The following is a 50,299-nucleotide window of genomic DNA, read 5'->3' on the forward strand; positions in this document are numbered from 1 at the left end:
CGAAGGCGACGGCCGAGCGCGTGGGCGTGCCCTTCGCCGACTTCCTCGCGCACGCCGCGAAGGAGGTCCCGGTCGGGCGCGTCGGCCAGCCCGAGGACATCGCGGCAGCCGTCGCGTTCTTCTGCTCCGAGGAGGCCGGGTACGTCTCCGGGCAGGTCCTCTACGTCGCCGGGGGTCCGAAGGCATGACGATCACCGCCGCCTCCCCCGCCGACCTCGCGAACTCCCTGGGCGCCAAGGCCACCAGCGAATGGCTTCGAATCGACCAGGACCGCGTCGACGCGTTCGCCGACGCCACCGGCGACCACCAGTGGATCCACACCGACCCCGCCCGCGCCGCCGCCGGGCCCTTCGGCGCGCCGATCGCCCACGGGTACCTGACCCTCTCGCTCCTGCCGCACCTGCTCAGCGGGCTCGTCGCGATCGACGGCCTCGCCATGTCCGTCAACTACGGCCTCGACCGGCTGCGGTTCCTCCAGCCGGTCCCGGTCGGCGCCCGCGTCCGCGCCGTCGTCGAGCTCGCCTCCGCCGAGGCCACCGCCCGCGGCGTGCGCGCCGGATACGCCGTCACCGTCGAGATCGAGGGCGCCGAGAAGCCCGCGCTCGTCGCGGACACCATCACGCTCTACGTCCCCGCGTAGGGAACGAAGCGGCGCGGGCCTCGTGGGCCCGCGCCGCTTTCGTGTGGAATCAAAGCCGTTCGAGGACCATCGCCATGCCCTGGCCGCCGCCCACGCACATGGCCTCCAGGCCGTACCGGCCGCCCGTGTCCTGCAAGGCGTTCAGCAGCGTCGAGGTGATCCGCGCGCCGGTCATCCCGAACGGGTGCCCGACCGCGATCGCCCCGCCCTTGACGTTGAGGCGGTCCTCGTCGATCCCGAGGTCCCGGGCCGAGGGGATCACCTGTGCGGCGAACGCCTCGTTGATCTCGACCAGGTCCATGTCCCCGATCCCCAGGCCCGCCAGCGCGAGCGCCCGCCGGGACGCCTCGACCGGGCCGAGCCCCATGATCTCCGGGGAGATCCCGGAGACGCCGGTGGCGACGATGCGCGCGACCGGCTCGATCCCGAGTTCGGCCACCGCGCGGTCGGAGACGACGACGAGGGCCGCGGCGCCGTCGTTGAGGGGGCAGGCGTTCCCGGCGGTGACGGTCCCGCCGGGCCGGAAGACCGGGTCGAGCGCGGCGAGTCCGGCGACGGTGGTGCCGGGCCGGGGGCCGTCGTCGGCGGCGACGACCGCGCCGTCGGGGAGCGTCACAGGGGTGATGTCCTTGTCCCAGAAGCCCGCTGCGAGGGCGCGTGCGGCGCGCTGCTGGCTGCGGGCGGCGAAGGCGTCCTGCTCCTCGCGGGTGACGCCGCGGAGGGCGGCGACGTTCTCGGCGGTCTGGCCCATGGCGATGTAGGGGTCGGGGAGCAGGCCCTCCTCGCGCGGGTCGGTCCAGTCCGGGGCGCCCTCGGCGCGTTTCTCGGTGCGGCGTACGGCGTCGGCGAAGCGCGCGTTCTCCAGTTCGGCGCCGGGGATCGCGTCGCTGGAGCCGATGTCCATGCCGGAGACAGATTCGACGCCCGCGGAGACGAAGACGTCGCCCTCGCCCGCCTTGATCGCGTGGAACGCCATGCGGGTGGTCTGGAGGCTGGAGGCGCAGTAGCGGGTGACGGTGGCGCCGGGGACGGCGTCCCAGCCGAGCATGACGGCGACGATGCGCGCCATGTTCATGCCCTGGCGGCCGCCGGGCATGCCGCAGCCGAGGAGGAGGTCGTCGATGCGGCCGGGGTCGAGGCCGGGGACCTTGTCGACGGCGGCGCGGACCATCTGCGCGGCGAGGTCGTCGGCGCGGACGTCCTTGAGGGAGCCCTTGCGGGCGCGGCCGATCGGGGAGCGGGCGGTGGCGGCGATGTAGGCCTCGGTCATGGCGGTGTCCTCTCTAGACGAACGCTTGGCGTCCGGTGATCGCCCGGCCGACGATCAGGGTGTTCATGTCGTAAGTGCCCTCGTAGGAGTAGACGGCCTCGGCGTCGGCGAAGTATCGGGCGACGCCGTGGTCGAGCTGGATGCCGTTGCCGCCGAGGACGGCGCGGGCGCGGGCGACGACTTCCCGCATGCGGGAGGTGCAGAAGGCCTTCGCCATGGCGGCGTGCTCGTCGCGGCGCTTCCCGGCGTCCTCCAGTTGGGCGGCCCGCACGCAGACGGCGAGCCCGGCGGTGACGTCGGCGAGGTTCTCGGCGAGCTTCTGCTGCACGAGCTGGAACGAGGCGATGGGGCGCCCGAACTGCTCGCGCTCTGCTGCGTAGCGGACGGCGGCCTCGTGGGCGCCGAGGGCGATGCCCATGGCCTCCCAGGCGACGCCCACGCGGGTGGGGCCGAGGACGCCGGCGAGGTCTTTGAAGGAGTCGATCCGCTGGAGCCGGTCGGCTTCGGGGACTTCGACGCCGGTGAGGGTGATGTCGGCGTTCTGGACGCCGCGCAGCGACTGCTTGCGCTCGATCTTCTCGGTCTTGAAGCCCGGGGTGTCCTTGCGGACGATGAAGCCCTTGACCTGGCCGTCGTCGATGTCCTTGGCCCAGATGAGGGTGATGTCGGCGAAGGTGGCGTTGCCGATCCAGCGCTTGGCGCCGTCGAGGACCCAGGTGTCGCCGCGGCGGACGGCGGTGGTGCGCAGGCCGCGGGCGGTGTCGGAGCCCGCGAGGGGTTCGGTGAGGCCGAACGCGCCGATGACCTCGCCGCGCCCCATGGGCGGGAGCCATGCGGCGCGCTGCTCGTCGGAGCCGCCGACGCCGATGGCGCCCATGGCGAGCCCGGAGGTGACGCCGACGAAGGTGGCGAACGAGGCGTCGACGCGGGCGATCTCGACGGCGGCCCAGCCGCGGAAGAGGGCGCTGTTGGGGAACCGGCGGGACTCGGGCCAGGCGGTGCCGAGGACGCCGGTGGCGGCGATGCCCGGGACGAGGTGGTGCGGGAACTCGGCGCGGTCCCAGTAGTCGTCGGCGATGGGCCGGACCTCGCGCTCCATGAAGTCGCGGAGGCGGAGCGCGGCCTCCTGCTCCTCGGGTGAGAGGAGGTCCTGGAAGGCGTAGAAGTCGCCCTCCAGCAGATTGGACCGACCGGTCGGTATGTGGTTAGGATGCATGGACCCCTGCCTTCCCCTTGGAGGAGACCGTGACCAACCGCTTCCCGTTCCCCTTGCGCTGGAACGACAACGACCAGTACGGCCATATGAACAACACCGTGTACTACGAGGCGATGGACTCGGGCGTCAACACCTGGATGATGCGCCGCGCGGGTCTGGACCCGGCCGGGGAGGTCATCGGGCTGGCGCGGGCCTCGTCGTGCGAGTTCCTCGCGCCCGCCTCGTTCCCCGACGTCCTGGAGGTGGACATCGCGGTGGCCCGCCTCGGGACCACCTCGATCACGTGGGACCTGGCGATCCTGCGCGAGGGCGCCCCCGGCCGGGAGGCGCCGCTCGCGCTGGGGCGGTTCACGCACGTGTTCGTGGACCGCGCCCGCCGCCGCCCGGTGCCGGTGCCCGCGCCGGTCCGCGCCGCCGTGGAGGCGGAGCTGCGGATCGGCGCGGACTAAGGCGTGAACCGCTGCACCAGTTCGCGTTTGAGGACCTTCCCGCTCGCGCCGAGCGGGAGGGCCTCCACGACGTGGACGACCCGCGGGTACTTGTAGGCCGCGACCTTCTCCTTCATGAACGCCACGACCTCCGCCGCGTCGACCTCCCTGCCCTGGGCGGGGACGACCGCCGCGTGGACCTCCTGGCCGTGCGTGTCGTGCGGGACGCCGAAGACCGCGCCGATCGACACCGCCGGGTGCCGCGCGAGGACGGCCTCGACCTCCGAGGGGTACACGTTGTAGCCGTTGCGGATGATCATGTCCTTCTTGCGGTCCACGATGGTCACGACGTGGTCGGCGGTGACGGTGCCGAGGTCGCCGGAGCGGAACCACCCGTCCACGACCGCCGCGGCCGTCGCGTCGGGCCGCCCGAGGTAGCCCTTCATGAGGTTGTGGCCGCGGATGACGATCTCGCCGAGTTCGCCGGGGGCCAGCAGGACGATGCGGTCCTCGGTCTCGGCGTCGGCCGCCGCGACGTCCACGCCCCAGATCGGGGTGCCGACGGTCCCGGGCCGGATCGGCTCGCCCGCCTTGTTGAACGTCGCCGACGGCGCGGTCTCGGTGAGCCCGTAGCCCTCGTGGACCTGCGCGCCGAACGCCGCCTCGAACGCCTCCAGCAGCGCCACCGGCAGGGCCGCGCCGCCTGAGACCGCGAACCGCAGCGGCGGCCGCGCGGGGTTGCGCCCGGCGGCCTCGACGAGCCCTGCGAAGTTCGTGGGCACCGCCGTGAACACGGTGCCGCCGTGGCGGTTGAGCAGTTCCAGCGCGTCGTCCGGGTCGAACTTCGGGAGCAGGATGATCGAGGCGCCGCGCCGGAACGCGACGTTGAGGACGGCCATCTGCCCGAAGGAGTGGAAGAACGGGAGCCCGCCGTAGACCACGTCCTCGGGGAACATCGGGAACGAGTCGATGAGGGAGACGTTGACCTGCTCGACCATCGCCAGGTGCGAGCCGACCGCGCCCTTCGGCGTGCCGGTCGTCCCCGACGTGTAGAGGATCGTGGCGGCGTCGAGGGGGTTGACGGAGGCGTAGCGTTCGATCGGGTCCGCCTGCGCCGCTTCGGCTTCGAGGCGCGGCAGGGGCCGGCCTCCGACTTCGAGGCCCTCGGGGGCGAGCACCGAGACGAGCGGGGTCCCGGTGCGAGCCGCGGCCGGGGCGGCCTCGGCGAGGAGCGGCGCGGCGGCCACGAGGAGCTCGGCCTCGGAGTCCTCCAGCACGAACGCGATCTCTTCGGCCTTGAACAGCAGGTGGATCGGCACGATCACGGCGCCGAGCGCGAGCGCCGCGTAGTAGACGCGCGGGAAGTCCGGGACGTTCGGCACGAGCATCGCCACGCGCGAGCCGCGCCCGACGCCGCGGGCCGCGAGCGCCCCGGCGTAGGCGCGGGTCTGGTCCCACAGCTCCCCGTAATGCAAGGTGGCGCCCATGAAGCGCAGGGCGGGCGCGTCCGGGGTGCGGCGCGCGGTGTCGGCGAGGATGGCGGCGATCGAGAGGGTCCCGTAGCCGGGGCCGTCCATCGCGGGGTCGGGTCGGTGCGTCATTGCACGGCTCCTTCCATTGTGGATGATGATAGCCGCAGCTCGGCCTTGCCGAGGGAGGCGGCGTGGACTTCGTCGGGGCCGTCGGCCAGGCGCAGCGACCGCGCGGCGGCGAACATCTCCGCCAGCGGGTGGTCGCCGGTGAGCCCGGCCGCGCCGAACAGCTGGATCGCGCGGTCGAGGATCCCCTGCACCGCACGGGGGACGGCGACCTTGATCGCCTGGATCTCCTTCATGGCGGCCCGGTTCCCCTCGGTGTCCATGAGCCACGCGGTCTTCAGGACCAGGAGCCGCAGCGCCTCGACCTGGACGCGCGCGTCGGCGGCCCACTCGCGGACCACGCCCCGGCGGGCGAGCGGCCCGCCGAAGGCGATCCGCTCGTTCGCCCTGCCGCGCACCAGGTCCAGGGCGCGCTCGGCCATGCCGAGGGCGCGCATGCAGTGGTGGATCCGGCCGGGCCCGAGGCGGGCCTGCGCGATGGCGAACCCGCCGCCGGGCTCGCCGAGGAGGTTCGCGGCGGGGACGCGCACGTCCTCGAAGCGGATCTCGGCGTGCCCGCCGTGGTCGCGGTCGTCGTACCCGAGGACCGTGAGCGGCCGGACGACGGTGACGCCGGGGGTGCCGCGCGGGACGAGGATCATCGACTGCTGCCGGTGCCGCGGCCCGTTCGGGTCGGTCTTGCCCATGACGACGAGGAGCTCGCACTCGGGGTTCATGGCGCCCGTGGCGAACCACTTGCGGCCGTTGACGACCCATTCGCCGCCGTCCCGGTGGACCCGGGTCCCGATCTGGGACGCGTCGGAAGAGGCGGTGCCCGGCTCGGTCATGCAGAACGCCGAGCGGATGCGGGCCTCCAGGAGCGGTTCGAGCCACCGCTCCTGCTGCTCGGGCGTGCCGAAGTGGACGAGGAGCTCCATGTTCCCGGTGTCGGGCGCGGCGCAGTTCATCGCGGCCGGGGCGAGCCGGGGACTGCGGCCGGTGATCTCGGCGACCGGCGCGTACCGGAGGTTCGACAGGCCCCCGCCGCGCCCGTGCGGTCCCGGCGGCAGGAACAGGTTCCACAGGCCGCGTTCGCGGGCGATCTCCTGGAGATCGCGCACGATCGGGCGCGGCCCCCACTCGCCGGGCGCGGCCGCGAGCTGCGCCGCGAGCACCGGCTCGGCGGGGAGCACGTGCTCGTCGAGGAACGCGGCCGCCTCGTCGGCGAACGCGCGGGTCATCTCGTCGGGTCGGAAATCCACAGCCCCTCCTCCGCCAGGGGCGCCACGAGCGCCCCGATCGCATCGAAGCCCTCGCCCACGGTGTGGCCCTTCGTGTACCGGAAGTGGACCCCTTCGAGGATCACCGCGAGCTTGTAGCAGGCGAACGCCCGGTACCAGCGCAGGTCGGGGACGGGCGTCCCCGCGCGCGCCGCGTACGCGTCCACGATCTCGTCGAACGCGGGGTAGCCCGCGCCGGGGACGATCGCGCCCGCGGCCCGCTCGCCGCCGGCGAGTTCCGTGATGTGCCAGTACATGCCGAGCATGCCGAGGTCCACGAGCGGGTCGCCGAGGGTCGCCATCTCCCAGTCGAGGACGGCGGCGACGCGCGGTGATCCGGGCGGCCCGGCGACGATCATGTTGTCGAGCCGGTAGTCGCCGTGGACGATCGCGGCGCGGCCGGAGTCCGGGACGGCGGCGGCGAGCCGGGTCCCGAGGGCGTCCAGGGCCTGGACCTCCCGGGACCGGGACGCGTCGAGCTGCCGCGCCCAGGTGCGCATCTGGCGCGCGAGGTACCCGTCGGGCCGGCCGAAGCCGCCGAGCCCGAGCGCCTCGGGCTCGGCGGCGTGGAGGTCGGCGAGGATCTCGGCGACCTCGATCCCGAGGCCGTGGAGGCCCGCGGGGGTCCAGTCGGCGTTGCGCGCGGGGCGGTCCAGGACCGCGCCCTCGACGAACGCCATCACGAAGAAGACCGTGCCGGTGACCTCGCGGGACTCGGTGTCGTCAACGACGTCCACGGTGGCGGGCACCGGGATCGTCCCGTGCAGGGCCGTGACGACCCGGTGCTCGCGGCGCATGTCGTGGGCGGTCGGCAGGGCGTGGCCCAGGGGCGGGCGCCGCAGCACCAGCGGGGTCTTGGCGCCGTCGACGCGGTACGTCAGGTTCGAGCGCCCCCCGTCGATCAGCGCGGCCCGCAGCGGGCCCTCCCCCGCGAGCCCGGGGTGCTCCCGGGCCAGCCAGCGGGCGAGCCCCGCGGTGTCGAGCCCTGGCATGTCGGTCATCGGTCTCCTTCCGCTCGCGGGCTATGCGCCCGGGATGCCTTCGTTCTCCAGGGGGACGGGGGACGCCTCGATCGCGTTCACGCCGCCCGCGGCCACCTCGTACACCGGTCCGGCGTAGTCCTGGACGCCCTCGTCGACGAGGGTGACGCCCACGGCCCGGTAGGCGGCGTGGTCGTCCTCGGAGAACGAGAGGGGCACGATCCCGTTGCCCGCCAGGTCGCCCGATTCGACGGCGGCCACAAGGGACTCGCGGGTCGGGTCGTCCCCGGCCGCGGCGAGGGCCTCGGCGAACAGGTAGCCGACGCTCATCCCGAAGACCGTGTTCCCGGTGTAGGGCGCGCCGTCGTTGTACTCGTCGTTGATCTCGCGGAACAGCGCGTCCCATTCGCCGCCCGCGCTGGAGGGCAGGTAGTTGACGCTCACCATGCCCTGGAGGAGAGCGGGGGCGAGGTCCTCGCCGAGGTAGCCCGCGAGCGTCGGGTAGTCGGCGCCGGAGGAGGACACGTACCACCGCGGGAACCACTCCATCTGGGCCGCGGTGCCCACGGCCATCGCCGTGAACCCGTTGATGGTGCCGAGGACGTTCACCTCGCACCCGGCGGCCATCATGGCGCCGAGCTGCGCCGTGAGGTCCTCGCTGGACACCGCGTAGGTCTGGACCTCGGCGATCTCGTTGGAGCCCACCACGGTCTCGACGCCTTCGAGGATGCCCTCGCCGTAGTCGTCGTCCTGGCCGAGGACGCAGACGACCGCGTCGGGGTCCTGCTCGACGGCGTACTGCGCGAGCGCGGCGCCCTCGGTCACGTAGTCGGCGTTGAACGCGAAGGTGCTGTCGTAGACGTCGGGCTGGTTCCAGGCGAGCGCCCCTGAGGACACGAACAGGTCGGGGACGCCCTGCTGGTCGAGGTAGTCGAGGACCGACGAGTGCGTGGGGGTGCCGAGGCCGTTGACGATCGCGAAGACCTCGTCCTCGGTCACCAGTTCGCGCACCGCGGTCTGGGTGGCGGCCGGGTCGTAGGCGTCGTCCTTGACGAGGTACTCGATGTCGCGGCCGTTGACGCCGCCGTTGGCGTTGACGTACTCGAAGTAGGCGGCGGTGGCCGCGGAGATCGCGGAGTACCCGGCGGCGGCCGGGCCGGTGAGGGGCTGGTGGGTGCCGATGACGACGGCGTCGTCGGTGACGCCGGGGACGGTCTCGTCGCCGCCGGGCGTGGAGCACGCGGCGGCGGCGAGGGCGGCTGCGGCCAGTGCGGCGGCGGTGCTGAGGGTTCTGGGGTTTCGCATGACGATCACCTCTCTGTGGTCGTGGAAGGGGTTGCGAGGCGGAGGGCCCGGGCCCGGTGGAGCAGGCGGGCGGCGCCGCCGGGCCAGGCGAGGGTGAGGGCGACGAGGGCGGCGCCGAAGAGGAGGACCGCGAGGTTCCCGTCGAGCCGCCGTCCGAGTTCGGCGGGGGCGAGGGCGGCGAGTTCGTCTGCGGCCCAGGGGAGGACGGTCACCAGGACCGCCCCTGCGGCGGCGCCGCCGATGCTGCCGAGGCCGCCGGCGACGGCCGCGACGACGAGCGACAGCGAGAACGCGAGGCCGTATCCGCCGGGCGTGACCTGCTGGGTGGCGATCGCCAGGACCGCGCCGCCGAGCCCGGCGGGGATCGCGGAGGCGACGAACGCCCCGGTCTTCACGCGCCCGGGGTCGATGCCGGACAGCCGGGCGGCGGTCTCGTCGTCGAGGACCACACGCATGCGCAGCCCGGCCGGGCCGGAACGGAGGATCGCGAGCGGCGTGACTGCGGCCGCGGCGACGGTGATCGCGAGCCACGCGTGCCACTGCTCGACGGCGATGAGCGCCGAGAGCCTTTCGGGCACCGGGAAGAAGGGCGCGCGCACGCCCTGGTCGCCGCCGAGCGGCAGGGCGCTCGCTGCGGCGGGAAGGGCGATGACGAGGGCGAGGGTGAGTCCGGCGAGGTAGGGGCCGCGCAGGCGCGCGGCGGCGGCGCCGAGGAGCAGCCCGAGCAGGCCGGACGCCAGGGCCGCGGCGAGGAGACCGGCGAGCAGTGCGAGCAGCCACGGGCCGTCCACTGCCGTTGCGGCCCAGGCGAATCCGTAGCCTCCGGCGGCCATGAGGACCGCGTGGCCGAGGGACAGCTGCCCGGTGAGGCCGACGAGGACGGTGAGGCCCGCGACGGCGGCGAAGCACGCGGCGGCGGTGGCGAGCTGGTAGTTGCGGAACGGGTCGAGCCCGAAGGTCCCGCCGAGGGCGAGGACGGTGAGGAGGAGGGCGCGCAGCGGGGTCTTCATGCGGTGCGGGCCTCCTTCGCGGCGAGGAGGCCGCCGGGGCGGACCAGGAGCACGAAGGTCATGAGCGCGAGGACGGCGAGCGGGGCCGCGGACGCGGAGGCGTACCCGGTGACGAGGCTGACGAGCAGGCCGGTGCCGATCCCGGCGAGGAGCGCCCCGGCGGGCGAGTCGAGGCCGCCGATGACGGCGACGGCGAACGCGTTCACGAACAGGAGGTCCACGGCGTGCGGGTTGAGCCCGAGTTCGGTGGGCACCAGCAGGAGTGCGGCGAGCGCCGCGGCGGCGGCCGACAGGGCCCAGCCGAGTGCGACCATGCGCGGGACGCGCACCCCGGCGAGCCGGGCGGTCTCGGGCGCGAACGCCGCGGCCCGCAGTTGCAGGCCCAGCGGGGTGCGGTTGAACAGCAGCGCCAGGGCGGCCATGACCGCGGCGGCCGCGCCGAGCGTGAACAAGTCGTACGGGGAGAGCAGGGGCACGCCGCCGATCACGAAGGGCCACTGCGAGAACGGCGGGTGCATGGGCCGGTGCTCGGGGCCGAACGCGATGGCGAGCCCGGCTTGGAGGACCATGACGAGTCCGATCGCGACGATGATGCCCGGGAGCGGCGCGTGCGCGGGCAGGCGCCGCATGAGGCCGCGTTCGACGGCGGCGCCGAGGAGCGCTCCGGCGGCGAGGCCCGTGGCGAGTCCGATCCAGTAGGAGCCGGTGGCGGCGGTGGCGTGGAAGGCCGCGTACACGGCGGCGGCGGCCATGGCGGCTTGCGCGAAGTTGACGACTCTCGCGGCGCGCCAGACGATCACGAGCGAGAGCGCGAAGAGCGCGAGGACGGCGCCGCGGGCGAGCCCGGCGGCGAGGAGGAACAGGAGGCGGTCCATCAGCGCGGCTCCGTTTCGTGCCGGGGGGCGGGTGCGGGGGCTCGTTCCATCAGAACCCCAGGTAGGCGTGGCGCAGGGCCGGGTCGGCGGCGAGTTCGGCGGCCGGGCGGTCGGCGGCGACCGCGCCGAGCGAGAGCACGACGCCCCTTTCGGCGATCGACAGCGCGCTGGTGGCGTTCTGCTCGGCGAGGAGCACCGTCAGGCCGGTGCGGGCCGCGGTCTCGCGGAGCACGCCGAGGAGCTGCGCGGTCGCCTTGGGCGCCAGGCCGAGCGACGGCTCGTCGAGCAGGAGCACGCGGGGGCGGGCGAGGAGGGCGCGGGCGAGAGCGAGCATCTGCCGCTCCCCGCCCGAGAGGGTGTGCCCGGGGGCGCGGCGGCGCCGGTCGAGCGCGGGGAACAGTCCGTACGTCTCCTCCACGGCGGCCTTGCGGGCCTTAGCCTGGTGCCGCCAGAGCCCGCCGAGGCGCAGGTTCTCGTCCACGGTGAGCTCCACGACCGTGCTGCGCCCTTCGGGCACGAGTCCGAGCCCGGCCCGCATCCGATCCTCAGTGGACATTGATGTCAGGTCGGTGCCGCCGAGGAGGATCCGCCCGGCGCGCAGCGGGACCAGTCCGGTGAGGGCCCGAAGGAGCGTGGTCTTCCCGGCGCCGTTGGCGCCGAGGAGGGCGGTGACGGCGCCTTCCGCGAGGTCGAGGTGCAGCCCGTCGATGACGGGGGCGCCGTCGCCGTAGCCGACGGTGAGGCCGTCGCAGGCGAGGGCGCTCATGCGGCGGCCTCCACGCCCAGGTACGCGGCTTCGACGGCGGGGTCGTTGCGGACCTCGTCGGGGGTGCCGGTGGCGATCACGCGGCCGAAGTCGAGGACGACGATGCGGTCGGCGGTGCGCATGACGAAGTCGACGTGGTGCTCCACGAGGAGGACGGCGCAGTCGAGGCGGTCGATGGTCTCGGCGAGGGCGTCGATGTCGGCGGGGCCGAGGCCGCCCGCGGGCTCGTCGAGGAGCAGGAGCCGCGGGCGCGGCGCGAGGGCGCGGGCGAGCGCGACGCGCTTGCGCTCGGGGTAGGGCAGGGCGCCCGCGGGCCGGTCGGCGAGTCCGGTCAGGCCGAGGTCGTCAAGGACGGTGCGGGCCTTGGCGTCCGCGTCGCGGTCTCGGAGCGCGACGAGGGGCGCGCGGACGTTGTCGAGGACGGTGAGGCGGTCGAACAGGCCGAGCCCCTGGAGGGTGCGGGCGGCGCCCGCGGCGAGGAGGCGGGTGGTCCGGGCGGGGGCGGGCCGACCGTCGATGTGCACGGTTCCCTTGCGGGGCTTGACGAGTCTGCAGATCGCGTTGAAGGCGGTGGTCTTGCCCGCGCCGTTGGGGCCGATGAGGGCGACGGTCTCGCCGGGGCGGACGTCGAAGCTCACGCCGTCGAGGGCGGTGAGGCCGCCGAAGGCGACTTCGAGGCCGCTCACGGCGAGTCGGGGCGGGGAGGGGGTGGTCATGCGCGCACCTCTTCGTGTGGGGGTCGTCTCACCATACCCTAGATACCGACCGGACGGTATGTGCTGAGGACAGTGAATCCATGTCGATATCTTGCAAGTCTTTCAGCAGGTCAGGTGTGCGGGATGCCGACGGTCATGCCGCCGTCGACGACGATCTCGGCGCCGGTGAGGTACGCGGAGGCGTCCCCGGCGAGGAAGACGAGGGCCCCGGCGAGATCGGCGGGGACGCCGGGGCGCCCCAGCGGGATCTGGAGCCGGTCGGGGTCGATCCTGGTGGTCATGTCCGTGGCGACGAACCCGGGGTGGAGCGAATTGACGCGGATCCCGGCGGGCCCGAGTTCGACGGCGAGCGACTTGGTGAGCCCGCGGACCCCGAACTTGGCCGCGGTGTAGCCGTGCAGCCGTTCCGAACCGCGCAGCCCTTCCACAGAGGACACATTCACGATGGCGCCGCGCCCGGCGGCCTTCATGGCGGGCACGACGGCCCGGCAGCCGAGGAACACGCCCGTGAGGTTCACCGCCAGCACCGCGTTCCACTTCGCCAGCGTGAAGTGCTCGATGGGGGCGGCGTTCGCGATCCCGGCGTTGTTGACGAGCACGTCGACCGCCCCGAACGCGTCGAGCGTCTCGGCGACCGCGGCGTCCCAGGCGCCCTCGTCGGTCACGTCGAGCGCGCGGAACCGCGCCCCTTCCAGCTCCTCGGCCAGCGCCTTCCCTTGTTCTGCAAGGACATCGGCGATCACGACCCGCATGCCCTCGGCGTGCAGGGCCCGCACGTACGCCTCGCCGATGCCGCGGGCGCCGCCGGTGACGATCGCGGTGCGCCCGGCCAGGCCGTTCACTCCCCCACCGCCACCACGAGCCGTCCGGTGGTCCCGCCGTCGGCGAGCCGCTGGACCGCCTGCGCCGCATCGGCGAAGGGCACCGCCGCCGAGACGACGGGCCGCACGGCCCCTTCGGCGGCGAGGCGGGTCAGCTCGGCGTGCGCCTCGGCGACGAGGTCGGGGCGGCGGCGCTGGTACAGGGCCCAGTGGAGGCCGAGGACGCTGTAGTTCTTGACCAGGGCGTGGTCGGCGCGCACGGGCGGGACCTCCCCGGAGGCGAAGCCGACCACGACGATGCGGCCCTCGAAGCCCACGGCCTTGGCGGACCCGGTGAACGCGGCGCCGCCGACGGGGTCGAACACGACGTCCGCTCCCCCGGCGGCCTTGACCGCGCCGACCCAGTCGCCGTCGCGCAGCAACACGCGCGCCGCCCCGGACGCTTCCGCAACGCGCGCTTTGGCCTCGGAGCCGACGACGCCGATCACCTCGGCCCCGGCGGCCGCGCCGAGCTGGCAGGCGGCAGTGCCGACACCGCCCGCGGCGGCATGGATGAGGAGCGTCTCTCCACTCTGGATCTTCGCGCGCCGGTGGAGTCCGAACCAGGCGGTCTGGTACGCGATGAGGAACGCCGCGGCGGCCGCGTCGTCCAGGGCGTCCGGCGCCGCGTGGACCGAGGCCTCCGGCACGGCGGCGTACTCGGCCATGACGCCGATCGCGGTTGCGACCACCCTCTGCCCCACCGCGAACCGCTCCGCGCCGGGCCCGAGCGCGGCGACCTCGCCGCACAGCTCGATCCCGGGCGTGAACGGCAGGGGCGGCCGCTCCTGGTACTGCCCGCGGGCGAGCAGCACGTCCGGGAAGTTCACGGCCACAGCGCGATTGCGGATCAGGACCTCGCCGGGCCCGGCCTCGGGCACGGGGGCCTCGCCGAGGGCCATGACGTCGGCGGGCTCCCCGTAGGCGCCGATCCGCCACGCGCGCATGGTCTCAGCCATCGGCCCTCCGCAGGCTCCGCAGGAACAGCTCGGTGATCTGGGCGGCCAGCTCGGCCTCGTTCTCGGGCCCCTCGTAGGTGAACCAGTGGGGCAGGTAGTGGATGTCGGAGAAGAAGTGCGCGATGAGGACCGAGACGGGCACGTCGTCGCGGAACCGCTTCTCCTCCTGCCCGCGCACGATGAGCTCGGCGAACTTGTCGTGGTACTCGCGCCTGCGCCGCTTGACCTCGGCCTGCCGCTCGGGCGTGAGCATGTGCTGGCTGCGGAAGAACACCGTGCCCTCGGGGAGGAAGTCGATGGAGGTCACCACCACGTCCTCGCACACCGCCCGCAGCACGTCCTCGGTCTCGCCGCCCGCCGCGGTGATCTCGTCGAGGCGGCGCTTCTGGAGCGACAGCATCCGCTCGTAGATCGCGAACAGCAGGTCGTCCTTGGACGTGAAGTAGTGGTACATGGCGCCCTTGGTGACGCCCGCGGCCTGCACGATCTGCTGGACGCTGGTGTTGGCGTACCCCTGCGCGGCGAACAGTTCGAGGGCGGCGCGGAGCACCTCGTCGGCCACGTTCTTCGTCTTCATGGCTCCCATCCTTCACCAGGTGAGGCGGGCGCTGGCGCCGCCGTCCACGAGGATCGTCTGCCCGGTGATCCAGGCGGCGTCGTCGGAGAGCAGGAACGCGGCCGGCCCGGCGACGTCCTCGGGCTCCCCGAGCCGCGCGAGCGGGTACGCGGCGGCGGCCTCGGCCTCGCGGCACTCGTAGAGCGCCTTCGAGAAGCGGGACTTGACGACCGCGGGCGCGAGCGCGTTGACGCGGACGGCGGGCGCGAGCTCCGCGGCGAGCTGCTGGGTCTGGTTGATCAACGCGGCCTTGGAGATCCCGTAGAAGCCGATGCCGGGACTGGCGGCCGTGCCCGCGATCGAGGCCATGTTGACCACCGACTTCAGCCGCCCTCCCTTGAGGGCCGCGCCCGTCCAGGCGAGCGCGGCGAGCACGTTGACCTCCAGGATCTTGCGGGCCGCGTCGAAGTCGATGCCAGTGAGGGGCCCGTACGCGGGGTTGATCCCGGCGTTGTTGACGAGGTGGTCGAGGCCACCGAACCGCTCGGCGGCGTGCGCGACGGCCGCGTCCCGGTGGGCGGGGTCGTCGGCCTTGCCGGGGACGCCGGCGGCGCGCTCCTCGCCGAGTTCGGCGACGGCGGCCTTGAGGGCCTCCTCGTCGCGACCGGTGACGACGACCGACGCGCCCTCGTCGACGAGCCGCCGGGCGACGGCGAAGCCGATGCCCCTGCTCGCTCCGGTGATGAGGGCGACTCTGCCCGCGAACCTCTGCATGCACGACTCCAAACCGTCTGGTCGGTATGCAGGTGACCGTACCACGGTGTTCGCCGCCGAGGAATCCCCGCAGTATCATCAAAATCAAACGTATTCGCACATTATCGAAAAGAGGCATCGCGATGACCGCAGGGATCGACACCCCGGACCGCCGCGGCCGCACCGGGCTCGACCGGCAGGGCCGGGCCCTGGACGGGAACCCGGACGTGCGCATCGTCGACGTCGAGCTGCTCTCCAGCGACTGGTACGTGCTGCGCAAGACCACGTTCGACTACCGCGGCCCCGACGGTACCTGGACCCGGCAGCAGCGCGAGACCTACGACCGCGGCGACGGCGCGGCGGTCCTCCCCTACGACACCGGGCGCGGCACGGTCGTCCTCACGCGCCAGTTCCGCCTGCCCGCGTACGTGAACGGGCACCCCGACGGGATGCTCCTCGAAGTCCCGGCGGGCCTGCTCGACGGCGACGCGCCCGAGGAGGCGATCCGCCGCGAGGCCGCCGAGGAGACCGGCCTCGCGATCGGCGAGCCGCAGCGCGTGTTCGCGCCGTACATGTCCCCCGGCTCGGTCACCGAGCGCCTGCACTGCTTCGCGGCCCCGTACGACGGGTCGGCCCCGCTCACCGACCGCGCGGGCGTCGCCGAGGAGGGCGAGGACATCGCCGTCGTGGAACTGCCGTTCGCAAAGGCGCTCAGCATGGTCCGCACCGGCGAGATCGCCGACGCGAAGACGGTGATGCTCCTCCAGTGGGCCGCACTGGACGGGCCGTTCAGGAGCGAGCCCGCCTAGCGGTTGGCGGCGAGCCAGGCCGACGGGTCGGCGCTGACGCGGTCGACGACGGCGAGGGCCGCGCCGATCGCGGCCGCGTCGGGGCCAATGGTCGCGGGCCGGACGGTGACGGGGGCCCAGTCGGCGAACAGGACCCGTTGGGACAGTTCGGCCTGCACGCCCGCGGAGAGCCAGGAGTCCATGAGGGCGAAACTGCCGCCGAGGAACACCGTGTCGACCCCGAGGAGGTTGCACACGTTCGCGAGCGCGACGCCGAGGGCGCTCGCGGCGGCGTCGAGGGCCGCGAGGGTCTCGGGGCGGCCCGCGTCGGCGCGGCCGAGGATCACGGACTCGGGGCTGGCCCCGGCGGGCACGACTTCGCCGCCGAGGAGCGCGGGCAGGCTCGCATAGGTCTGGAGGCATCCGCGCGAGCCGCACCGGCACGGTTTGCCTTCGGGGTCGACGGTGACGTGGCCGAGTTCGCCGCCCCAGCCGCGGGCGCCGCGCATGAGGCGGCCGTCCATGACCAGGCCCGCGCCGATGTCGAGTCCGCCTGAGACATAAACGAAATGAGTGTGCGCGCGGTCGGCGCCGGTGGCGTGGAGCTCGCCGCGGGCGGCGAGGTTCGCCTCCGAGTCGACGGCGGTCGCCAGGCCGAGACCCGAGAGCGCGGCGTCGAGGAGGTCGGCGGCGGGGACGTCGCGCCAGCCGAGCGCGGGCGCGGTGCGCACGATCCCGCCGTCGACGGGCCCGGGGACGGCAAGGGTCGCGGTGACCACGGTGAGGTCTTCGGCGGCGGCGGCCGTGACGGCCTCATCTGCCATGCGGCCCAGGCGTTCGAGGACCGCGGGCGCGTCGGTGTCGGTGAGCGGCGCGAACGCGAGGTGCCGCACCCGCCCGGCGAGGTCGACGACGCACGCGGCGAGCCCGTCGGAGCGGATGTCGAGTCCGAGGCCCGCGGGTCCAGTGCGCGAGAGGGTGAGTCCGACGCGGGGGCGCCCAGCGCGGCCGTCTGGGTTCGTGCCGGTCTCGGTGACGAGCCGCCCGGCGATCAGTTCTTCGACGATCCGGGTGATGGTGGGGCGGGTCAGGCCGGTCGCGGCGGCCAGCTCGGTGCGCGAGAGCGGCGCGTCAGCGGCGAGGACCTCCCGGAACACCAGGCCCAGGTTGAGTTCGCGGAGGCGCTCCTGACGCGCGGGGTCGCCGGTCACGGCGCGGACCGCGCCGACGCGGCCAGCGCGCCGGCCGCGTCCGAGTCGAGAGTGCCGTCCGCCACGACTGCGAGGATATGCCGTGCGATCGCGCCGCCCGGCTCCAGCACCAGTGGACGGTCCCAAGTGAGCGAGGACCCCACGCCGAGGTAGTCGCGCGAGCGCACGAACCACCGGTCGGCGGCGGTGATCGCATCGGCGGGCGCGAACACGACGGTCCACTCCCCTTGTCCCGCACCGGAGACGGCCACCCATTCGGCGGTGGTGCCGTTGACGGCGCGCTCGCCGTCCCCGGCGGAGCTGAGCACGCGGACCCGCTCGGACCTGGACGGCCCGCGCCAGAAGAACCCGCCGTACCCGGCGCCGACGCGGCCGAGGGCCGCGGGGCTGCGGATCTGGAGCGGATTGTCGGTGGCGTTGAGTAGCCTCGTGCGGACCGAGAGCGTCCAGGCTCCGGGAGAGAGGGGGTGGCAGGCGATCTCGCGGCGCTCGTAGAGCAGTTCGGCGCCGTCCCGGTCGACCCAGTTGAGGGTGTGCGCGAGCTCGGAATCGGTGTGCCGCAGCCAGCGGCGGTGCTGCTGCGCGCCGTGGTCGTCGAGCCAGGCCGGGCCGTGCCCGGCGACGAAGGTGCGCCCGCCCCAGAAGTTGCGGCCGCCGATGTCGGGCGCGGCGATGCTGATGCCGAGCTGGTGCGTGTGCGAGTGGGGACGCGCGTCGGTGACGACGGTGCCCGCGAGGGTGCGCACCGGGTGGAGGTACGGGCGGGGCGCGGTGGAGGCGGGCAGGCGCGAGCGCCACACGTAGCTGGCGACCTCGCGGCCGTCGACGTGCAGCGCCAGGGCGTCGGGCCGTTCGGCGACCACCGAGCCCGTCGTGCCGGAGTGCTCCATTGCGCCTCCCAAGAGAACGGCCGGTCCCGGCCGTACGATACCGGGCCCCGGATCCGATATCCTATAGGATCTACGATCCATGATCCGGCTCCGCCGAGGCCGCGGACACCGACGCCGCCAGGTCCGCCGTCTCCCGGGGCCCGAGCGCGCCGTCCGCGACTACCGTGATGATACGTCGCCGCGGTCCCTCCCCCGGCGCGACCGAGAACGCCTCCGCCCAGGCCAGCGACGCGCCGACCCCCACGTAGTCGTCCCCGCGCACGAACCACGGGTCCTCTTGGGCCGCAACGTCGATGAACACGAGCGTCCACGGGTCGGGCCCGCTCGCGCTGAGCGCGACCCACCGCCCGCGCGACCCGTGCAGCCGCGCGGCCCCCTCGCCGCCGGGTCCGAGCAGGCGCACGCTCCGCAGGCCGCGGTTCGCGCGCCAGAAGAACCCGCCGTACCCGGCCCCGACGCGGCCCTTGGCCCCCGGACTGGAGAACTCCAGCGGCCCGGCCGCGGCGCTGTACATCGCGTACCGGAAGTCGAGCGCCCACGCCCGGTCGTCGAGCGGCCGGGCGGCGATCCTGCGCCGCTCGCGGAGCACTGTCGCTCCGTCGGGCCCGACCCACCGCAGCTCGTGCGCGAGCACGGCGTCGGTCCGGGCCTCCCAGCGGTGGTGGCGCTGCACGCCGTGGTTCGGCAGCGGCACGGACCCCTTGCCGCGCACGTAGGTCCGCCCGCCCCAGAAGTTGACGCCGCCGACATCGGGCATGGCGACGCTCGCGCCGAGGTGGTGGAGATGGTCGACGGGCATGGCCTCGGTGACCTCGGTCCCGGCGAGGGTCCGCACGGGGTGGAGGTACGGCCGCGGCGACAGCAGGCTCGGCAGGTGCGGCCGCCACACGTACTCCGCGACCGTGGCGCCGCCGAGGCTCAGCGGATGCGTCTGGACGAGCGTGACCTGCTCATCCATGGTCACCCGACCGCGCCTCGACGCTGAACGGCCCGAACGCCGCAGAGCCGCCGTCCCCGGCACCGCTCGCGAACAACCCGAGCGCGGCCCCGACCCACCGCCCTTCGGTGGCCTGGAACGGTTCGCCGACGAGCGCCGCACTAGTAGCCCGGGTGGGATTCGAACCCACACTGTACGGGTTTTGAATCCGTCTTCTCTGCCGGTTGGAGTCGTCTCCGCTCCACGCGGCGAAGCGGCACTGGCCTCCGGGCTCGACCTCCACCGCAAGCGTAGCCGCTCCGTAGACCGCCACCGGTTCGGCCGCGTCGGTCTCGACGCCGTCCTCCGCGGTGCGGTGCACAAGGAAGGTCCCGTTCTCGGTGTGCTCCAGGCCGATCCACGCATACGTGTCGCCCACGATCGCGAGCCCGGCCCGGTCGCCGACCGCAGTGCCGTCGAGCGACACCGCGACCTCGGCCCGGAGGTCGTCGGAGGGAAGCAGCTGCCCCAGCAGGTTCGGCAGGAACCGCAGATCGGCCGGTCCCGGCACGCAGTTCAGCCGCAGTCCGCCGCCCTTCACCCCCGCCGGGTCGATCCAGTGCGGCTCCGGGTTCGCCTGCCAGCTCCATTGGAGCCCGATCCCGTTCGCGAAGTCGTCCCCCGCGGCGGGCGCCGCCACCGGCTCGCCCTGAATCGGCTTGGCGTGCACCGCCACCGGCTCGCCGCCGTCGCCGATCACGGGCCAGCCGTCCTCGCCCCACCGCATCGGCTGGAGGTGGACCACCCGCCCCAGGAACCCCTTGTCCTGGAAGTGCAAGAACCAGTCCGCGCCGTCGGGCGTATCCACCCACGCGCCCTGGTGCGGCCCGTTCACCGCCGTCGAGCCCTGCGCGAGCACGATCCGGTCCTCATACGGCCCGAACGGGTCCCGGGACCGGAACGCCGACTGCCAGCCCTGCGCGACCCCGCCCGCGGGCGCGAAGATCCAGTACCAGCCGTCGCGCTGGTAGAACTTCGGGCCTTCGAGGGTCCGGTACCCGTCCAGCGCGTCGCCGTCGATCACCACCGTGCCCTCGTCGAGCAGCTCGGTCGCGTCAGTGCTCATGCGGTGCACGGTCAACCGGTTGTTGATCCCGGACCGGCTCTTGGCCCACCCGTGCACCAGGTACGCCGACCCGTCCTCATCCCACAGTGGACAAGGATCGATGAGTCCCTTGCCGCCCTTCAGCAGCAGCGGCTCGCTCCATTCCAATCTACGGCTCGCAAGCATCGCCGAGGCCGGCCCGGCCGGGTCCTCGGCGCTCGTGACGAACAGGCCCCGGTCCGGGTCCGGGTACACGATCCAGAAGCGGCCCGCGTGGTGGCGCAGGGCCGGGGCCCAGACGCCGCCGCCGCGCTGCGGCGTCCGGAAGTCCTTCTCCGGCACGAGCCTCGTGAGCGCGTGGCCGATGACCGTCCAGTTCACGAGGTCCCGGCTGTGCAGGACCGGCAGGCCCGGCACCCGGTGGAAGCTGGAGGCGGTCAGGTAGAAGTCGTCGCCGACCCGGACCGCGTCCGGGTCGGACCAGTCCGCGTTGAGGACCGGGTTGCGGTACGTGCCGTCGCCGAGGTCGGCGGTCCATATCGGAGCCGCGCCTCCGCGGGCGTCGGCGTGGAGCGGATTCGTCAAGGCGTTCCCTCTATTTGAGCCCGGTCGTGGCGATGCCCTTGACCAGGTACTTCTGTCCGGCGATGAAGAAGCCGATGATCGGCGCGAGCGACAGCACCGACATCGCGAACATCTGCCCCCACTGCGACTGGCCCTCCGAGTCCACGAACTGCCGCAGCGCCAGCGGCACCGTGTACAGCTCCGGGTCCGTCAGGTACAGCAGCGGCCCGAAGAACTCGTTCCACACCGATATGAACGTGAAGATCGCGGTCGTCGCGAACGCCGGGCGGCACAGCGGCAGGATGATGCTCCAGAACGTGCGGAACGGCCCGCACCCGTCGATGCGGGCCGCGTCGTCGAGCTCCTGCGGGAGCTGGCGCATGAACTGCACCATCAGGAAGATGTAGAACGCGTTGGTGGCCAGGAAGTTCGGCACCAGCAGCGGGTAGTACGTGTTGAGCCAGCCGAGCTTCGCGAACAGGATGTACTGCGGGATGAGCAGCACGTGCCCCGGCAGCATCATCGTCCCGAGCATGAGCGCGAAGAAGAGCTTGCGCCCGGTGAAGTTCAGCCGCGCGAACCCGTACGCCGCAAGGGAGCACGAGAACAGGTTCCCCACGATGCTGAGCACCACGATGACGATCGAATTGGAGAAGTAGACCCCGAAGTCGTACTCCAGGGCCGTCCACCCGTCCGCGTAGTTCTGCGGGCTCCACTCGGCCGGCCACAGCGACAGGTCCGAGAAGATCAGCCCGTTCGGCTTCACCGAGCTCGACACCAGCCACAGCAGCGGGTACATCATGAACAGGCCGATGAGGCACAGCGCGAGGTGCCTGGCGAAGCGGGACTTGCGGCTCGAACCGAACCGCTCGATCAGCGCGTCCTCGTCCGGGCGCCGCGCCTTCGGGGATTGCAAGGTCGTTGACATCGATGCGGCCTCAGTTGTCGTAGTTGACCCAGTACTTCGCGGAGAAGAACGTCAGGGCGGTGAACGCGGCGATGATGACCAGCAGGGTCCAGGCCATCGCCGAGGCGTAGCCCATGTTGAACTGGTTGAAGCCCTGCTGGTACAGGTACAGGTTGTAGAACAATGTGGAGTTCGCCGGACCGCCGCCGCCGTCGTTCATCACGAAGCCCTGCGTGAACGTCTGGAACGACGCGATGAGCGACTGGATCAGGTTGAAGAAGATGATCGGGCTGAGCAGCGGCAGCGTGATCGAGCGGAACCGGCGCCACTTCGACGCCCCGTCGACCGCCGCGGCCTCGTAGTACATGACCGGGATCTGCCGCAGGCCCGCCAGGAAGATCACCATCGGCGAGCCGAACGTCCAGATGTGCAGGATGATGAGCGTCGTCAGCGCGTAGTCGGGGTCGGAGGTCCACGCGATCGCGGGCAGTCCGAACCAGCCGAGGAACGCGTTCACGATCCCGTCGAGCCCGAAGACGTAGCGCCACAGCAGGACCACGGCCACCGACGCCCCGAGGAGCGAGGGCAGGTAGAACACGGCCCGGTACACCGGGAGCGCCCTGATGCCCTTGTTCAGGATCATCGCCACGCCCAGCGCCGCCGCCAGCGACAGCGGCACCGACACGAACGTGTAGATGAACGTCACCTGCAACGACTTGAGCAGCACCGGGTCCCGGAACATCGCGGTGAAGTTCTCGAATCCGATCCACTTCGGACTGTTCAGCAGGTTGTAGTCCGTGAACGCCAGGTACAGCGACGCGAAGAACGGCACCACGGTGAACAGCATCCCGATGAACCACGGGAGGAGGAACAGGTAGCCGGCGCGGTCCTTACGCGCCCGCCGGCCCCGGGGGCGCCCTGCGGAGGGGCGCCCGTCTCCCGGGGCCGGCGGCACGTCCGCCTCCGGCATGACGGCGGTCTCGGTGCTCACCCTGCGATGGCCCCTTCGGCCTGCTCGATGAACTGCGCGGCGGCGTCGGCCGGGCTGACGCGCCCGAACTCGACCTCGACCGCCAGCGCGTCGAGGAAGTCGAACACGGCCGACCCGCCGGGCGGGTACAGCAGCGAGCGCGGGAGGTCCTCGCCCTGGAGCGAGATGAGGAAGTCCGTGGCGAGCTGGTCGTCGGGCTCCAGCGAGGACTTGATCTCCTCGGCCACCTCGGCGTTCGCGGGGACGCCGCGCGTGGTGCCCGTCGCGAGGGACGCGGCCGGGTCGTTGAGCAGGAAGTCCAGCAGCTTCAGCGCCGTCTCCGGGTGCTCCGACTCCGACGCGACCGACCACAGGTGCGGGCAGTCGACCGACTGGCCGCGGCGCGCGCCCTGCGTCTCGCCGGGCATGCGCAGCAGCGCGAGCGTCCCGCCGCACGCCTCGTTGTAGCCGAGGAAGTTGTTGGTGGGGATGATCTGCGAGGCGAGCTTGCCCTGCGCGATATAGGACTGGTCGGCCGAGCCGCCGATGTTCTCGAAGAACCCGGCGGGCGGGAACCCGCCGTCGGCGCGCATCCCGTTGATCATCTCGAACCAGGCCTGGACGGTGGCGGCGGTGACGCCGAGCCGGTCGTCCTCGGTGAAGAAGTCCTCGCCCCTCTGGCGCGTGAAGACGAGGATGTTCGCGAGAGTCTGGGCCTCGAAGCCGGTGCCGTAGACCTCGCCGCCGCTGGCCTCGGTGATCGCTTTCGCGAAGGCGGCCAGGTCTTCCCAGCCCCACGTGTCGCCGTCGGGGACGGCGACGCCGTACTGCTCGGCGAAGTCCTGCCTGACGACGAAGCCGACGGTGTTGAGCCCCGCGGGGACGCCGTAGATGCTGTCGCCTACTTCGGCGATGGTCGCGGCGTTGTCGCTGAGGCCGCTGAGGTCGAGGTCCTCTGCGTACTCGTTGAGGTCGAGGAGGGCCCCGCGGTCGGCGTACTCGCGGAGCGAGTCCATGCGCATGGCCATGAGGTCGGGCGGGTCGCCCGCGGCGAAGCGGGTGGCGAGCTTGTCCTGGTAGGGGCCGGAGTCCTGGTATTCGACCTCGATCTTGACGCCCTCGTTCTGCTCCATGAAGGCGTCGAGGGCGGCCTGGGTCTTCTCGGCGCGGACGGCGTCGCCCCACCAGACCATGTTGAGGGTGACGCCGTCGCCGGAGTCGTCGTCCCCGCCGCCGCCGAAGCCGCGGCCGCAGGCGGCGAGCGCGGGGACGGCGGCGAGGCCGAGGCCGCCGGCCTTCATGAGGTTACGGCGGCTGACCGCCTGCCGAGGGGTGGAGGGGGGTTGTGCTGTGGTCACGCTTGCGGTCCCTTCACGCGGACACCCGTGTCCGGCGTATCGATCGGACTCGATGGTTGGGCGCTCAGGTTACGACCCGGTCCGAGGTTATGTCAAGTCATGAAAAAAATTGGTCCGAGATTAGGGCAATCCATTGACCATAATCAATCGACCTGCTTAGACTGCTCCCTGACGCCGCTCTCCCCGAGTCGAAGGAGCCTCGCGTGAACCCCTGGAAGACAACGAGACTGACCCGCCGCGCCCTCGGCGCGGCCGCCGTAGCCGGTACGTTCGCGGCGGGCCTGCCCGCCGCCGCGGAGGCCGCCGGACGCCCCTGGTCCGACCGCGCCGACGGCTTCGCGTCCCTCCCCGGCCTCGGCCGCGGGCCGACCGCCGGCGGCGCCGGAGGCGCGGTCGTCACGGTCACCACGCAGGAGGACCTGAACGCGTACGCGACCGCCGCGGACCCCTACGTCATCCGCGTGGCGGCGGCGATCGACATCGCCCCGCGCGGCACCGAGATCCGCGTGGCCTCGGACAAGACGATCGTCGGCGTCGGCACGAGCGGTGAGATCGTCGGCGGCGGCTTCTTCCTCGCCGCGGGCGTCCACAATGTCATCATCCGGAACCTGACGATCCGCGACACCCTCATGCCCGAGGACGACCCGGACGACAAGGAGTTCGACTTCGACGCCATCCAGATGGACACCGCCGACCACGTCTGGATCGACCACAACACGCTGACCCGCATGAACGACGGGCTCATCGACTCCCGCAAGGACACCACGTTCCTCACCGTCTCGTGGAACCGCCTGTGGGAGAACAACAAGACGTTCGGCATCGGCTGGACGCCCAACGTGACCGCGCAGATGACCATCCACCACAACTGGTTCAAGGAAACCGTGCAGCGCAACCCGAGCGCGGACAACATCGCGAACCTGCACATGTACAACAACCTGCTTCAGGACGTCAGCGCGTACGGGAACTACGTGCGCGGCTTCTCGAACGGCGTCATCGAGAACAGCTTCTACGAGCGCGTTCACAACCCGTACTACACGATCGACGGCGAACTCGTGCAGCGCGGCAACGTCACCGTCGACTGCACCTGGGACGACGGCCTCATCACTTCCCAGGGCGAGGCGTTCGACCCGCGCAACTTCTACGACTACCGGCTCGACCCCGCCCGCGCGGTGCCGGCCCTCCTGAGCCGGTTCAGCGGCCCGCAGCCCGGTATTGGGACCTGAGCCGCACCGCCGCTGAACCGCGAGCGGCGGCCCTGGGGTTGGGGCCGCCGCTCATCCGCCATGTCACTTCAACCGGCAGGGCGCGTCCTCGCGGCGCAGGAACGCCAGCTGAGCGCGCTTGTCCCCCAATTGGATCTCCGGCCCGAGCGCGAACCCGGTGCGGCGCATGCGGGCCGCGGCCTGCGCGTTCCTCGCATCGGGCTCCACGACGATGCGCCGATGCGCGGGGTCGGCGAACAGGTACTGCGCCAGGACCCCCATGAGCTCTCCGGTGAACCCGGGCCGCGCCCGGCCGTTCGATCCAGCGACGAGCAGGTGCGCCCCGATGTCGCCGGGCTCGACCTCGTAGCACTCGCCGACCGGGTCGGCGGCGGGCTCGTAGGTCTGGAACAGGGCGATGGGCGTCCGGTCCCGCAGCACCAGGAACGCATGATGGGTCTCCAGCGAGTCGAGGTACTCGTAGATCTCCAGCACGTGGTCCTTGGAGTGCTCGGTCATCCCCCAGAACTTCGCGCGCTCCTCGGTGACCCAGCCGTAGATCAGGTCGAGGTCCTCGGCGGGCCGCACGGGCACGATCGCGATGCGCCCGAAGCCCTCCACCCGCTCCTCGAACACTGCGGGCCGGTCGATCATGCGGTACTCCAGTTCCAAAGCGTGCCAATCGGTCTCGATCCTCGCCAGCTCCCCGCGCCGCCACAGCGGGAACTGGTCCCGCTGATGCGGCCCCTGTTCCCCCGACGCTCCGAAGGGGACGATCCAGCGGCTGTTCCTGCGGTCCGCGAGATCCCACACCCACCTCGCGGCGGGCCCGCGCAGGAAGTCCTCGCTCGCTCCGAGGCCGCCCGCGGTGGAGAGCACGCAGTCGGCGTCCCCGGCCATGCCGCCGATCGGCTCGACCGCGTCCTCACCCGGCGCGGCGTCGTGCCACGGCGCGAGCCGGTGCACCTCGCCCCACTCGACCGGCTCGCGCGCGGCGACCTCCTCGACGGCCGCGGCCAGCGCGGCGTCGCGCTCCTCGTCGCCGATCAGGCCGCTGGCGAGCACGTGCTCCAGTGCGTACGCGATGCGCGGCAACAGGGCCAGCCAACCGGCGAAGAACGGCGAATACTCCGTCGGCTCGGTGAGCGGCGCGAACACCGGCAGCCCGGCGAGCCGCTCGATGAACGCGGCCCTGACGCGCGCGAACGCGGCGGCTTCTATGCTGCCTGCGTCCATGTGCCGGTCCCACAGCAGCAGCCGCTCCCGGAGGCCGCGGCCTTCGGGGCCGAGCTTGAGTGCGGGCAGGAGGTCGAGCACGATCCAGGCCGAGGGCAGCAGGGTGTCGGTGTGGATGCGGGCCATTTCGGGTGCGGTCCAGTCGGTCCGCTTTTGGAGGAGGTCGCGGATGCGGTCGGCCCGGTACGGCTGGCAGAACTCGACCCCGAGCGGGGCGGCCACGCCGCGGTCGTTCGCCATGGTCGCGAGCTGACCGACATCCTTGCGGGGCATGGGCTCCCAGCCGTGCCAGGCGTAGCGTGCGTCCCAGGCGGGGACGGGGTACTTGCGGTTCTCCAGGTCGCGCGCGGGCACCTTCCCGGCGGCGCGGTGGAGGAGCCCGCCCCGGGTGTCGGCGACCATGACGACATTGACCGGGAGCACCCAGTCGTCAAGTGCGGCATCGACATCACCCACGGTGCGAGCCCGCAGCAGCTTCGGCACGGCGGCGAACCCGAGGTCGGCCTCAGCCGTGACGGGCCCGCGAAGGCTCAGCACACCTTCAGGTCCGTCCTCGACGATGGGCCCGCGGGCGGTCTCCAGGATCTCGACGACTTGATCCTCACCCCCGGCCACCGCAAAGGTCTCGGTAGCGGAGAAGACAGGCTCCCAACCGTCGGGCCCGAACGCCTCTACCGATCCATCCTCATTGCGCCGCAACTGCTCCTGGAACAAGTCAGAGGTATCGGCCATCGCGTTGGTGATGCCCCAGGCGACGGAACCGGTATGGCCGAAATGAGCAATCCCGGGGATGCCGGGCATGGCCAGCCCGACGACGTCGAACTCATCGCACGAGAGCCGAATCTGCTGGTAGGAACCGGGAAGCTGAATGAACCGATGCGGGTCCCCGGCGACGATGGCAGCGCCCGAAGTAGTCATTTCGCCCGAAATCAACCACCCGTTGGACCCGACCGGCTCGGGCCCGTCCATGGCGAACCGCGAGACGGCATCGGCCCCGAGCGTCTCGCGGACCCGCTGCCGCCAGATCTTGGCGGGGAAGCCGGACCCGAACGTCAGGTGCTCGGCGTGCCACACGGCCAGCGGCGTCCAGGGTTCCCAATCCGGATAAGCCCCAACCGAATTGACCCCGTCGACGAACGCCGAGACCCACTCCCGAGTGGCGGGGTCAAGCCGCTCGAAAGCCGCTCGCGCCGAGGCGGTGACGCGCACCTGCCTCGTCAACCGGTCCCAGTTGACCCACTCGCTCCCGAGCACCTCCGAGGCGGTCCCCGTCGCACGACGCCTGAGCAACTCAAGCTGCCACGCCCGGTCGGTGGCGGCGTTCCAGCCCTGGGCGTAGGCGAGCGCAGTGGCGTCAGGCGCCCGCAGGTGCGGGATCCCCCAGGAATCCCGGTAGCATTCGAACCTCATAATTAGGTTAGTCTAGCCTAACTAAAGAGAACCCCTAGTTTCGAGAGGACCGGCATGGGCAAGGGCTGGGAAGGCGCCGTACTGAAACTGCTGCGCGCCAAGGACTTCAAGTTCACCGTCACCGGAACCGCGCAGGTCGCACCGCACTATCGGCGGCTCTCGTTCACCGACGGCGGGCTCCTCTCCGAGCTCGGCGTCCACCCCACGATGTGGGTCCGCCTCTGGTTCGAGGCCGACGGCAAGCCCCACCAGCGCGGCTACACCCTCGTCGACCCGGACCCCGAGGCCGGCACCTTCGACATCGAGTTCGCCCTCCATGACGGCGTCGCCAGCAACTGGTCCGAGACGGCCGCCCGGGGCGACGCCATCGCCGCCACCGTCTACGGCACCGCCTTCACCACCCCCGACCCGTTCCCCGAGCGCCTCCTCCTCGTCGGCGACCCGGCCTCGCTCCCCGCGATCAACTCCCTCCTCGACGCCTTCCCCGACACCCCCGCCACGATCTGGTTCGAGACCACCAGCGACGACGACCTCCCCTTCCGCACCCGCGACGCCCACGACCTCCACCTGATCCCCCGCGGCGACGGCACCGCCCTCGAAACCGCCGTCCGCGCCGCCCTCCCGCCCCTCGTCACCCCATCCACATACCTGTGGATAACCTGCGAAGCCCGCACCACCCGCGCCCTCACCGCCTTCGCCCGCAAAGACCTCGCCATCCCCAAGGACCGCCTCCACTCAATGGCCTACTGGCGCTGAAGTGGTGGCCAACAGTTCCGCTTGCCAGTCTTTATGAGATCGTGATGAAACTACGGAGTGTGCATGCAAGAAGCTCCGCGCCCCGTCAGAGACCGCCATGCACGCAAGAACCAATTACACAGAGTGATCATCGAGGATTCCGGACCTGACTGGGCGGTCCAGATCGCATCTCATGGCGAGCAAAACCGGCATACCTCCCGTTACCCTGTTCGAGTAACTCGCCGCCCGCCCTGCGCCGACAAGACGCGGGCTCTCGCTGGCGATCACTGACACCCCGCCCACCATCGGTCGTCTTCAGGAGTTCACCGTGCCGGATCTAGTTGCCGATACAGACAAGATCGACTACGCGGGCACACTATTGAAGTCCATGTCGGACGACTACCAGGAGACCTACGGGAGTTATCCCCAGGACGACGGGCTCACGGGCAACGCCCCCGGTGAGTCGAACTTCCTGGCCGCTTGGCGCGGGCTCAAGGACGATCTGAACACCCTGGTGACCCGGACTGTCGAGAACCTCGAAGAGCATGGCATCGCCCTCCAAGCCGTCGCAGGGAACCACCAGGCCGCCGACGAGGCCGCCGCGGCCGACTTCGAGATCGATGGGCTGGGCGGTTCTGCCGACATGAGTAGCGCTGAGCGGCAAGAGCAGTTCGATGGGGCAGTCGCCTCCGAAGATGCGGCCTGGGACAACCGAAACGCGCCTTACTCGCACGGTTGATCCGTCTCCGGAACGCCCTCCCAAGGAGTTGGAATGTCATATTTCGCCAGACAGCTCGGTGACGCCCCGGCCAAGCCCGAGATCGATACCTCGCAGAAGTCCGCCGCAGGCGTTGAGGATGCGATCGCGGGGTTCGAAACGGCATATCTGCACGGAACGATCGCGTACCTCCTCCGCAAGAAGGACGATGAGAACGGCGGAGTAGTCCGTTTGCCGCGCGAGGTCGAGATCGCGAACAGGGCAGTCGGCGGCCTCGCCGACACCGCCTGCGAATACGCAGGCAAGGAGTACCTGTATGTCTCGGGCAGCGAAGGCGCGGCGATCCTTGAGGAGGCCAAAGGGTATGCCTCCGAGCGACTCGGCGACATCAAGGAGAAGGCCCGCTCCTTTTCGCAGCAGGACCCTGAAGGCATACAAGCGGTGCAGGATGCCCTTTCGCAGTTCTCCACTACACTGCAGTACAGGATGCCGATGGACCAATCAGACCAGGACCTGCTGGACCTCAAGAGCTATGTCGCCGAGGAATACTGGGACGAAGAGCTTGCGAGGATGTTCCGGAAGAACGTGGTGAACCAGATCCCCAATGCCCTGGCGGTCCATTACAACCTCTCAGTGTTCCTTGGCGCCCAAATGCAGGCGTACCGCGAGATCGTCGAAACCACTTGGAAGTCGATCTACACGGCATTCGCGACGACCGTCGACGCGTACTTCGTTCTGGCGGAGGAGTCCGCTCCATCCAAGTCGATCACGTACGCCCAGCTCACTGGACTCGTCGGCCCCGCCCTTAAGAGTGCCTTCGAGAGCCTGACAACGGTTGTCGATATTGCCAAGGAAGGGGCGACGGTGCTCAGCTCCAGCCAAACAGACGCCCCGGTCTCGGGTTCGACCTCAGCCGACCTCAGAGAGGACTTCCTGGCGGCTCTCAACGAGATGGTCTCTTCTGCCGAGACCCACTTTGAGGCTCTCAAGACCGAAATCGCCGCCATGTCCGCTTCGCTGGAGGAGATGGGCCTTCACGAACTCAGCCTCCCTTCGATCGATTCAGTGTTCTGAAAGCCCTTCGCCCATGTTCAAGAAATCAACTGTGATAACCGCGGCCTGGCTGACAGTGCTACTCATCGTTGTCGCTGCCGTGGCATGGCGGGGGCTAGGACTCAGTTTCAAGGGCGCTGAAACACAGGAGACGCTCACCTCCCCGGAAGGACTGTGCGAGTCCTTGGACCTGGAAGGACTGGAGGCGGTCCTTCCAGCCGCGTCAGGAACCTGGGGGAACGCCGAGGAATACCTGTCCGACTCAAACGAGAACCGAGACCGAGTCGCATGCTGGGCCCAAAGTTCAGGCGACGACGGCGAGAACCGCCTGGAGATCGTCGTACGGTACAACGGCGAACACTTCAGCTGGAGTCCGACAGACGCTCGGTTCATTTCCGAGGAAGACGGCTACACCTATGCCACATCCATCGATCCGAACGGCAACCTACAGTCCATCGGGTACCTGGAGCATCTGAACGTTGACGTCCAGATCACTTGCTCGTGCTCGATCGACATCGACTCCGACACATACGATGAGCAGCTCTCGCAGGGAATGCTCAAGGTCGCCGAGCAGGTCATCGAGTTGTCAGAGCAGTGATGCAGCCACCGCGATCCGTCCTGGAAGCCTTCGGCGCACTTGGAGAACCCCGTCTCCTCCATGGAGGCCAAGGCCGAACCTGGGCCAGTGGCAAGCTGGTCTTCAAACCAGCGGACAACGAGATCGAATCGACCTGGCGAGCCGAAACGCTCATCGCCCTCCCCGAGTCCGAGGCCTTCCGGGTCCCCAGACCCGTCAGATCGGATTCCGGCAGTTGGACAGTCGACGGCTGGGAGGCGAGTGAGCTCCTAGCGGGCTCGACCGACCCGAAGCGCTGGAGCGAGGCAGTCCAAATCGGCGAGAAGTTCCACGCGGCCATCGCCGATCTCCCCCGCCCAGAGTTCCTCTCCTCCCGCGACGACTGGTGGTCAAGGGCCGACCGAGACTCCTGGAACCTCGATATCGCTCTCCCCGCGGAGGTCGACGACCTAGCCGCGGCCCGCGCCCCGATCGAGGTCCCCCACCAGCTCGTCCACGGCGACCTCCTCGGCAACATCCTCTACGAACCCGGCCTGCCCCCGGCCGTCATCGACTGGCCGCCCTACTGGCGCCCCACCGCCTGGGCCACCGCCGTCGCCCTCATCGACGCCGTCTGCTGGCACCGCGCCCCCACCACCCTTCTCGACACCACCCCGCCCCAACTCGCCCTCCGGGCCCTTCTCTACCGAACCCTCACCGACCACCACGCAGCCGAAGCCCGACACACCCCATGGACCCCGCACCCCGCGTACTCCCCCGCGATCAAGGCCGTCCTCGACCGCGTGCAGCAGCACTGATCACCAATGGCGGTTGCAGCATTCGACATGGAGCTGCGACCAGGGGTTCCGCCGATCGGTGCTATTGAAGCGGCCGAGTTCGATCTCCGCGCAGCAATGCGTATCGGGCTGCTCAGCGAGATGCGAGGGGCAGTCCTCCGCCAACGCCCGCAGCTGCTCGCCTTCGAACTCGAACGCCGAGCGGCTACCCACGAGGAACAGCGTGTCGGCCGCGATCGTCCATCGGAGCCGGTCCTTGAAGTCGCGATGCCATCGAGTCCGAGCGGCTTCCGATTCCCGCTCTGGGAACGGGTCGGCGGGCATGGTCACCTTCTGCACCCGCCCGGCCCCCAACCGCCCCCGCACTTCCTTCCACTGCGACACCCGGAACCCCAGGCTGTGATGCAGTAGCACCAGATCGAGCTTCCGCCCGCCGTACTCCGCCCCGCAGTCCGCCGCACTCCCTTTCAGCGGCAGGTACACCAGGCTCCGCGGCGACCGCGCCGCCAGCCACCACGCGATCGCGAGATCAACGGCCCCCCGCTTGTCCACACCCATCTGCGCCCCGAGCCGCCCCTCATAGAGCGGCATATGCCCGACCTTCAAGGCCCGCACCACCCGAAACCGCTGCACCCCAAGCCGAACCTCGTCAACAACGGCCCGCCACTCCTGCCCGCCCAACCGCATCGCGCTAGCCGGTGAGGTCGCGCCAGAAGTCGGCCGGCCGGTCGATCACGTGGTTCGGGGTCATCGGGCCAATGTACGCGGGCCGTGCCGGGAGGGGGCCGGTCGAACGTCCGGGGGCCGACTGGTGCGTCGGCCCCCGGGGCGGGTCACCAGGTCACGGGGAGTTCGTAGACGCCGTAGACGGCGGCGTCGTGCTTGAAGGGGAGTTCCTTGAGTTCGCCGGCGAGGGCGAGGGTGGGGATGCGTTTGTACAAGGTGCTGTAGACGACCTGGAGTTCGACGCGGGCGAGGGACTGGCCGAGGCATTGGTGGACACCGAAGCCGAAGGCGATGTGGCGGCGGGCGTCGCGGGTGAGGTCGAGGCGGTCGGGGTCGGGGAAGAGGCGCGGGTCGCGGTTGGCGATGTCGCCGGGGAGGATGACGCCCTCGCCGGCCTTGACGAGCTGCCCGCCGATCTCGATGTCCTCCAGCACGGCCCGGCGGCGGCCGTTGTGCGTGATGTGCAGGTACCGCAGCAGCTCCTCGACGGCCTTCGCGACCACGGCCGGGTCGTCGCTGTCGCGCAGGAGCGCCAGCTGGTCCGGGTTCTCGAAGAGCGCCAACGTCCCCAGCGCGATCATGTTCGCGGTCGTCTCGTGCCCGGCGATGAGGAGCAGCACGCCGATCTGCGCGGCCTCCGCGCGCGTGAGGTCCCCGGCCTCGATGCGCCCGACGAGGCCCGAAAGCAGGTCGTCGCCCGGGGCCTTCATCTTCTGCCCCACCAGGTCGTCGAGGTACACGGTCAGGTTCCGCATCCCGGCCGTGCGCTCCTCCGGCGCCACGTCGAGGTTGACGATGACCTTGCTGTTCTCCTGGAAGAAGTCGTGGTCGGCGTACGGGACGCCGAGCAGTTCGCTGATGACGAGCGACGGCACGGGCAGCGCGAACGCGTCGACGAGGTCGGTCGGGTTGGGCCCGGCGAGCATCGCGTCGATCGCGTCGTCGACGATCTTCTGGATGGCGGGCCGCCGCGCCTCGGAGCGCTTGATCGCGAACGGCGCGGTCACCATGCGGCGCAGGCGCGCGTGCTCGGGGTCGTCCATGAGGATGAACCCGATCTTCGGCCGCTGCTCCTGCGGCTCGTCGCTTTCGTCCTCGTAGTCCTTGGCGACGGCCGCATTCGGGTAGCCGGGGCTCGCGGTGTCGGAGCTGACGCGCGGGTCCGACAGGACCGCGCGCTGGTCGTCGTAGCCGGTGACGAGCCACGGCGTCTGGCCGTCCTCCAAGCGCACCTTGGTGATCGGCCCTTCCTCCTGGAGGGTCTTGAGCTGCGGCGGCGGGTCGAACGGGCATTTCATCGCCCGCTCCATCGGATATGCCGGGGTCTCCTGGTCGGTCATCGCGCGTTCCTTTCGGTTCGGGTGTTCCTGTCGCCGTGCCGGTTCCGTAAAGGGCGCAGTCTGGGCACAGCACGGCGACGCTCAAGGGCGTTCTGAGATCCGGGGACGCGGAGACGCTACGCGAACGACTCCACAAGAGACTGACGGTGCTGCCGGGCCTGCTTCGGCATGGACCAGCCGACGACGCCGGTGATCCGGCCTTCAGTCCGGTACGCGGCGACGAAGCGGCGCGCGGCCGGGTCGCCTTCGAGGACGTCGAGTTCGTCGTCGACCGAAGGCAGGCCGTAGACCTGGATCTTCGCGTCGAACTGATCGGTCCAGAAGTACGGCACCGGCTTGTACGGCAGGTCGGCGCCGAGGATGTTCGCGGCCACCGCGGCCGCCTGCTCGGTGGCGTTCGTGCGGTTCTCCAGGCGAAGATCGCGCCCGAGCCCCGCATGGTGCCAGCGCGCGACGTCGCCGACCGCCCAGATGCCTTCGGCGGCAAGGCAGTTCGCGTCGCACACGATGCCGTTGTCGATCCGCAGGCCCGAGCCGGTGAGCCACTCGGTGACCGGGATCGACCCGATCGACACGACGACCGCGTCGGCGGGGAGCACGTCTCCGCTGTCGAGGCGAACGCCGGTCACGCGCCCGTCGCGCTCCTCCAGGCCCGCGACGCCGACGCCGGGCCGGAGCCTGACGCCGCGCTCGGTGTGCATCTCGGCGAGGTGCTTCGCGACGCCGGGGCCGAGCTGGAGTTCCATCGGCGCGGCCTGCGGCCCCACGAGGGTCACGTCCGGTCCGAGCCCGGTCGCGGTGGCGGCGATCTCGGCGCCGAGGACGCCGTCGCCGACGACCACGAGCCGCTTCGCCTGGGCGAGTTCGCCTTTGAGTCGCAGTGCGTCCTCGATGGTGCGCAGCACGTGCACGCCGCCGAGCCCGGCGGCGCCCGGGAGCGTCCGCGCCCGGATGCCGGTGGCGATGACGATAGCGTCGGCCGCCAGCACCCGGCCGTTCTCGGTCGTGACGGCCCGGTTCGCCGCGTCGAGGCCGGTGGCGGCCTCGCCGAGCGCGAACTCGGCGTCCAGTGAGGACAGCATCGCGTCGGGCCGCAGCTGCGCCCGCGCGGGCTCCCAGGCCCCGGAGAGGACCTGCTTGGACAGCGGCGGCCGGTCGTACGGCAGGTACGGTTCGGCGCCGAGGAGCGTCAGGCGCCCGTCGAAGCCCTTGCGGCGCAGTGCCTCAGCGGTGGCGAGCCCCGCCGCGGAGGCGCCCACGACGAGGACGCTCTCGCTCACGCGCCCTCGCTGACGTCGATGGCGAGCGCGGGGCACACGCTCGCGGCCTCGCGCACGGCCTCGTGGTGCTCGGCGGCGGGCGCGGGTTCGAGGAGGATCACGATCCCGTCCTCGTCGCGCTGGTCGAACACGTCCGGCGCGACGAGCACGCACGAGCCCGCACCGCAGCACTTGTCTTCGTCCACGGTCACTTTCATGGCGGGTAACCCCCTGAGTTCGGTGACTTCAGCCCCGTACAGGCCGACGATGGCGTCGACCAGGCCGAGGCCTGCTTCATGCCAGGTGTCCCTGGCGGTGGTCTTCCCGGCCGCGAGCGAGGCTTCGCGCACGGCCGGGACGAGCACGGCGAGCTGCCTGACCATGGCGTTGCGCTCGTCGCGGATCTCGGGCGGCAGGTCGGACAGGCACACGTCGAGCCCGTCGCTGACGCGCCGCAGTGCGGGCGACTGCATCGCCTCGTCGGCGATCTCGTCGCGCACGGCCGGGTCGGTGAGGACCTGGGCGGCGAACCGCGCGAACCAGGTCGGGTCGCCGAGCGAGCCGAGGTGGTCCATGGTCGGCATGACGAAGCACTCGACCCAGTCGCGGAGCCCCGGTTCGGGTCCGATGTGCGCGAGGCGCTCCTCGCGCGCTTCCTCTATGTGCGCCATGTGCTTGCGGATGATGGCGCGCACGAGGTCGGCCTTGGTCCCGAAGTGGTAGCCGACGGCGGTGTTGTTGCCCTGCCCGGCCGCTTCGGAGATCTGGCGGTTGGAGACGGCCGCGACGCCGTGCTCGGCGAAGAGGCGCTCGGCTGCGGTGATGATCGCCTCGCGGGTCGCCGCGACCCGCGAGGCCCTGGTGCTGGTGCTCATGTCCGCCACCGTACGGGGACGGCGGCCATGCCGCCGACCAGGAGTCCTTCCACCCGCTGGAGGTCCCCGGGCGCGACGGCCAGTTCGAGCGAGGGCAGGCGCCGCAGGAGCACTTCCAGCGCGACTTGGAGCTCGGTGCGGGCGAGGGCCTGCCCGAGGCACGAGTGCGCTCCCGCGCCGAACGCCAAGTGGGGGTTGGGGGTGCGGGCGAGGTCCATCGCGTGGGCGTCGGCGAACGCGTCCTCGTCGCGGTTGGCGGCGGCCATGGAGCAGACGACGGTGGTGCCCGGTTCGATGACGGACCCGCCGACCTCGAACTCCCGGTCGATGTAGCGGACCATGCCGAACCCGGCGTTGACGTCCATGCGCAGGGACTCCTCGACGGCGGACCTGATGAGCTTCGGGTCGGCGAGGAGCGCCTCCCAGCGGGTGCGGTCGGCGAGGAGCATCGCGGCCATCTTGGCGATCATGTTCGCGGTGGTCTCGTGCCCGGCGACGAGGAGGCCCTGGCCGGTGGCGATGATCTCGGCGTCGCTCATGTCGGAGTCGGTGACGAGCTCGGAGAGGAGGTCGTCGCCGGGCTCCGCGCGCTTCGCGGCGACGTGCCCGGCGAGGTAGACGTGGAACGCGGTCTGCGCGGCGACGATCTCGTCCTGGGTGTACCTGGTCATGCTCAGGAGCGTGTCGGACCAGTACGAGAACTTGTCGCGGTCGTCCTCGGGGACGCCGAGGATCTCGCAGATGACCCACACCGGCAGCGGGAACCCGAAGGCGGCCTTGAGGTCCGCGGTGTCGCCCTGCGCGGTCATCTCGTCGACGAGCCGGTCGGCCATGGCGGTGATGCCGGGGCGGAGCGCGGCCATGCGCTTGGCGGTGAACCACTTGTTGAGGGTGCGGCGCCACTTGAGGTGGGCCTCGCCGTGCTGCGGGAGGACCGACGCCATCTGGGAGTCGAGGACGCCGCCGGACTCCTCGCTGACGCGGGCGCTGTCGCCCTCGGCGGAGGTGCGGGTGAAGCGCGGGTCGGCGAGGGTGGCCTTGACGTCCTCGTACCGGGTGAGGAGCGTGGCCGGGTCGCCCGAGGCGAACGTCACATGCGCGACGGGGCACTTGCCCCTGAGCTCGGCCCACTCGGCCGGCGGGTCGAGCACGGCGTCGTTGGGGATGGGGTACTGGAGGGCGGTGCGCTCGGACATGGGGCCTCCTGGCAGATCGACGGCGGTGCGATTTGCCCACTATTCAACCCCGCGGAGTACAGTAAGTCAAGCAGTTGACTTAAAATATTTCGGGTCACATGCACTACCAGGATGGAAACCACCACTGATGACTCAGAACACCGCCGAGCCGGACGGAACGCCCGTGCGCTCGAACCGCATCATCGCGGTCCTCGCGATCTCGGGGATCGTCGTCTCGCTCATGCAGACCTTCGTGATCCCGCTCCTGCCCGAGCTGCCGGAGCTCCTCGGCGCCTCGGTCGGCGACACCTCGTGGGCCGTCACGGCGACCCTCCTCGCCTCCGCCGTCGCCGTCCCGGTCGTCGGCCGCCTCGGCGACATGTTCGGCAAGCGCCGCATGCTCCTCATCAGCCTCGTCCTGCTCACCGCGGGCTCGGTCGTCGCCGCGCTCAGCACGAACCTCGCCGCGTTCATCACCGGCCGCGCGATCCAGGGCCTCGCCGCGGGCGTGATCCCCTTGGGCATCAGCATCATGCGCGACGAACTCCCGAAGGCGAAACTCGCCGGGGCCATGGCCCTCATGAGCGCCTCCCTCGGCATCGGCGGCGCCCTCGGCCTCCCCGCCGCCGCGCTCCTCGCCGACCACGCCGACTGGCACGTCCTCTTCTGGGTCGCCTCCGGCGCCGGGCTCCTGTGCCTGCTCCTGGTCGCCGCCACCGTCCCCGAATCCGGCGTCAAGTCCGGCGGCCGCTTCGACCCCGTCGGCGCGATCGGCCTCTCCGCAGGCCTCCTCGCCCTGCTCCTCGCCGTCTCCAAAGGCGCCGACTGGGGCTGGACCGACCCGCTCACCCTCGGCCTCGGCATCGGCGCCGTCGTCGTCCTCCTCGCCTGGGGCGCATGGGAACTGCGCACCCCGCAGCCGCTCGTCGACCTGCGCACCACCGCCCGCCGCCAGGTCCTGCTCACCGACCTCGCCTCCGTCGTCTTCGGCTTCGCGATGCTCGCCATGTCGCTGGTCCTGCCCCAGCTCCTCCAGATCCCCGAGGCCACCGGCGTCGGCTTCGGACAGTCGATGCTCACCGTCGGCCTCGTCATGATGCCCTCCGGCCTGGTCATGATGGCCATGTCACCGGTCTCCGCGCGCATCACGAACGCCAAGGGCCCCAAGACGACCCTTATGGCCGGCGCCGTCGTCGTCGCCCTCGCCTACGGCCTCGGCGCGTTCCTCATGGCCGAGATCTGGCAGCTCGTCCTCGTCGCCACCCTCATGGGCGCCGGCATGGGACTCGCCTACGGCGCCATGCCCGCCCTCATCATGGACGCCACGCCCGTCCACGAGACCGCCGCCGCCAACAGCCTGAACACCCTCATGCGGTCCATCGGCACCTCGATCTCCAGCGCCATCGCCGGCGTCGTCCTCGCCCACGTCACCGTCGACTTCGCGGGCACCGCCGTCCCCTCCAGGGACGCCTTCCAGATCATCTTCCTCATCGCCGCGGGCGCCTCGCTCGCCGCGCTCGCCATCGCCGCGTTCCTCCCGGGGCGCGCCGCCGAACCCGAAGCGGCAGAACCGGAACTGGCCCGCATGGCGGCATGACGCGTCGAGTCCTCCGGCCCGGATCGCATATCCTATAGGATATAGGATATGCGATCCGGCTAGAACCAACTGCCGAAGTACGGACCGTCCCCCGACTCCTGCCGAGCGGTGAAGGGCGAGCACTCCTCCCGGGCCCGCCGCAGTTCGCGGCAGCCGCCCAAGGCGAGCCGGACCCGCGCCACGCGTGACCGAATCCCCTTGAGGCCCCTCACGACCGGACCCCCGTCAGAACGCGGGCCGGGGTCGGCGCCGGTTCGACCGCGGGAACCGGGGCCGCCGGGGCCGCCGCCCGGATCGAGTTCGCCACCAGGAACCACAGCAGCGACGACAGGACCACCAGCAGCACCCGCTGCGGAATCCCCCGCCAGTCCCCACCGTCGAGGACCCCCGGCAGGAACGTGTTCACCGTCGTCGTCAGGAACGTCAAAGCCGCCAGCACCGTCGCCCACCACGTCCCGTGCCGCACCCACGCGGGCGCATCGGCGCCCCGCATCCGCGCCGCGCAGATCCCCGCCACCACCGTCAGCAGCACGAACGCCGCCCCGGCCGAATACCGGTGGATCTGCGCCCACCACGTCAGCCCCGACTCCGGCGTCCCCGTGCGGAACACCGCCGCGCACAGCAGCATCACCGCCGTCGACCCCAGCAGGAACTTCACGAACCCCTCCCGCGCCAGCCCCACCCCGCGCATCGCGAGGACGAAGCAGGTCGCGGCCAGCGCGATCACCGAAGCGGGGAACAGAAGCACGCCGGGCCAGGTCACGGCATACGCCGACACCGGCGTGGAAACCGCGTCGACGTCATGGGACTGCGTCAAGTGCATCACCGCGAAGCCCGCCTGGGAGGCGGCGATCCCCGACATGGCGGTCACCTCGGCTGCGCGCGTTCGGAAGAAGTCTCGGTTCATGCGCCGAACGGTAGGTTCCGGGAAGTCCCCTTCCCTCAAGCCGAGGCGTGGAATCCCCCCTCATACCCAGGGGTGAGACGCCCCCGCCCGACCCGTACCCCGGAGTGAGGGCGCGCAGGTCCCCGGCGGCATACCGTTGGGCACGTGACCGCCGAGACCGCACCGAACGAGCCCGCGCAGCACCCGCATCCCGTCCGCCGGGTCATCAGCTACCTGGTGCCCGTCGCGCCCCTCGGCGACGGCGACTGGCGCTGGCGCTTCACCTCCACGCTCGCCCTCGTCGGCCCCGGCTCGGTCCCGTTCGCGCTCATGATGTTCGCCATCCAGAACGGCCTCATGGCCACCAACTACGGCATCGCCGTGGGCGCGCCCATCACGATCGCCACCGGCGCCGCGATCATCCTCGCGCGGTTCCGGCCCGTCGAGGCGTGGCTGCTGGTCATGGCCTCCCTCATCGCGACCGCCCTCTGGACGGAGACCACGAAGTGGGAGCCGTGGCCGCTGACCGTCCCCAGCCTGTTCGCCCTCATGACCGTGCTGTTCGCCCTCGGCCGCGACCGCCGCGCCTGGGCGGGCGTCCTCTGCTGGCTGGGGTACGCGGCCGTGGGCGTCGCCGCGGTCTGGGGCGTCAGCTCGCACCGCCTGGACCCCATGCCGCAGCCGGTCCTCGACGCGAACCCGAACCCGGCCTCCGACAACCTCACGCTCGGCCTCCTCCTGGGCGCGTTCGCGTTCCTCGTCGGTCTGACGGTGCGCATCTGGCGCCAGGGCCGCACCCGCGTCGCCGAGAAGGAGCGCGTCGCCGAGGGCGAGCGCCAGCGCCGCCGCCTCCTGGAGGAGCGCGCCCGCATCGCCCGGGAGCTGCACGACATCGTCGCCCACCACATGTCGGTCGTCGCCGTCCAGTCCTCGACCGCGGAGTACCGCCTCGCCGGTCTCGACGAGGAGACGAAGGCGGAGTTCCGCTCGATCAGCGACCAGGCCCGCGAGGCGCTCGCGGAGATGCGGCGGCTCCTCGGCGTGCTGCGCAGCGAGGACGACGCGGGCGCGAGGGAGCCGCAGCCGGGCCCGGAGGCGCTGCACGGCCTGGCCGAGGCGGTCACGAGGACCGGCACACCCGTCGCACTCACCGTCGGCGACCTCCCCGACGACCTCCCGGAAACCCTGGCGCTCACAGTGTTCCGTGTGGTCCAAGAAGCCCTGAGCAACGTGATGCGCCACGCGCCGGGCGCACAGGTGGAAGCCTCCGTCACCTCCGAGAACGGGACACTGGACGTTACGGTGGTGAACGGCCCGCCGCCCGGCGGCCCCGGCCCGACGGGCCGCGACGGCTCGGGCCTGGGCCTGGTCGGCATGCGCGAGCGCGTCGCCCTCGACGGCGGCGATCTCGTGGCGGAGCCGACGCCCGAAGGCGGCTTCCGCGTGCGCGTGGTCCTGCCGATCCGTTCGACCGCAGAGGAGTCCGCGTGACGATCAAGGTGCTCATCGCCGACGACCAGGCCATGGTCCGCGCCGGCTTCGCCGCGCTCCTGAATGCGCAGGAGGACATCGACGTCGTCGGCGACGCCCCCGACGGCGTCGCGGCGGTCACCGAGACGACCCGCCTGCGCCCCGACGTGGTCCTCATGGACGTGCGCATGCCGACGATGGACGGCCTTGAGGCGGCCAAGCGCATCCTGTCGGCGCCGCCGGAGCGCCGCCCGCGCGTGCTCATGCTCACGACCTTCGACATCGACGACTACGTCTACGAAGCACTCCGCATGGGCGCCAGCGGCTTCCTCCTCAAGGACGCGCCGCCCGGCGACCTCATCGCCGCGGTCCGCGTCGTCGCCGACGGCGACGCCCTTCTGGCGCCCTCGGTCACCCGCCGCCTCATCGAGGAGTGCTTCAAGGCCCGCCCGGCCCTCCGCCGCTCCTCCCGCCTCGACTCCCTCACCCCCCGCGAAGAGGAGGTCCTGCGCCTCATCGCCCGCGGCCTCTCCAACCCCGAGATCGCCGCCGCCCTCTTCGTCTCCGAGCAGACCGTCAAGACCCACGTCGGCAAGATCTTCGCCAAACTCGAACTCCGCGACCGCGCCCAGGCCGTCATCTGCGCCTACGAAACGGGCCTCGTCACCGCGGGCGACCCCCGCGAGCAATAGCCGCCCGCGCCGAACTGTCACACCCGCCGGGCACCGTTGAAACCGGGGGCGGCCGCGTTCCGACACGCCCGAGCGCGGGGGTCGGCACCCCGTTCACCTGCGCAGACACCTCACTTCGAAAAACCTCGGCCCTCCTATTGGAATAGATCATTCCGCTCTGCTAAACTTGGAACAACTCATTCCGTTCCAGAGTTTTTCGAGGAGTCCCCATGCGCATCCTGATCACCGGCGCCACCGGCACCGTCGGCCGCAACGTCGTCGAGCAGCTCATCGCCGCCGACCCGACCGCCGAGCTCCGCGCGCTCACCCGCAACCCCGAGGCCGCCGTCCCCGCCGGCGTCGAGCTCGCCGTGGGCGACCTGGCCGCGCCCGAGACCCTCGCCGACGCCTTCAAGGGCGTCGACGCCGTCCACTTCATCAACTTCGCGGGCGAGCAGTACGGCGCGATCCCCGACCCGGCCGCCGTCGTCGCCCTCGCCGAAGAGGCGGGCGTGCGCCGCGCCACCGTCCTGGGCGGCATGGCCGACGGCCCGCTCGAAACCCTCCTGGCCGCCAGCGCGATCGAGACGACCTTCCTCCACCCGGTCGAGTTCATGTCGAACGCCCTCATGTGGTGGGCCGCGCCCATCAAGGCCGAGAGCCGCATCCGCGAGCCCTTCGGCGACCGCCTCAGCGCGATGGTCCACCCCGCCGACATCGGCGCGGTCGCCGCGCGGGTCCTGCTCGACGGCGGGCAGGACGGTGCGGAACTGATCATCACCGGCCCCGAGGTCCTCACGATGCAGGACAAGGTCCGCGCCCTCGGCGAGGCGATCGGCCGCGAGGTCGAGTACGTGGAGCTCACCGTGGAAGAGGCGAAGGAGAAGTGGCGCGGCGAGGGCTTCCACGAGGGCCTGATCGCGTTCCTCCTTGAGGCCCTTGGGAACACGCCGCCGGAGGGGAAGACCGTCGCCGACACGGTCGAGTGGATCACCGGCCGCCCGGCCCGCACGTTCGCGCAGTGGGCGGCCGAGCACGCCGACGCGTTCAAGTAGCGCCCCAGCGGAAAGGGGCGGCGTTCCGACCGGAACGCCGCCCCTTTTGGTGTAAATCTGTGAAATCACAGCCCAGTTCGCATTTCTGAAACCGAAGACCACTTAGCCCGATATTCACTGAATTATTTCTATCTTTAGTTTTGCGCGGTTTACCTCTAATCTCCATGTATGGCATGGCTCACCCATCACCTCGGGTGAGACCGCAACCAGCGGTCGCACCCGGCCCTGCCATGGCGGTCGCCAACCCCGTCGGCCGTCGATGCCCTCACCCGAAAGGCATGCATCACATGAATCGCCAACGCGCACTTGCGGTCACGGCCGCCGGCGCCGTAGTCACCGCGCTCTCGCTCGCCGCGGGCGCCGCACCCGCCTCGGCCGAGATCCTCGACGCCAAGGCCGCGGACGCCCGCGCCGACCTCCTCGGGAACGTCTCCCCCGCCCTCATCGACGAGCTCTCGGACACCTTCGGGCTCACCGAGTCCGAGGCGTACGACCGCCTCGCCGTCGAGGCCGTCGCGTCCGACCTCCTCACCGAGGTCCCCGACTCGCTCGACGCCTCCTACGGCGGCCTGTGGGTCGCCGAGGGCGCCGACGAGATCCTCGTCGCGACCACCGACCGCGCCGAGTTCAACGAGGTCCGCGCCGAAGGGGCCACCCCGGTCCTCGTCGAGCACGCCCTCGCGGACCTCGAAGCGGCCGGAACCAGCCTCGACGCCCTCGCGCTCGACGGCCTGTACGGCCACTACATCGACGTGGAGCGCAACACGCTCGTGGTCGAGGCGGCCGACGAGGCCGTCGCGGCCGAGGCCGTGGACGCCGCGGGCATCGACCCGTCGCTCGTCTCCGTGACGGCCGCCGAGGCGCCCGAGCTGTACTTCGTGCGCGGCGGCGACTCGTACATCATCGAGAACTCGTGGCGCTGCTCCGTGGGCTTCTCGGTCCGCCAGGGCTCGACCCCCGGCTTCGTGACCGCGGGCCACTGCGGCTCCGCCGGCGACCAGGTGACCAGCGGCGAGGCCGCCCCGGGCACCTTCCGCAACTCAGTCTTCCCGGGCTCCGACCGCGCCTGGGTCGCGGTCGGCTCCAGCGAGCCGCTCTACGACGAGGTCAACATGTACTCGGGCTCGCGCGACGTCGCGAACGCCAACCAGGCGGCCGTCGGCTCCTCGATCTGCCGCTCCGGCTCGACCACGGGCTGGCACTGCGGCACGGTCGGCGCGTTCAACCAGACCGTCAACTACGCCGAGGGCACCGTCACGGGCCTGACCCGCACCAACGTGTGCGCCGAGCCCGGCGACTCCGGCGGCTCGTTCATCACCGGCAACTCCGCTCAGGGCATGACCTCCGGCGGCTCCGGCAACTGCTCCTCCGGCGGCACGACCTACTTCCAGCCGATCGGCCCGGCCCTCTCCGCGTGGGGCCTGACGCTCGTCACGACGTAGGACCGATGCCAGGGTCCGGCCGGATCGACAACGGCCGGGCCCGACCTTCTTGAGCCGCAACGGCGCGGACCCCGGAGCCCCGGTCGCCACCCCAGGCCGGGGCTTCGCCGTGTCCCCTAACCGCTCAACCGCGCCCCCTTTCCCGCCTCAGACGGTGTCGAACCCCCGGACCTCGGCCTTCCACCGCACCTCGGCCCCGACCCACGACGCCGCCCGGTCCACCGCCGCATGCAGGTGCTCCCGGTCGGCCCGCGCGTCGTCCCACTGCGCCGCCTCGACGACAAGGTCACCGTTGCTGCGGCGCAAGGCGACCCGCCCCGGCAGGTCGCTGCCGACGAACACCGGCAGGCAGTAGTACCCGAACGTGCGCTGCGGCTCGGGCACGTAGATCTCGATCTTCCAGCCGTGGCCCCACAGCCGCTCCATGCGCTCGCGCAGCCACACGAGCTGGTCGAACATCGACACCGCGACGGCCCGTTCGGCTCCGGTGGTGCGGGTGCGCCGCACCTGCGGGTCAATCCACGCGCGGCCCTTCCAGCCCTCCACCGCGACCTGCTCGACCTCCAGTTCGCGCAGCACCCGCTCGGTGTCGGCGATCTTGAGCCTGAAGTAGTCCGCGACGTCCTTCGTCGTGCCCACGCCGAGGTTCCGCAGCGCTGTGGACACCATGTACCGCAGGCACTCCGCGTCGTCGGCGTCCCACAGGTGCTCGGCGGGTATCGCCCGCTCGGCCAGCTGGTAGACCCGCTTGAAGCCGATCCGGTGCGTGCACGCGACGTCCCCGAACCAAAGCAGTCGCTCAACGGCGTGCTTGTGGTCAGTCCGGAAGTTCCACGAGTCGCCCATGTTCCCGGTGCCCCGGTCGCGGTGCATCGCACCGGAAGGGAAGTCCGACACGGTGATCGCCCCGCGCTCGCGCAGCAGCGCCAGCACCTCGGCCTCCGCTTCCGCGAGCGAGTCGTCGGCGTACCGCTCGCGCCACGCGCTGCGCCGCCGCGCCAGGTACGGCCACGCCGAGACCGGCAGCAGCGACATCGCGTGCGCCCAGTACTCGAACGCCACCGGCGCCTTCCGCCGGTCCAGGCTCCGCACCGCCTCGTCGACGTCGAGGTCCCGCGCGAGCAGCGTCAGCTCGTGCGCGCGCCGCACCGCGGAGATCGTGTCGAGCTGAATGCACCCGAGCCGCTCCAGCACCGTCTTGAAACGCGCGGCCTTCGGCCGCAACTGCGCGGCGATCGCGATCCGCCGCGCATCCGCCAGCCGCAACGACTCAGGCACGTCACCAGTCCTCTCCACGAGCCACACCGATCGCCCCCGACCGTACCGCCGGGGTCCGACAATCCGTCAGCCCCGGTTCGGCGCCGTCCCGACCGTCCCCGTCTCCGCGCGCGGATCCGCCGCGCCCGCAACACGTCCCGCCTCGTCGATCTCGATGAGGTGCGCGTGCCCGAACCCGCTGCCGGCCGCCGCCGGGGCGACCGCGAACCCGCGCTCGCTCAGTCCCGCGCCCCACGCCTCGGGGCTCCCGTCCTCCAGCTCCACGTCCGTCTCGTACACGCCGGTCCACGTCCCGAACCCGGTCTCCCCCGGGTGCAGCCGCCACCGCGGCGCCGCCACCGCCGCCTCAACGGACTCGCCGCCGTGCAGGACCCGCGCGATCAGCTGCGACACGATCTGCGGCTGCGAGTCCCCGCCCATCGACCCGGCCACGAGCCGCAGCGACCCGTCGGCCCGCGTCACGAGCGCCGGCACGAGCGTGTGCGGCGGGCGCTTCCCCGGCCCGTACTCGGCCGGGTGCCCCGGCTCCAGGTTGAACCCGGTCCCGCGGTTCTGGAGACCGATCCCGGTGCGCGGCTCGAACAGCCACGTCCCGAACCCGGCCGCGTTCGACTGGATGTACGAGACGCCCATGCCGTTCCCGTCCAGCACCGCCATATAAGTAGTGCCGCCCGCGGCCTGGTGCACCGGCACCTCGGCCTTCGCGTCGGCGCTGATCCTCCCGGCCCGCTCCCCGGCCGCCGCCAGCAGGTCGGCCACGTCGGCTCCGTCGAACAGCCGCTCCGGCCGGTCGTACCCGGCCTGCCGCGCGGCCTCGACCAGGTAGTGCGCCCACAGCGGGTCGCCCGCGTCCACCGGCAGGTCCAGCCTGTCGGCGATCGCCAGCGCGAGCAGCAGCAGGTACCCCTGCGAGTTCGGCGCCGCGGACCAGATCCGGTGCCCGAACGCCTCCACGCTCAGCGGCTCCTCCCACTGCGCCTGCACCGCGGCGAGGTCCGCCTCCGTGAACAGGCCCTTCCCGATCTCCACGAGCCCCTGCCCGAAGTCGCCCAGGTAGAACCCGTCGCGCCCGTCCTCGGCGGCCGCGCGAAGCGCCGCGGCGGTCCGCTCCCGCGTCACCGTCGCCCCGGCCGCAAGCCCCGTGAGGTCCTCGGCGCCCTCGACGCCGTCCAGGAGCGTCCCGGCCTTCGCGAGCATCGCCGTCGCGGGCCAGCCCTGCGACGCCAGCTCGATCGCGGGCGCCAGCAGCTCCGCCATCGGCCGCGACCCGTACCGCTCGTGCAATGCGAACCACCCGTCCACGCAGCCCGGCACGGTCGCCGATCGCAGGTCGTTCCGGAACGGCATCGCCCGGTGCCCCTCGGCCCGCAGTCCCTCGGCGTCGGCGCCCGACCCCGCGCGCCCCGACGCGTTCAGATACGCGGGAACGTCCTCGCCGGGCACGTGGACCAGTGCGAACAGGTCCCCGCCCAGCCCGCACAGGTGCGGGGCCACGATCGTCAGCGCCGCACCGGCGGCGATCGCGGCGTCGACGGCGTTGCCGCCGTTCGCGAGCACGTCGGCGCCGATCCGGCTGACGTGCGGATCGACGGAACAGACCACACCCTGGTCGACCACGGGTGACTCCTTTGCGCAACCGCCGGCCATCGCCGAACGGGGGGACGGATTCGCGCCGGACCGCGGGTCCGGCATGGCGGAAAGCCTACCTTGCCGCGCGGCTAGTGACGAGCGCCCCGATCGGGGCGCCCACCCGGCCGCGGCATGCGCGCATCGATCCCACTCGATAAGATCGGGAAAGCGGATCGCAATGGCGTCCATGGAGACACGGTTCCCAGCATTCGGACCGCGTGCCGGTGCTCACGACGGGTGTTTTTGTCCGTCGGCGGACCTAGCATAGAGGTGGACCGCGTCCACCTGTACGCCCAAGTCTCTTGTACGGTGGAGTTTCCGCGGTGGGGACGAGAGGAAAGATCGGAACTGGTCATGGAAGAGCCGATACAACCAGCTGATTCAGCCGGGCCGATCTCGTCTACGGTGCACCGCTGGCGGCGCCTCGCGGTGCGGCACGACCTTGAGTGGAGCGAGCTCCTGCTCATCGCCCTCAACCTGTACGGCCTGCGCGGCAACAACAGCGAAGGCATGCGCCTACGGCTGAACTCCGAGGACGAGGAGTTCATGCTCGTCCTCCCGGCCGACCGCGCGACCTCGCCGTTCAGCCTCCGCGCCCATGTCGACCCGTCCTCGCCCCAGCACGGCCTGAGCGAGCTCTGCGTCGACGGCACCCCGGTCGCCGAGATCATCGAGGCCGAACCGGGAGAAGAGGTCCGCGGATACCTCCGCGCCGACGGCACCGCCGCCACCCTCCTCCTCCAGGCCGACGTCGAGTCCGCCGAACTGGTCAAGTGCTACCGCGACCTCCTGGAGGCCCTCGCCTCCGACCTCGCCGACGACGGCGAGCGGCACCTCTTCGACGAGGTCACCCTCTCCGCGAGCGGCGCCCGCGACGAGCAGCTGATCGTCGAGCACCTCCTCGCGGTCCGCGAGGCCATGACCGCCGAAGGGCTCCCCGAGTCCACGACGCTCGGCGTCCTGACCCCGGCCCTGCGCAGCAAGGCCGCGTTCAACGAGCTCGCCGAGAAAGTGGGGCCCGTCCTCCTGTTCCTCACGACCGAGACGTACAAGGACGACAGCGCCGAACTCGCCGCCGAACCGATCGTCCCTGAGGACGCCGCGGCCGCCGACCCCGTCATGCCGGTCGCCAGCCGCCAGTCCGAGCGCCTCTCCGAGATCCTCTCGGCGGCAAGGGAAGCCGGCCACCGCACCTCGTTCACCTACACGGTGGGCAGCGAACCGCTCGACGAGATGCGCGCCTGGCTCCTCCCCCTCGCCGAGCAGACCACGATGTGGCCGTCGCTGACGATCCTCCCCGCGGAGAGTCCCGTCGACGACTCCCAGCACATCGCGGCCCCCGACGAGCGCCTCGACTTCTTCCTGGAGGCCCGCCGCCTCCTCGAACAGATCTTCGCTCCGACGCAGCTGCGCCCCCAGCCGTGGCGCTGCTACCGCGGCCTCTGGTACCGCCAGCACGCCGGCGAGCACATCGAAGGCCCGTACGTCTGAGCCGAGGCCGGCTTGCAAACGCACAGAACGAATTCCGAACGGGACTAGTGGATACTTCGCGTTAACTCCGCGAAGACATCGCTGGTTACGACTCCGCACTACCGTCCTTCCGACACGGTGAGGACAAGGAGAGACAGTAGTGCGGTTCCCGACTGTGTCCGTTGTGATACCTGTGCACAACGCCATGCCGTATCTGGAGAAGACCATCGACTCGGTGCTGGCCCAGACCATCGGCACCGACCGGATCGAGATCATCGCCGTCGACGACGGCTCCACCGACGGCAGCGGCGACTTCCTCGACAAGCTCGCCCACCACCACGGCGACCTCATCACGGTCGTCCACCAGGCCGCCTCCGGCGGGCCCGGTCACCCGAGGAACGTCGCCCTCGACTACTTCGCCACCGGCGAGTACGTCTTCTTCCTCGATGCCGACGACCATCTCGGACCCGAAGCCCTCGAACGCCTCGTCGCATCGGCCCGCCGCAACGGGTCGGACGTGGTCCTCGGCAAGGTCGTCGGCGTCGACCGCTCCGCGCCCCAGTCGATGTTCCGCCGCAACGAGGACGCCGCCGACCTCTACACGTCCCGCATCTACTGGTCCATCGCCGCCTGGAAACTCTTCCGCACCGACCACCTCCGTCGGCACGGCATCCGCTTTCCCGCGGGCGTCAAACGCGCCGAGGACCAGCCGTTCACGTTCCACGCGTACCTCCGCGCCCGCAACATCTCCATCGTCGCCGACTACGACTGCCTGTACCTCGTCCGCCGCGACGACGGAGGCAACGTCACCTCAGCGACCGGCGAGGACTTCTTGCAGCGCACCGCGATCCTCTGGGAAATGCTCGTCCACATGGTCGAGCTCCTCCACGAGCACGTCCCGCCCGGCCCCGGCCGCGACCACCTCATGTACCGCCACTGGGAGACCGAAGGCATCTCGCTCCTGCGCTTCATCGCCATGATCGACGACCCCGAAGCCCGCACCGAATGGTGGCAGCGCACCACCGAGCTTCTCCACCGCCACCTCACCGCCGGTTCCCTCGCCAAACTCCACCCCCACAACCAGCCGATCCTCCTGGCTGCGGCCGCAACCGAGTTCACTGAGATCGAAGGCCACTACCGAGGCGCCGCAGACCACGGCCGCGTCAAGGAACTCACCGTCATCGACGGCGCCCTCCACGAGCGCTACCTGGCCATCGCCGACCGCGGTACCCCCACGACCTTCCTCCTGGACAAGCCCTCACGCATGTCCACCACCGTCACCGGCATCGCCCGCCGCAACGGCCGTCTCCACATCAGCGGCACCACCGGATTCGCGCGCCACCGGGTCCTCGGTCTGCATCCCCGCATGGTCGCCATCGCCCGCGAGACCGGGACTACCCTGACCAAACCCGCCGAGTACGACCCCGATACTCAGCACTTCAACATCGAGATCGACCCCATCGAGGACTTCCACGATCTCGTCCAGGACGACGTCTTCGACCTCTACGTGGAATTCGAACTCCCCGGCCAGACCCTCCAGCAGGCCCTACGAGTCCCGAACCCCGCAGATCTCTCCCGCCGGCGAACGATGTTGACCCGCTACCGGCTCCGCACCAGCGTGAGCGTTCACCAGTACCTCACCAACCCCCGCAAGCGAGTCGCCCTCGAAGTCCGCAAGACCAAGAGCACCCACAACCTCGTCCGGCACGCCAAACGCGCCATCCGACGCAGGCTCCACCGGCCGACTTGATCGCCGAGAACCGTTTCCGGGCATGCAGAGGGGCCCGACACTAGGTGTCGGGCCCCTCTATTCGTTTAA

General features: G+C 71.2%; 46 protein-coding genes, 1 tRNA gene and 1 pseudogene (1 of these 48 running past the window's edge). 17 read left to right on the forward strand and 31 right to left on the reverse strand.

The features are described 5' to 3' along the window. Together fabG and WA640_RS23940 are read left to right on the forward strand one after the other, a co-directional pair. Window positions 1-188: the final stretch of a 3-oxoacyl-ACP reductase FabG gene (gene fabG / locus WA640_RS23935; protein WP_335991114.1), read on the forward strand. Its footprint begins 565 nt before the window's first position; the window shows 188 of its 753 coding nt (coding positions 566-753); its start codon lies off the left edge, out of view; its stop codon occupies window positions 186-188. After that, entirely contained in the window at window positions 185-640 is a 456-nt protein-coding gene (locus tag WA640_RS23940; RefSeq protein ID WP_335991116.1) for a MaoC family dehydratase, read from the forward strand. The genes fabG and WA640_RS23940 overlap by 4 nt, the downstream gene beginning before the upstream one ends. 49 nt (window positions 641-689) lie before the next feature. On the opposite strand, the gene WA640_RS23945 is transcribed toward WA640_RS23940, so the two are convergent. Both WA640_RS23945 and WA640_RS23950 read right to left on the reverse strand, forming a co-directional pair. Continuing rightward, window positions 690-1,910 (reverse strand): acetyl-CoA C-acetyltransferase, encoded by a 1,221-nt coding sequence (locus WA640_RS23945; protein ID WP_335991118.1) that lies wholly within the window; start codon window positions 1,908-1,910, stop codon window positions 690-692. Between the two features lie 13 nt (window positions 1,911-1,923). Then, the gene (locus WA640_RS23950; RefSeq protein ID WP_335991119.1) at window positions 1,924-3,126 is read right to left on the reverse strand and encodes an acyl-CoA dehydrogenase family protein; all 1,203 of its coding nucleotides are present in this window, start codon (window positions 3,124-3,126) and stop codon (window positions 1,924-1,926) included. A 29-nt stretch (window positions 3,127-3,155) separates the two neighbouring features. On the opposite strand from WA640_RS23950, the gene WA640_RS23955 reads away from it, so the two are divergent. Next, window positions 3,156-3,575 (forward strand): acyl-CoA thioesterase, encoded by a 420-nt coding sequence (locus WA640_RS23955; protein ID WP_335991120.1) that lies wholly within the window; start codon window positions 3,156-3,158, stop codon window positions 3,573-3,575. Here the strand turns inward: WA640_RS23955 and WA640_RS23960 are convergent. The 12 genes from WA640_RS23960 to WA640_RS24015 all read right to left on the reverse strand — a co-directional run bounded on the left by WA640_RS23960 (window position 3,572) and on the right by WA640_RS24015 (window position 15,212). Continuing rightward, the gene (locus WA640_RS23960) at window positions 3,572-5,155 is read right to left on the reverse strand and encodes an AMP-binding protein (RefSeq protein WP_335991123.1); all 1,584 of its coding nucleotides are present in this window, start codon (window positions 5,153-5,155) and stop codon (window positions 3,572-3,574) included. The two genes, WA640_RS23955 and WA640_RS23960, sit on opposite strands and share 4 nt — an antisense overlap. After that, window positions 5,152-6,393: an acyl-CoA dehydrogenase family protein gene (locus tag WA640_RS23965; RefSeq protein WP_335991125.1), complete on the reverse strand. Its 1,242-nt coding sequence runs from the start codon at window positions 6,391-6,393 to the stop codon at window positions 5,152-5,154. The genes WA640_RS23960 and WA640_RS23965 overlap by 4 nt, the downstream gene beginning before the upstream one ends. Beyond that, window positions 6,369-7,412, reverse strand: a complete 1,044-nt coding sequence (locus WA640_RS23970) for a phosphotransferase family protein (protein WP_335991126.1) — start codon at window positions 7,410-7,412, stop codon at window positions 6,369-6,371. Before WA640_RS23970 ends, WA640_RS23965 begins: the two co-directional genes overlap by 25 nt. Window positions 7,413-7,433: 21 nt before the next feature. Next, window positions 7,434-8,696: an ABC transporter substrate-binding protein gene (locus tag WA640_RS23975; protein ID WP_335991128.1), complete on the reverse strand. Its 1,263-nt coding sequence runs from the start codon at window positions 8,694-8,696 to the stop codon at window positions 7,434-7,436. 5 nt (window positions 8,697-8,701) lie between these two features. Further along, window positions 8,702-9,706: an ABC transporter permease subunit gene (locus WA640_RS23980; protein WP_335991131.1), complete on the reverse strand. Its 1,005-nt coding sequence runs from the start codon at window positions 9,704-9,706 to the stop codon at window positions 8,702-8,704. Further along, window positions 9,703-10,581 (reverse strand): branched-chain amino acid ABC transporter permease, encoded by an 879-nt coding sequence (locus WA640_RS23985; protein WP_335991133.1) that lies wholly within the window; start codon window positions 10,579-10,581, stop codon window positions 9,703-9,705. The genes WA640_RS23980 and WA640_RS23985 overlap by 4 nt, the downstream gene beginning before the upstream one ends. Window positions 10,582-10,630: 49 nt before the next feature. Next, window positions 10,631-11,347: an ABC transporter ATP-binding protein gene (locus tag WA640_RS23990; protein ID WP_335991136.1), complete on the reverse strand. Its 717-nt coding sequence runs from the start codon at window positions 11,345-11,347 to the stop codon at window positions 10,631-10,633. Then, a complete protein-coding gene (locus WA640_RS23995; RefSeq protein WP_335991138.1) occupies window positions 11,344-12,063 on the reverse strand; it encodes an ABC transporter ATP-binding protein in 720 nt (239 codons plus the stop codon). Before WA640_RS23995 ends, WA640_RS23990 begins: the two co-directional genes overlap by 4 nt. A gap of 110 nt (window positions 12,064-12,173) precedes the next feature. Then, window positions 12,174-12,905 carry an SDR family NAD(P)-dependent oxidoreductase gene (locus WA640_RS24000; protein ID WP_335991140.1) on the reverse strand — a complete coding sequence of 244 codons (732 nt, stop codon included), beginning with the start codon at window positions 12,903-12,905 and terminating at the stop codon, window positions 12,174-12,176. Continuing rightward, window positions 12,902-13,870 (reverse strand): NADPH:quinone oxidoreductase family protein, encoded by a 969-nt coding sequence (locus tag WA640_RS24005; protein ID WP_442904812.1) that lies wholly within the window; start codon window positions 13,868-13,870, stop codon window positions 12,902-12,904. Before WA640_RS24005 ends, WA640_RS24000 begins: the two co-directional genes overlap by 4 nt. A 4-nt stretch (window positions 13,871-13,874) precedes the next feature. Continuing rightward, the gene (locus WA640_RS24010; RefSeq protein ID WP_106366433.1) at window positions 13,875-14,459 is read right to left on the reverse strand and encodes a TetR/AcrR family transcriptional regulator; all 585 of its coding nucleotides are present in this window, start codon (window positions 14,457-14,459) and stop codon (window positions 13,875-13,877) included. Between the two features lie 12 nt (window positions 14,460-14,471). Then, window positions 14,472-15,212, reverse strand: a complete 741-nt coding sequence (locus tag WA640_RS24015) for an SDR family oxidoreductase (RefSeq protein ID WP_335991144.1) — start codon at window positions 15,210-15,212, stop codon at window positions 14,472-14,474. A gap of 122 nt (window positions 15,213-15,334) precedes the next feature. Here WA640_RS24015 and WA640_RS24020 point away from each other — a divergent pair, with 122 nt between their 5' ends. Beyond that, the gene (locus WA640_RS24020) at window positions 15,335-16,000 is read left to right on the forward strand and encodes an NUDIX domain-containing protein (protein WP_335991146.1); all 666 of its coding nucleotides are present in this window, start codon (window positions 15,335-15,337) and stop codon (window positions 15,998-16,000) included. Here WA640_RS24020 and WA640_RS24025 read toward each other — a convergent pair. From WA640_RS24025 to WA640_RS24065, 8 genes and pseudogenes are all read right to left on the reverse strand, one after another. After that, the gene (locus WA640_RS24025) at window positions 15,997-17,190 is read right to left on the reverse strand and encodes an ROK family transcriptional regulator (RefSeq protein ID WP_335991147.1); all 1,194 of its coding nucleotides are present in this window, start codon (window positions 17,188-17,190) and stop codon (window positions 15,997-15,999) included. The two genes, WA640_RS24020 and WA640_RS24025, sit on opposite strands and share 4 nt — an antisense overlap. Then, window positions 17,187-18,080 carry a PmoA family protein gene (locus WA640_RS24030; protein WP_335991148.1) on the reverse strand — a complete coding sequence of 298 codons (894 nt, stop codon included), beginning with the start codon at window positions 18,078-18,080 and terminating at the stop codon, window positions 17,187-17,189. Before WA640_RS24030 ends, WA640_RS24025 begins: the two co-directional genes overlap by 4 nt. A gap of 70 nt (window positions 18,081-18,150) precedes the next feature. Further along, a complete protein-coding gene (locus tag WA640_RS24035; RefSeq protein ID WP_335991193.1) occupies window positions 18,151-19,038 on the reverse strand; it encodes a PmoA family protein in 888 nt (295 codons plus the stop codon). A 147-nt stretch (window positions 19,039-19,185) separates the two neighbouring features. After that, a tRNA-Leu gene (locus tag WA640_RS24040) sits at window positions 19,186-19,248 on the reverse strand. A gap of 568 nt (window positions 19,249-19,816) precedes the next feature. Then, window positions 19,817-20,686 (reverse strand): annotated as a pseudogene (locus WA640_RS28940) (glycoside hydrolase 43 family protein); the annotation flags it as partial. Between the two features lie 10 nt (window positions 20,687-20,696). Next, window positions 20,697-21,593 carry a carbohydrate ABC transporter permease gene (locus WA640_RS24055; RefSeq protein WP_335991152.1) on the reverse strand — a complete coding sequence of 299 codons (897 nt, stop codon included), beginning with the start codon at window positions 21,591-21,593 and terminating at the stop codon, window positions 20,697-20,699. 10 nt (window positions 21,594-21,603) lie between these two features. Beyond that, window positions 21,604-22,542: a carbohydrate ABC transporter permease gene (locus WA640_RS24060; RefSeq protein ID WP_442904813.1), complete on the reverse strand. Its 939-nt coding sequence runs from the start codon at window positions 22,540-22,542 to the stop codon at window positions 21,604-21,606. 17 nt (window positions 22,543-22,559) lie between these two features. Beyond that, on the reverse strand, window positions 22,560-23,900 hold the full coding sequence (locus WA640_RS24065) for an ABC transporter substrate-binding protein (RefSeq protein ID WP_335991155.1): 1,341 nt from the start codon (window positions 23,898-23,900) through the stop codon (window positions 22,560-22,562). A 203-nt stretch (window positions 23,901-24,103) separates the two neighbouring features. Between WA640_RS24065 and WA640_RS24070 the strand changes: the two genes are divergently transcribed. After that, window positions 24,104-25,123, forward strand: a complete 1,020-nt coding sequence (locus WA640_RS24070) for a pectate lyase family protein (RefSeq protein ID WP_335991156.1) — start codon at window positions 24,104-24,106, stop codon at window positions 25,121-25,123. A gap of 63 nt (window positions 25,124-25,186) precedes the next feature. Here WA640_RS24070 and WA640_RS24075 read toward each other — a convergent pair whose 3' ends face one another. Next, window positions 25,187-27,748: a GNAT family N-acetyltransferase gene (locus WA640_RS24075; RefSeq protein ID WP_335991158.1), complete on the reverse strand. Its 2,562-nt coding sequence runs from the start codon at window positions 27,746-27,748 to the stop codon at window positions 25,187-25,189. Window positions 27,749-27,802: 54 nt separating this feature from the next. On the opposite strand from WA640_RS24075, the gene WA640_RS24080 reads away from it, so the two are divergent. The 5 genes from WA640_RS24080 to WA640_RS24100 all read left to right on the forward strand — a co-directional run bounded on the left by WA640_RS24080 (window position 27,803) and on the right by WA640_RS24100 (window position 31,628). Next, on the forward strand, window positions 27,803-28,504 hold the full coding sequence (locus WA640_RS24080) for a siderophore-interacting protein (RefSeq protein WP_335991161.1): 702 nt from the start codon (window positions 27,803-27,805) through the stop codon (window positions 28,502-28,504). A 307-nt stretch (window positions 28,505-28,811) separates the two neighbouring features. Continuing rightward, complete coding sequence (locus WA640_RS24085) at window positions 28,812-29,222, forward strand: hypothetical protein (RefSeq protein ID WP_335991163.1); 411 nt, start codon at window positions 28,812-28,814, stop codon at window positions 29,220-29,222. Window positions 29,223-29,255: 33 nt separating this feature from the next. Continuing rightward, entirely contained in the window at window positions 29,256-30,275 is a 1,020-nt protein-coding gene (locus WA640_RS24090; RefSeq protein WP_335991164.1) for a hypothetical protein, read from the forward strand. A 13-nt stretch (window positions 30,276-30,288) separates the two neighbouring features. Then, the gene (locus WA640_RS24095) at window positions 30,289-30,852 is read left to right on the forward strand and encodes a hypothetical protein (protein ID WP_335991166.1); all 564 of its coding nucleotides are present in this window, start codon (window positions 30,289-30,291) and stop codon (window positions 30,850-30,852) included. Further along, window positions 30,852-31,628 (forward strand): phosphotransferase, encoded by a 777-nt coding sequence (locus WA640_RS24100; protein ID WP_335991167.1) that lies wholly within the window; start codon window positions 30,852-30,854, stop codon window positions 31,626-31,628. The genes WA640_RS24095 and WA640_RS24100 overlap by 1 nt, the downstream gene beginning before the upstream one ends. Here the strand turns inward: WA640_RS24100 and WA640_RS24105 are convergent, their stop codons facing one another. From WA640_RS24105 to WA640_RS24125, 5 genes are all read right to left on the reverse strand, one after another. Continuing rightward, on the reverse strand, window positions 31,629-32,198 hold the full coding sequence (locus WA640_RS24105) for a hypothetical protein (protein WP_335991168.1): 570 nt from the start codon (window positions 32,196-32,198) through the stop codon (window positions 31,629-31,631). It lies immediately after the preceding gene. 242 nt (window positions 32,199-32,440) lie between these two features. Continuing rightward, window positions 32,441-33,673: a cytochrome P450 gene (locus WA640_RS24110; protein ID WP_335991170.1), complete on the reverse strand. Its 1,233-nt coding sequence runs from the start codon at window positions 33,671-33,673 to the stop codon at window positions 32,441-32,443. 116 nt (window positions 33,674-33,789) lie between these two features. Beyond that, complete coding sequence (locus WA640_RS24115; RefSeq protein ID WP_335991171.1) at window positions 33,790-34,953, reverse strand: NAD(P)/FAD-dependent oxidoreductase; 1,164 nt, start codon at window positions 34,951-34,953, stop codon at window positions 33,790-33,792. Next, window positions 34,950-35,807, reverse strand: a complete 858-nt coding sequence (locus tag WA640_RS24120; protein WP_335991173.1) for a 4Fe-4S domain-containing protein — start codon at window positions 35,805-35,807, stop codon at window positions 34,950-34,952. Before WA640_RS24120 ends, WA640_RS24115 begins: the two co-directional genes overlap by 4 nt. Then, entirely contained in the window at window positions 35,804-37,003 is a 1,200-nt protein-coding gene (locus tag WA640_RS24125; protein ID WP_335991175.1) for a cytochrome P450, read from the reverse strand. The genes WA640_RS24120 and WA640_RS24125 overlap by 4 nt, the downstream gene beginning before the upstream one ends. 127 nt (window positions 37,004-37,130) lie before the next feature. Between WA640_RS24125 and WA640_RS24130 the strand changes: the two genes are divergently transcribed. Continuing rightward, the gene (locus WA640_RS24130; protein ID WP_335991176.1) at window positions 37,131-38,579 is read left to right on the forward strand and encodes an MFS transporter; all 1,449 of its coding nucleotides are present in this window, start codon (window positions 37,131-37,133) and stop codon (window positions 38,577-38,579) included. Window positions 38,580-38,787: 208 nt separating this feature from the next. Here WA640_RS24130 and WA640_RS24135 read toward each other — a convergent pair whose 3' ends face one another. Then, window positions 38,788-39,486: a DUF998 domain-containing protein gene (locus tag WA640_RS24135; protein ID WP_335991178.1), complete on the reverse strand. Its 699-nt coding sequence runs from the start codon at window positions 39,484-39,486 to the stop codon at window positions 38,788-38,790. A 144-nt stretch (window positions 39,487-39,630) separates the two neighbouring features. Between WA640_RS24135 and WA640_RS24140 the strand changes: the two genes are divergently transcribed. The 4 genes from WA640_RS24140 (at window position 39,631) to WA640_RS24155 (ending at window position 44,103) form a co-directional block, all read left to right on the forward strand. Next, a complete protein-coding gene (locus tag WA640_RS24140) occupies window positions 39,631-40,956 on the forward strand; it encodes a sensor histidine kinase (RefSeq protein ID WP_335991179.1) in 1,326 nt (441 codons plus the stop codon). Then, window positions 40,953-41,627 carry a response regulator gene (locus WA640_RS24145; protein WP_106366456.1) on the forward strand — a complete coding sequence of 225 codons (675 nt, stop codon included), beginning with the start codon at window positions 40,953-40,955 and terminating at the stop codon, window positions 41,625-41,627. Before WA640_RS24140 ends, WA640_RS24145 begins: the two co-directional genes overlap by 4 nt. A gap of 209 nt (window positions 41,628-41,836) precedes the next feature. Beyond that, on the forward strand, window positions 41,837-42,661 hold the full coding sequence (locus WA640_RS24150; RefSeq protein WP_335991180.1) for an NmrA family NAD(P)-binding protein: 825 nt from the start codon (window positions 41,837-41,839) through the stop codon (window positions 42,659-42,661). 287 nt (window positions 42,662-42,948) lie between these two features. Next, the gene (locus WA640_RS24155) at window positions 42,949-44,103 is read left to right on the forward strand and encodes a S1 family peptidase (protein ID WP_335991181.1); all 1,155 of its coding nucleotides are present in this window, start codon (window positions 42,949-42,951) and stop codon (window positions 44,101-44,103) included. Between the two features lie 147 nt (window positions 44,104-44,250). Here WA640_RS24155 and WA640_RS24160 read toward each other — a convergent pair whose 3' ends face one another. Next, window positions 44,251-45,381 (reverse strand): DNA glycosylase AlkZ-like family protein, encoded by a 1,131-nt coding sequence (locus WA640_RS24160; protein WP_335991182.1) that lies wholly within the window; start codon window positions 45,379-45,381, stop codon window positions 44,251-44,253. Between the two features lie 66 nt (window positions 45,382-45,447). Next, on the reverse strand, window positions 45,448-46,998 hold the full coding sequence (locus WA640_RS24165) for a gamma-glutamyltransferase family protein (protein ID WP_335991184.1): 1,551 nt from the start codon (window positions 46,996-46,998) through the stop codon (window positions 45,448-45,450). A gap of 417 nt (window positions 46,999-47,415) precedes the next feature. Between WA640_RS24165 and WA640_RS24170 the strand changes: the two genes are divergently transcribed. After that, complete coding sequence (locus WA640_RS24170) at window positions 47,416-48,501, forward strand: hypothetical protein (protein ID WP_335991186.1); 1,086 nt, start codon at window positions 47,416-47,418, stop codon at window positions 48,499-48,501. Window positions 48,502-48,655: 154 nt separating this feature from the next. After that, entirely contained in the window at window positions 48,656-50,230 is a 1,575-nt protein-coding gene (locus WA640_RS24175) for a glycosyltransferase (protein WP_442904814.1), read from the forward strand. The last annotated feature ends 69 nt before the right edge of the window (window positions 50,231-50,299 follow it).

This window comes from Glycomyces sp. MUSA5-2 (genome assembly GCF_037034145.1).
Classification (GTDB): Bacteria; Actinomycetota; Actinomycetes; order Mycobacteriales; family Micromonosporaceae; genus Glycomyces; species Glycomyces artemisiae.

Excerpts from the sequence above, each read along its gene's own strand:
- WA640_RS24135 (WP_335991178.1), bottom strand. The coding sequence starts at position 39,486 with ATGAACCGAGACTTCTTCCGAACGCGCGCAGCCGAGGTGACCGCCATG.
- WA640_RS24120 (WP_335991173.1), bottom strand. The coding sequence starts at position 35,807 with ATGAGCACCAGCACCAGGGCCTCGCGGGTCGCGGCGACCCGCGAGGCG.
- WA640_RS24125 (WP_335991175.1), bottom strand. The coding sequence starts at position 37,003 with ATGTCCGAGCGCACCGCCCTCCAGTACCCCATCCCCAACGACGCCGTG.
- WA640_RS24100 (WP_335991167.1), top strand. The coding sequence starts at position 30,852 with ATGCAGCCACCGCGATCCGTCCTGGAAGCCTTCGGCGCACTTGGAGAA.
- WA640_RS23975 (WP_335991128.1), bottom strand. The coding sequence starts at position 8,696 with ATGCGAAACCCCAGAACCCTCAGCACCGCCGCCGCACTGGCCGCAGCC.
- WA640_RS23950 (WP_335991119.1), bottom strand. The coding sequence starts at position 3,126 with ATGCATCCTAACCACATACCGACCGGTCGGTCCAATCTGCTGGAGGGC.
- WA640_RS24095 (WP_335991166.1), top strand. The coding sequence starts at position 30,289 with ATGTTCAAGAAATCAACTGTGATAACCGCGGCCTGGCTGACAGTGCTA.
- WA640_RS24030 (WP_335991148.1), bottom strand. The coding sequence starts at position 18,080 with ATGGAGCACTCCGGCACGACGGGCTCGGTGGTCGCCGAACGGCCCGAC.
- WA640_RS24090 (WP_335991164.1), top strand. The coding sequence starts at position 29,256 with ATGTCATATTTCGCCAGACAGCTCGGTGACGCCCCGGCCAAGCCCGAG.
- WA640_RS24155 (WP_335991181.1), top strand. The coding sequence starts at position 42,949 with ATGAATCGCCAACGCGCACTTGCGGTCACGGCCGCCGGCGCCGTAGTC.
- WA640_RS23940 (WP_335991116.1), top strand. The coding sequence starts at position 185 with ATGACGATCACCGCCGCCTCCCCCGCCGACCTCGCGAACTCCCTGGGC.
- WA640_RS24110 (WP_335991170.1), bottom strand. The coding sequence starts at position 33,673 with ATGACCGACCAGGAGACCCCGGCATATCCGATGGAGCGGGCGATGAAA.
- WA640_RS24060 (WP_442904813.1), bottom strand. The coding sequence starts at position 22,542 with ATGCCGGAGGCGGACGTGCCGCCGGCCCCGGGAGACGGGCGCCCCTCC.
- WA640_RS23985 (WP_335991133.1), bottom strand. The coding sequence starts at position 10,581 with ATGGACCGCCTCCTGTTCCTCCTCGCCGCCGGGCTCGCCCGCGGCGCC.
- WA640_RS24055 (WP_335991152.1), bottom strand. The coding sequence starts at position 21,593 with ATGTCAACGACCTTGCAATCCCCGAAGGCGCGGCGCCCGGACGAGGAC.
- WA640_RS24105 (WP_335991168.1), bottom strand. The coding sequence starts at position 32,198 with ATGCCGCTCTATGAGGGGCGGCTCGGGGCGCAGATGGGTGTGGACAAG.
- WA640_RS23960 (WP_335991123.1), bottom strand. The coding sequence starts at position 5,155 with ATGACGCACCGACCCGACCCCGCGATGGACGGCCCCGGCTACGGGACC.
- WA640_RS24080 (WP_335991161.1), top strand. The coding sequence starts at position 27,803 with ATGGGCAAGGGCTGGGAAGGCGCCGTACTGAAACTGCTGCGCGCCAAG.
- WA640_RS23995 (WP_335991138.1), bottom strand. The coding sequence starts at position 12,063 with ATGACCACCCCCTCCCCGCCCCGACTCGCCGTGAGCGGCCTCGAAGTC.
- WA640_RS24075 (WP_335991158.1), bottom strand. The coding sequence starts at position 27,748 with ATGAGGTTCGAATGCTACCGGGATTCCTGGGGGATCCCGCACCTGCGG.
- WA640_RS24035 (WP_335991193.1), bottom strand. The coding sequence starts at position 19,038 with ATGGATGAGCAGGTCACGCTCGTCCAGACGCATCCGCTGAGCCTCGGC.
- WA640_RS23970 (WP_335991126.1), bottom strand. The coding sequence starts at position 7,412 with ATGACCGACATGCCAGGGCTCGACACCGCGGGGCTCGCCCGCTGGCTG.
- WA640_RS23945 (WP_335991118.1), bottom strand. The coding sequence starts at position 1,910 with ATGACCGAGGCCTACATCGCCGCCACCGCCCGCTCCCCGATCGGCCGC.
- WA640_RS24015 (WP_335991144.1), bottom strand. The coding sequence starts at position 15,212 with ATGCAGAGGTTCGCGGGCAGAGTCGCCCTCATCACCGGAGCGAGCAGG.
- WA640_RS24010 (WP_106366433.1), bottom strand. The coding sequence starts at position 14,459 with ATGAAGACGAAGAACGTGGCCGACGAGGTGCTCCGCGCCGCCCTCGAA.
- WA640_RS24005 (WP_442904812.1), bottom strand. The coding sequence starts at position 13,870 with ATGCGCGCGTGGCGGATCGGCGCCTACGGGGAGCCCGCCGACGTCATG.
- WA640_RS23990 (WP_335991136.1), bottom strand. The coding sequence starts at position 11,347 with ATGAGCGCCCTCGCCTGCGACGGCCTCACCGTCGGCTACGGCGACGGC.
- WA640_RS24130 (WP_335991176.1), top strand. The coding sequence starts at position 37,131 with ATGACTCAGAACACCGCCGAGCCGGACGGAACGCCCGTGCGCTCGAAC.
- WA640_RS24150 (WP_335991180.1), top strand. The coding sequence starts at position 41,837 with ATGCGCATCCTGATCACCGGCGCCACCGGCACCGTCGGCCGCAACGTC.
- WA640_RS23980 (WP_335991131.1), bottom strand. The coding sequence starts at position 9,706 with ATGAAGACCCCGCTGCGCGCCCTCCTCCTCACCGTCCTCGCCCTCGGC.
- WA640_RS24020 (WP_335991146.1), top strand. The coding sequence starts at position 15,335 with ATGACCGCAGGGATCGACACCCCGGACCGCCGCGGCCGCACCGGGCTC.